This is a genomic window from Stenotrophomonas sp. PFBMAA-4 (genome assembly GCF_030053215.1).
GTDB lineage: Bacteria > Pseudomonadota > Gammaproteobacteria > Xanthomonadales > Xanthomonadaceae > Stenotrophomonas.
Genome location: NZ_JASGBW010000010.1, coordinates 1 through 55,456, shown reverse-complemented (window position 1 = coordinate 55,456; position 55,456 = coordinate 1). Strand labels below are relative to the sequence as shown.

At 67.2% G+C, this 55,456-nt stretch carries 53 protein-coding genes (1 of these 53 cut by a window edge); 31 read left to right on the top strand and 22 right to left on the bottom strand.

Translation table 11 applies throughout. From position 1 onward, the window contains the following. The 3 genes from ileS to murJ all read right to left on the bottom strand — a co-directional run. On the bottom strand, positions 1-1,560 hold the 5' portion of the coding sequence (gene ileS, locus QMZ26_RS08580) for an isoleucine--tRNA ligase (RefSeq protein WP_283221191.1). The gene continues 1,272 nt to the left of window position 1, outside the view; 1,560 of the gene's 2,832 nt are visible here — the first part of the coding sequence; the start codon lies at positions 1,558-1,560; its stop codon lies beyond the left edge, outside the window. Continuing rightward, complete coding sequence (locus tag QMZ26_RS08575; RefSeq protein ID WP_079221073.1) at positions 1,557-2,504, bottom strand: bifunctional riboflavin kinase/FAD synthetase; 948 nt, start codon at positions 2,502-2,504, stop codon at positions 1,557-1,559. Before QMZ26_RS08575 ends, ileS begins: the two co-directional genes overlap by 4 nt. Positions 2,505-2,579: 75 nt before the next feature. Next, positions 2,580-4,184 (bottom strand): murein biosynthesis integral membrane protein MurJ, encoded by a 1,605-nt coding sequence (murJ, locus tag QMZ26_RS08570; protein WP_283221235.1) that lies wholly within the window; start codon positions 4,182-4,184, stop codon positions 2,580-2,582. 117 nt (positions 4,185-4,301) lie between these two features. On the opposite strand from murJ, the gene rpsT reads away from it, so the two are divergent. Beyond that, the gene (gene rpsT, locus QMZ26_RS08565; RefSeq protein ID WP_079221071.1) at positions 4,302-4,571 is read left to right on the top strand and encodes a 30S ribosomal protein S20; all 270 of its coding nucleotides are present in this window, start codon (positions 4,302-4,304) and stop codon (positions 4,569-4,571) included. Positions 4,572-4,766: 195 nt separating this feature from the next. Here rpsT and cgtA read toward each other — a convergent pair whose 3' ends face one another. The 3 genes from cgtA to rplU all read right to left on the bottom strand — a co-directional run bounded on the left by cgtA (position 4,767) and on the right by rplU (position 6,587). Continuing rightward, a complete protein-coding gene (gene cgtA, locus QMZ26_RS08560) occupies positions 4,767-5,819 on the bottom strand; it encodes an Obg family GTPase CgtA (protein ID WP_079221070.1) in 1,053 nt (350 codons plus the stop codon). A 175-nt stretch (positions 5,820-5,994) separates the two neighbouring features. Next, entirely contained in the window at positions 5,995-6,258 is a 264-nt protein-coding gene (gene rpmA / locus QMZ26_RS08555) for a 50S ribosomal protein L27 (RefSeq protein WP_004148333.1), read from the bottom strand. An 11-nt stretch (positions 6,259-6,269) separates the two neighbouring features. After that, positions 6,270-6,587 (bottom strand): 50S ribosomal protein L21, encoded by a 318-nt coding sequence (rplU, locus tag QMZ26_RS08550; RefSeq protein ID WP_004148331.1) that lies wholly within the window; start codon positions 6,585-6,587, stop codon positions 6,270-6,272. Positions 6,588-6,930: 343 nt separating this feature from the next. Between rplU and uvrA the strand changes: the two genes are divergently transcribed. From uvrA to QMZ26_RS08535, 3 genes are all read left to right on the top strand, one after another. Next, positions 6,931-9,924: an excinuclease ABC subunit UvrA gene (uvrA, locus tag QMZ26_RS08545; RefSeq protein ID WP_108760145.1), complete on the top strand. Its 2,994-nt coding sequence runs from the start codon at positions 6,931-6,933 to the stop codon at positions 9,922-9,924. Continuing rightward, on the top strand, positions 9,924-10,331 hold the full coding sequence (locus QMZ26_RS08540; RefSeq protein WP_108746188.1) for a thioesterase family protein: 408 nt from the start codon (positions 9,924-9,926) through the stop codon (positions 10,329-10,331). Before uvrA ends, QMZ26_RS08540 begins: the two co-directional genes overlap by 1 nt. 85 nt (positions 10,332-10,416) lie before the next feature. Then, complete coding sequence (locus QMZ26_RS08535) at positions 10,417-11,166, top strand: enolase (RefSeq protein WP_283221190.1); 750 nt, start codon at positions 10,417-10,419, stop codon at positions 11,164-11,166. 130 nt (positions 11,167-11,296) lie between these two features. Here QMZ26_RS08535 and QMZ26_RS08530 read toward each other — a convergent pair whose 3' ends face one another. After that, positions 11,297-11,743, bottom strand: coding sequence for a copper chaperone PCu(A)C (locus QMZ26_RS08530; RefSeq protein WP_283221189.1), 447 nt, complete (start codon positions 11,741-11,743; stop codon positions 11,297-11,299). 34 nt (positions 11,744-11,777) lie between these two features. On the opposite strand from QMZ26_RS08530, the gene QMZ26_RS08525 reads away from it, so the two are divergent. The 4 genes from QMZ26_RS08525 (at position 11,778) to QMZ26_RS08510 (ending at position 15,479) form a co-directional block, all read left to right on the top strand. Beyond that, the gene (locus tag QMZ26_RS08525) at positions 11,778-12,554 is read left to right on the top strand and encodes an enoyl-CoA hydratase/isomerase family protein (RefSeq protein WP_079221064.1); all 777 of its coding nucleotides are present in this window, start codon (positions 11,778-11,780) and stop codon (positions 12,552-12,554) included. 138 nt (positions 12,555-12,692) lie between these two features. Beyond that, positions 12,693-13,601, top strand: coding sequence for an acyl-CoA thioesterase II (gene tesB / locus QMZ26_RS08520; protein ID WP_079221063.1), 909 nt, complete (start codon positions 12,693-12,695; stop codon positions 13,599-13,601). 3 nt (positions 13,602-13,604) lie between these two features. Beyond that, complete coding sequence (locus QMZ26_RS08515) at positions 13,605-14,114, top strand: pathogenicity-like protein (RefSeq protein ID WP_283221188.1); 510 nt, start codon at positions 13,605-13,607, stop codon at positions 14,112-14,114. A gap of 144 nt (positions 14,115-14,258) precedes the next feature. Beyond that, complete coding sequence (locus QMZ26_RS08510; protein ID WP_283221187.1) at positions 14,259-15,479, top strand: sigma-70 family RNA polymerase sigma factor; 1,221 nt, start codon at positions 14,259-14,261, stop codon at positions 15,477-15,479. A gap of 59 nt (positions 15,480-15,538) precedes the next feature. Here QMZ26_RS08510 and QMZ26_RS08505 read toward each other — a convergent pair whose 3' ends face one another. Next, positions 15,539-16,117, bottom strand: a complete 579-nt coding sequence (locus QMZ26_RS08505) for an EF-hand domain-containing protein (protein ID WP_283221186.1) — start codon at positions 16,115-16,117, stop codon at positions 15,539-15,541. 163 nt (positions 16,118-16,280) lie between these two features. On the opposite strand from QMZ26_RS08505, the gene QMZ26_RS08500 reads away from it, so the two are divergent. The 3 genes from QMZ26_RS08500 to QMZ26_RS08490 all read left to right on the top strand — a co-directional run bounded on the left by QMZ26_RS08500 (position 16,281) and on the right by QMZ26_RS08490 (position 18,697). Beyond that, positions 16,281-17,036 carry an arginyltransferase gene (locus QMZ26_RS08500; RefSeq protein WP_283221185.1) on the top strand — a complete coding sequence of 252 codons (756 nt, stop codon included), beginning with the start codon at positions 16,281-16,283 and terminating at the stop codon, positions 17,034-17,036. 38 nt (positions 17,037-17,074) lie between these two features. Then, positions 17,075-18,289 carry an endonuclease/exonuclease/phosphatase family protein gene (locus QMZ26_RS08495; protein ID WP_283221184.1) on the top strand — a complete coding sequence of 405 codons (1,215 nt, stop codon included), beginning with the start codon at positions 17,075-17,077 and terminating at the stop codon, positions 18,287-18,289. 249 nt (positions 18,290-18,538) lie between these two features. Then, positions 18,539-18,697 (top strand): hypothetical protein, encoded by a 159-nt coding sequence (locus QMZ26_RS08490; RefSeq protein ID WP_200734540.1) that lies wholly within the window; start codon positions 18,539-18,541, stop codon positions 18,695-18,697. 137 nt (positions 18,698-18,834) lie between these two features. On the opposite strand, the gene purT is transcribed toward QMZ26_RS08490, so the two are convergent. Continuing rightward, positions 18,835-20,022, bottom strand: a complete 1,188-nt coding sequence (gene purT / locus QMZ26_RS08485) for a formate-dependent phosphoribosylglycinamide formyltransferase (RefSeq protein WP_283221183.1) — start codon at positions 20,020-20,022, stop codon at positions 18,835-18,837. Between the two features lie 132 nt (positions 20,023-20,154). Here purT and QMZ26_RS08480 point away from each other — a divergent pair, with 132 nt between their 5' ends. The 6 genes from QMZ26_RS08480 to QMZ26_RS08455 are packed head-to-tail and all read left to right on the top strand — an operon-like array spanning position 20,155 to position 24,134. Continuing rightward, positions 20,155-21,036 carry an SPFH domain-containing protein gene (locus QMZ26_RS08480; RefSeq protein ID WP_079221056.1) on the top strand — a complete coding sequence of 294 codons (882 nt, stop codon included), beginning with the start codon at positions 20,155-20,157 and terminating at the stop codon, positions 21,034-21,036. Between the two features lie 41 nt (positions 21,037-21,077). Then, positions 21,078-21,257 (top strand): Arc family DNA binding domain-containing protein, encoded by a 180-nt coding sequence (locus tag QMZ26_RS08475; RefSeq protein WP_079221055.1) that lies wholly within the window; start codon positions 21,078-21,080, stop codon positions 21,255-21,257. After that, entirely contained in the window at positions 21,254-21,433 is a 180-nt protein-coding gene (locus tag QMZ26_RS08470; RefSeq protein ID WP_079221054.1) for a DUF4177 domain-containing protein, read from the top strand. The genes QMZ26_RS08475 and QMZ26_RS08470 overlap by 4 nt, the downstream gene beginning before the upstream one ends. Before the next feature lie 2 nt (positions 21,434-21,435). Beyond that, positions 21,436-22,725 (top strand): alpha/beta fold hydrolase, encoded by a 1,290-nt coding sequence (locus QMZ26_RS08465; RefSeq protein WP_283221182.1) that lies wholly within the window; start codon positions 21,436-21,438, stop codon positions 22,723-22,725. Then, positions 22,722-23,315 (top strand): PH domain-containing protein, encoded by a 594-nt coding sequence (locus QMZ26_RS08460; protein WP_283221181.1) that lies wholly within the window; start codon positions 22,722-22,724, stop codon positions 23,313-23,315. The genes QMZ26_RS08465 and QMZ26_RS08460 overlap by 4 nt, the downstream gene beginning before the upstream one ends. A 9-nt stretch (positions 23,316-23,324) precedes the next feature. Next, a complete protein-coding gene (locus QMZ26_RS08455; RefSeq protein WP_283221180.1) occupies positions 23,325-24,134 on the top strand; it encodes a M15 family metallopeptidase in 810 nt (269 codons plus the stop codon). Between the two features lie 316 nt (positions 24,135-24,450). On the opposite strand, the gene QMZ26_RS08450 is transcribed toward QMZ26_RS08455, so the two are convergent. The 4 genes from QMZ26_RS08450 to QMZ26_RS08435 all read right to left on the bottom strand — a co-directional run bounded on the left by QMZ26_RS08450 (position 24,451) and on the right by QMZ26_RS08435 (position 28,063). Then, on the bottom strand, positions 24,451-24,822 hold the full coding sequence (locus QMZ26_RS08450; protein ID WP_108746176.1) for a DUF423 domain-containing protein: 372 nt from the start codon (positions 24,820-24,822) through the stop codon (positions 24,451-24,453). A gap of 101 nt (positions 24,823-24,923) precedes the next feature. After that, positions 24,924-25,997: an SRPBCC family protein gene (locus tag QMZ26_RS08445; protein ID WP_079221049.1), complete on the bottom strand. Its 1,074-nt coding sequence runs from the start codon at positions 25,995-25,997 to the stop codon at positions 24,924-24,926. Positions 25,998-26,228: 231 nt separating this feature from the next. Further along, on the bottom strand, positions 26,229-26,870 hold the full coding sequence (locus tag QMZ26_RS08440) for a response regulator transcription factor (protein ID WP_108746175.1): 642 nt from the start codon (positions 26,868-26,870) through the stop codon (positions 26,229-26,231). After that, positions 26,870-28,063, bottom strand: coding sequence for a sensor histidine kinase (locus QMZ26_RS08435; protein ID WP_200733373.1), 1,194 nt, complete (start codon positions 28,061-28,063; stop codon positions 26,870-26,872). Before QMZ26_RS08435 ends, QMZ26_RS08440 begins: the two co-directional genes overlap by 1 nt. Positions 28,064-28,214: 151 nt before the next feature. Between QMZ26_RS08435 and QMZ26_RS08430 the strand changes: the two genes are divergently transcribed. The 5 genes from QMZ26_RS08430 to QMZ26_RS08410 are packed head-to-tail and all read left to right on the top strand — an operon-like array spanning position 28,215 to position 31,246. Further along, positions 28,215-28,811, top strand: coding sequence for a GNAT family N-acetyltransferase (locus QMZ26_RS08430; protein WP_079221046.1), 597 nt, complete (start codon positions 28,215-28,217; stop codon positions 28,809-28,811). A gap of 8 nt (positions 28,812-28,819) precedes the next feature. Next, the gene (minC, locus tag QMZ26_RS08425) at positions 28,820-29,611 is read left to right on the top strand and encodes a septum site-determining protein MinC (protein WP_174214104.1); all 792 of its coding nucleotides are present in this window, start codon (positions 28,820-28,822) and stop codon (positions 29,609-29,611) included. A 35-nt stretch (positions 29,612-29,646) separates the two neighbouring features. Further along, the gene (minD, locus tag QMZ26_RS08420) at positions 29,647-30,456 is read left to right on the top strand and encodes a septum site-determining protein MinD (RefSeq protein ID WP_079221045.1); all 810 of its coding nucleotides are present in this window, start codon (positions 29,647-29,649) and stop codon (positions 30,454-30,456) included. A 2-nt stretch (positions 30,457-30,458) separates the two neighbouring features. Next, on the top strand, positions 30,459-30,719 hold the full coding sequence (minE, locus tag QMZ26_RS08415; protein ID WP_079221044.1) for a cell division topological specificity factor MinE: 261 nt from the start codon (positions 30,459-30,461) through the stop codon (positions 30,717-30,719). A 47-nt stretch (positions 30,720-30,766) separates the two neighbouring features. After that, positions 30,767-31,246, top strand: a complete 480-nt coding sequence (locus QMZ26_RS08410; RefSeq protein WP_108746172.1) for a hypothetical protein — start codon at positions 30,767-30,769, stop codon at positions 31,244-31,246. 85 nt (positions 31,247-31,331) lie between these two features. Here the strand turns inward: QMZ26_RS08410 and QMZ26_RS08405 are convergent, their stop codons facing one another. From QMZ26_RS08405 to QMZ26_RS08395, 3 genes are all read right to left on the bottom strand, one after another. Further along, positions 31,332-32,555 (bottom strand): DUF819 family protein, encoded by a 1,224-nt coding sequence (locus tag QMZ26_RS08405; RefSeq protein ID WP_283221179.1) that lies wholly within the window; start codon positions 32,553-32,555, stop codon positions 31,332-31,334. 150 nt (positions 32,556-32,705) lie between these two features. Beyond that, positions 32,706-34,784: a S9 family peptidase gene (locus tag QMZ26_RS08400; protein WP_283221178.1), complete on the bottom strand. Its 2,079-nt coding sequence runs from the start codon at positions 34,782-34,784 to the stop codon at positions 32,706-32,708. Positions 34,785-34,986: 202 nt separating this feature from the next. Then, on the bottom strand, positions 34,987-36,951 hold the full coding sequence (locus tag QMZ26_RS08395; protein WP_283221177.1) for an oligopeptide transporter, OPT family: 1,965 nt from the start codon (positions 36,949-36,951) through the stop codon (positions 34,987-34,989). Positions 36,952-37,150: 199 nt separating this feature from the next. Between QMZ26_RS08395 and QMZ26_RS08390 the strand changes: the two genes are divergently transcribed. Beyond that, complete coding sequence (locus tag QMZ26_RS08390) at positions 37,151-38,299, top strand: heparan-alpha-glucosaminide N-acetyltransferase domain-containing protein (protein WP_283221176.1); 1,149 nt, start codon at positions 37,151-37,153, stop codon at positions 38,297-38,299. 128 nt (positions 38,300-38,427) lie between these two features. Then, positions 38,428-40,182, top strand: coding sequence for an oligopeptide:H+ symporter (locus tag QMZ26_RS08385; RefSeq protein ID WP_283221175.1), 1,755 nt, complete (start codon positions 38,428-38,430; stop codon positions 40,180-40,182). 22 nt (positions 40,183-40,204) lie between these two features. Here the strand turns inward: QMZ26_RS08385 and QMZ26_RS08380 are convergent, their stop codons facing one another. The 3 genes from QMZ26_RS08380 to QMZ26_RS08370 all read right to left on the bottom strand — a co-directional run bounded on the left by QMZ26_RS08380 (position 40,205) and on the right by QMZ26_RS08370 (position 45,069). Further along, positions 40,205-42,193, bottom strand: coding sequence for a prolyl oligopeptidase family serine peptidase (locus tag QMZ26_RS08380; protein ID WP_283221174.1), 1,989 nt, complete (start codon positions 42,191-42,193; stop codon positions 40,205-40,207). Between the two features lie 70 nt (positions 42,194-42,263). After that, positions 42,264-44,252, bottom strand: coding sequence for a S9 family peptidase (locus QMZ26_RS08375; RefSeq protein ID WP_283221173.1), 1,989 nt, complete (start codon positions 44,250-44,252; stop codon positions 42,264-42,266). Positions 44,253-44,433: 181 nt separating this feature from the next. Next, positions 44,434-45,069, bottom strand: a complete 636-nt coding sequence (locus QMZ26_RS08370) for a LysE family transporter (protein WP_079221037.1) — start codon at positions 45,067-45,069, stop codon at positions 44,434-44,436. A gap of 137 nt (positions 45,070-45,206) precedes the next feature. Here QMZ26_RS08370 and QMZ26_RS08365 point away from each other — a divergent pair, with 137 nt between their 5' ends. The 5 genes from QMZ26_RS08365 (at position 45,207) to QMZ26_RS08345 (ending at position 48,734) form a co-directional block, all read left to right on the top strand. Next, positions 45,207-46,112, top strand: a complete 906-nt coding sequence (locus QMZ26_RS08365; RefSeq protein ID WP_283221172.1) for a LysR family transcriptional regulator ArgP — start codon at positions 45,207-45,209, stop codon at positions 46,110-46,112. A gap of 473 nt (positions 46,113-46,585) precedes the next feature. Further along, positions 46,586-47,020, top strand: coding sequence for a hypothetical protein (locus QMZ26_RS08360; RefSeq protein ID WP_283221171.1), 435 nt, complete (start codon positions 46,586-46,588; stop codon positions 47,018-47,020). Positions 47,021-47,103: 83 nt separating this feature from the next. Then, positions 47,104-47,688: a hypothetical protein gene (locus QMZ26_RS08355; protein WP_283221170.1), complete on the top strand. Its 585-nt coding sequence runs from the start codon at positions 47,104-47,106 to the stop codon at positions 47,686-47,688. Positions 47,689-47,731: 43 nt separating this feature from the next. Beyond that, complete coding sequence (locus QMZ26_RS08350) at positions 47,732-48,178, top strand: GNAT family N-acetyltransferase (RefSeq protein ID WP_283221169.1); 447 nt, start codon at positions 47,732-47,734, stop codon at positions 48,176-48,178. Positions 48,179-48,239: 61 nt separating this feature from the next. Further along, positions 48,240-48,734, top strand: coding sequence for a hypothetical protein (locus QMZ26_RS08345; RefSeq protein WP_283221168.1), 495 nt, complete (start codon positions 48,240-48,242; stop codon positions 48,732-48,734). 48 nt (positions 48,735-48,782) lie between these two features. Here the strand turns inward: QMZ26_RS08345 and QMZ26_RS08340 are convergent, their stop codons facing one another. The 3 genes from QMZ26_RS08340 to QMZ26_RS08330 are packed head-to-tail and all read right to left on the bottom strand — an operon-like array spanning position 48,783 to position 50,879. Further along, a complete protein-coding gene (locus QMZ26_RS08340) occupies positions 48,783-49,274 on the bottom strand; it encodes a hypothetical protein (RefSeq protein ID WP_283221167.1) in 492 nt (163 codons plus the stop codon). A 16-nt stretch (positions 49,275-49,290) separates the two neighbouring features. Next, the gene (locus QMZ26_RS08335; protein WP_283221166.1) at positions 49,291-49,803 is read right to left on the bottom strand and encodes a hypothetical protein; all 513 of its coding nucleotides are present in this window, start codon (positions 49,801-49,803) and stop codon (positions 49,291-49,293) included. Beyond that, positions 49,788-50,879: a PAAR domain-containing protein gene (locus QMZ26_RS08330; RefSeq protein WP_283221165.1), complete on the bottom strand. Its 1,092-nt coding sequence runs from the start codon at positions 50,877-50,879 to the stop codon at positions 49,788-49,790. Before QMZ26_RS08330 ends, QMZ26_RS08335 begins: the two co-directional genes overlap by 16 nt. Positions 50,880-51,095: 216 nt before the next feature. Here QMZ26_RS08330 and mqo point away from each other — a divergent pair, with 216 nt between their 5' ends. Then, positions 51,096-52,784 carry a malate dehydrogenase (quinone) gene (mqo, locus tag QMZ26_RS08325; protein WP_283221164.1) on the top strand — a complete coding sequence of 563 codons (1,689 nt, stop codon included), beginning with the start codon at positions 51,096-51,098 and terminating at the stop codon, positions 52,782-52,784. Positions 52,785-53,039: 255 nt separating this feature from the next. Further along, entirely contained in the window at positions 53,040-55,235 is a 2,196-nt protein-coding gene (locus tag QMZ26_RS08320; RefSeq protein ID WP_283221163.1) for a TonB-dependent siderophore receptor, read from the top strand. The last annotated feature ends 221 nt before the right edge of the window (positions 55,236-55,456 follow it).

The window sequence follows — 55,456 nt, the reverse complement described above, 5'->3', positions numbered from 1 at the left end:
GGCTTCGACGCGGTCGGCGACCTGCTGCATCAGCTCCACCGTGCGCGGATGGATCTCGCCGGTCTGGCGGTGGGTGAACAGTGCGATCGGCACGCCCCAGGTGCGCTGGCGCGAGATGGTCCAGTCCGGGCGGCCGTCGACCATGCTCTGGATGCGCGCCTTGCCCCAGCTCGGGAACCAGCCCACGGTATCGATGGCGGCCAGCGCATCGTTGCGCAGGTTGGCCTTGTCCATCGAGATGAACCACTGCGGGGTGGCGCGGAACACCACCGGCGTCTTGTGGCGCCAGCAGTGCGGGTAGCTGTGGCGGATCGGGTGGAAGGCCAGCAGCGAACCGTTCTCGCGCAGCACGCCGACGATGGCGTCCTGCGCCTTCCACAGGTGCTGGCCAGCCAGCACCACGTCACCGGCCGGCGGGGTCGATTCCAGGTACACGCCACGGCCGTCGATCGGGGTCACCTGGCCGGCGTTGTACTTGTCCAGCAGGCCGTACTTCTGGCTGACCACGAAGTCTTCCTGGCCGTGGCCGGGGGCGGTGTGCACCGCACCGGTACCGTCCTCGTCGGAGACGTGGTCACCGTTGAGCACCAGGATTTCGCGCTCCGGGTAGAACGGATGCGCCAGCAGCTGGTTTTCCAGCGCGGAGCCGGTGGTTTCACCGTGCAGCACGACGTCGTTCACGCCGTAGCGCTGTAGTGCGCGCTCGGCCAGCGCGGCGGCCAGCACCAGCCAGCGGCGCTTGCCGTTGTGGGCCGGGCCTTCGGCCAGCACGTAGTTGATCTCCGCACCGAGCGAAACGGCCAGCGAGGCCGGCAGCGTCCACGGCGTGGTGGTCCAGATCGGCACGGCCACTTCAACGTCGGCCGGCACGCTCACGCCGAACGCCTGGCCGATGGCCTGCGCATCACGCGCGGCGTAGGCCACGTCGATCGCCGGCGATTCCTTTTCCTGGTACTCGATCTCGGCTTCGGCCAGCGCCGAACCACAGTCGAAGCACCAGTACACCGGCTTGGCGCCGCGCACCAGGTGGCCATTGGCCACGACCTTGGCCAGCGCGCGGATCTCGTTGGCTTCGAAGTCGAAGCTCAGGGTCTTGTACGGGTTGTCCCAGTCACCGGTCACGCCCAGGCGCTTGAAGTCCACGCGCTGGATGTTGATCTGCTCTTCGGCGAACTCGCGGCACTTCTGCCGGAATTCGACGGCGTCGAGCTTCACCCCGACCTTGCCCCACTTCTTTTCCACCGCGATCTCGATCGGCAGGCCGTGGCAATCCCAGCCCGGCACGTAGGGCGCATCGAAGCCGGCCAGGTAGCGCGACTTGACGATGATGTCCTTGAGGATCTTGTTGACCGCGTGGCCCAGGTGGATGCGGCCGTTGGCGTACGGCGGGCCGTCATGCAGCACGAACAGCGGGCGGCCGGCGGCGTTGTCACGCAGCTGCTGGTAGAGCCCCTGCTCTTCCCACCGCGCCAGAATGCCCGGCTCGCGCTTGGGCAGGTCGCCGCGCATCGGGAATTCGGTGGCTGGCAGGTTCAGGGTGGTCTTGTAGTCCTGGCTCACGCAGTGGCTCGCAATCTATGTTCGGAAAGGATGGTGCGCGCCTGGTCGGCGTCGCGGTGCATCTGGTCGGTCAGTGCCGCCAGATCATTGAATTTTTCTTCGTCGCGCAGCTTGGCGACGAATTCCACGTCGATGTGCCGACCGTACAGGTCGCCCTGGAAATCGAACAGGTGGGCTTCCAGCAGCGGCTCCACGCCGTCCACCGTCGGCCGCGTGCCGAAGCTGGACACCGAGGGCCACGGCTGGTCGAACACCCCGTGCACCCAGGTGGCGTAGATGCCCGACAGCGCCGGCGTCTTCGGGAAACGCAGGTTGGCGGTGGGGAAGCCCAGCGTGCGGCCGAGCTGGCGCCCACGCACCACCCGCCCGCTGATCGCGTAGGGGCGGCCGAGCAGATCGTTGGCATGGGTGAAATCGCCCGCCTGCAGCAGCTGGCGGATGCGGGTGCTGGAGATGCGCTCGCCGTGCAGGTCGACGGCTTCGATCTCGCCGGCGGTGAAGCCGAGCTCGCCGCCCATCGCCTGCAGCAGGGCCAGGTCGCCGCGGCGGCGGTTGCCGAAGCAGAACTCCGGGCCGATCCATACTTCGCGCGCGCCCAGGCGCTGCGCCAGCAGCTTATGAACGAAGTCTTCGGCCGGCATGGCGGCCATCGCCGCGTCGAAACGCAGCAGGCCGATCGCATCCACGCCCAGTTCGCGCAGGATCTCGACCTTGCTGCGGGCCAGGGTCAGCCGCGGCGGCGGCGTGCCCTGGGCAAAGAATTCACGCGGCAGCGGCTCGAACGCCACGGCCACCGCGGCCACGCCCAAGGCGCGCGCGCGGGCGACCGCGTGGCGGACCAGCGCACGATGCCCCAGGTGGAGGCCGTCGAATGCACCGATACAGACCACGCTTCCGTTGGGGAACAGCTCCCCGCCCTCGACGCTTCTGAACAGCCTGCTCATCAACTCTCGTTCCGGCCCACCCGGGGCCGCCGCTTCAATGGTGTAACCCTGAAGTATAGCCGCCGTGGGCCACGATCAATGCCCGCGCAGGTCGCGGGGGCGGAAGCCCATCGCCAGCATGGCCACCCCGTAGGTGGCGCCGCCGCCGCCGACCAGCAGCGCCAGGGCGCCGATCCGCTCCCACACGCCCATGGCCGAGAAGGCCGGCAGCCAGTGCAGCAGGGCCAGCAGCACGCCGGCCATGGCCACGCAGGCCACCAGCAGGCGCACCAGATAGCCACCCCAGCCCGGCCGGCGCTGGTAGACATCGGTCTTGCCCAGCCAGTACCAGAGCAGGCCCAGGTTCAGGTAGCTGGACAGCGCGCTGGCAATGCCCAGCGCCAGATGCAGGCCCGGCTGCTTGCCGATGGCCGCCATCACGCCCTGCGCCTTCAGCTCGTCGGGCACCATCACCTGGTACAGCACGGCCAGCAGGGCGAAGTTGAACACCATGTTGGCCACCAGCGCGGCCACGCCGGCACGCACCGGGGTCCGGGTGTCCTGGCGGGCGTAGAACGCCGGCAGCACCACTTTCAGCAGGGCGAACGCCGGCAGGCCGAAGCTCAGGCCGTACACCGACAGCGCGGTCATGCGGGTATCGAAGGCGCTGAACTGGCCGTGCTGGAAAATGGTGGCGATCAGCGGCTCGGCCAGGAACAGCAGGCCCAGCATGGCTGGCACCGAGATCAGCAGGGTCATCCGCAGGCCCCAGTCCAGCGAGCGCGAGAAGCCCTCACGGTCGGTACTGACGTGGTGGCGGGCCAGCGCCGGCAGGATGACCGTGCCCAGGGCCACGCCGAACACGCCCAGCGGCAGCTCCAGGAAGCGGTCGGCCAGCGACAGCCACGACTGCGAGCCATCGGTCAGCTTGGCGGCGATGACCGTATCCAGCAGCAGGTTGATCTGCGCCACCGACGAGCCGAACAGGGTCGGCACCATCAACGTCATCACCTTGCGCACGCCCGGGTGGTGCCAGCCCCAGCGCGGCAGGGTCAGCAGGTTGATGCCCTTCAGCGACGGCAGCTGGAACAGCAGCTGCAGGATGCCGGCGGCCAGCACCGCCCAGCCCAGCGCCAGGATCTGCTTTTCCGGGGTGCCGCCCAGCCGCGGCGCCAGCCACAGTGCGCCGGCGATCATGCACAGGTTGAGGATGACCGGGGTCAGCGCCGGCATGGCGAAGCGCTGGAAGCTGTTGAGCGCGCCACCGGCCAGGGCGGTGAGCGAGACGAACAGCAGGAACGGGAAGGTCAGGCGGAACAGGTCGACCAGCAGGCCCTGCTTGACCGGGTCGGTATCAACGCCGCTTGAGAAGACCGAGGCCAGCTGCGGCGCGAAGATCAGCGCCACGGCGGTCACCAGCATCAGGATGCCGCCCAGGGTGCCGGCCGTGCGCGCCATCAGTTCGCGCAGTTCGGCGTGGCTGCGGGTCTCTTTCACTTCCGTGAACACCGGCACGAAAGCGGTCGCGAACGAGCCCTCGGCGAACAAACGGCGCAGGAAATTGGGTACCCTGAAGGCGACCCAGAAAGCATCAGTGATGGCGTTGGTGCCGAACGTGGTGGTCACCACGAAGTCCCGGACAAGTCCGAGAACGCGCGAGACCATGGTCATGCTGCTGAACGACAGCAGGCCCCGCAACAACTTGGGTGAACTCACTCAGCGTCCCTCTTGACAATCGACTTGACGTGCATTTCTTACGCCATCATACTAGCTAGCTTGCTGTTCCCATAACACCGATTTTTTCAGGAAACCACCACCGTGGCCAATATCAAGTCCGCCAAGAAGCGCGCCAAGCAGACCGTCGTGCGCAACGCGCGCAACGTGGCTCAGCGCTCGATGCTGCGCACCGCTGTCAAGAAAGTGATCAAGGCGCTGGACGCCAACGATGCCGCCGGCGCCCAAGCCGCCTTCGCCGTTGCCCAGCCGATCCTGGATCGTTTCAGCGCGCGTGGCCTGATCCACAAGAACAAGGCTGCCCGTCACAAGAGCCGCCTGAACGACCGCATCAAGGCCCTCAAGGCCGCCTGATCCGGCGTTGCCGCCCTGCCCTTCGGGGTCGGGCTGCAGACAAAAGCCCGGCCTCGGCCGGGTTTTTTGTTGCCTGCGATTTGGTAGTGCCGGCCGCTGGCCGGCAACCCCGGGGAATGCCGGCCAGCGGCCGGCGCTACCGGAAAATGAAAAACCCGGCCGAAGCCGGGTTTTTCGTGCGGAACCACAACACCATCACAGCGCGTTGCGGGCTTCCAGTTCGTCTTCCTTCTGGCGATCGAAGAACGCCATGACCCGGCTCATGATCGGGAAGGTGCCTTCGCGGCCCAGCGCCGACACCAGGAACCACGGCTCCTTCCAGCCCAGCTCGGCGACGATCTGCTCGGCCGCGGCCTTGGCCTCGTCCTCGAACATCAGGTCGGCCTTGTTCAGCACCAGCCAGCGCGGCTTCTGCAGCAGCTCCGGGTCGTGCTTTTCCAGTTCGCGCTCGATGGCACGCACCTGCTCGACCGGGGAAATGCCTTCCACGCCGCCTTCCATGGGGGAGATATCCACCAGGTGCAGCAGCAGGCGGGTGCGCTGCAGGTGGCGCAGGAACTGCGCGCCCAGGCCGGCACCGTCGGCCGCGCCCTCGATCAGGCCCGGAATATCGGCGATGACGAAGCTGCGGTAGTTCTCGACCTTCACCACACCCAGGTTCGGGTACAGTGTGGTGAACGGGTAATCGGCCACCTTAGGGGTTGCCGCCGAAACGGCACGGATCAGGGTGCTCTTGCCGGCGTTGGGGAAGCCCAGCAGGCCGACGTCGGCCAGCAGCTTCAGCTCCAGCTTCAGCGTGCGCTCTTCGCCCGGCTCGCCCGGCAGCGCCTGGCGCGGCGAGCGGTTGGTCGAGCTCTTGAAGTGCATGTTGCCCAGGCCACCACGGCCGCCCTGCGCCACCAGCAGGCGGTCGCCATGCTGGGTCAGGTCGCCGATGATTTCGTCGGTGGCCACGTTGATGATCACGGTGCCGACCGGCACGGTGATGGTCAGGTCTTCGCCGCCCTTGCCATAGGCCTGGCGGCCCATGCCGTTCTCGCCGCGCTGCGCCTTGAAGATGCGGTCATGGCGGAAGTCGACCAGGGTGTTCAGGTTTTCGTCGGCGCGGATGTACACGCTGCCGCCCGCACCGCCGTCGCCGCCGTCCGGGCCGCCGAGCGGAATGAACTTCTCGCGACGGAAGCCAATGCAGCCGTTGCCGCCGTTGCCGGCGAACACTTCGATTTCTGCTTCGTCTACCAGTTTCATTGTTTCGATGCCTGCGATGGGCGCGGCCTGCGTGCCGCCGCCTTGCTTGAATGTCGGGCCGTGCCCGTTGTACCACTGATTCCAACGAAAAGCCCCGCCGAAGCGGGGCTCTTCATGCAGCGTGCGATTCGACCAGCAGGGCCATGCCGGGGCATGGCCGCCAGTCCAGCCTTTATCAGGCTTCGACCGACACGACGCTGACGGTGCGACGCTTCTTGGCGCCCTTCACCGAGAACTCCACCTTGCCGTCCACGAGGGCGAACAGGGTGTGGTCGCGGCCGAGGCCGACGCCCGAACCCGGGTGGAACTGGGTGCCGCGCTGGCGCACGATGATGTTGCCGGCTTCAATGGCCTGGCCACCGAAGATCTTGACGCCCAGGTACTTCGGGTTGGAGTCGCGACCGTTGCGCGAAGAGCCTACGCCTTTTTTATGTGCCATGACCTATCTCCTTACTTGCTGCCACCGGCAATGCCGGTGATCTCGATTTCGGTGTAGTACTGACGGTGACCCTGACGCTTCATGTGGTGCTTGCGGCGACGGAACTTGATGATCCGGACCTTGTCAGCACGACCCTGGGACAGGACGGTGGCGGTGACCGCTGCGCCGCTCAGGGCGTCGCCGATCTTGATGCCATCGCTGTCGCCGAGCAGCAGGATGTTGTCGAACTTGATCTCGCTGCCGACTTCGACTTCGAGCTTTTCAATGCGGAGCTTTTCGCCCTGCGCCACGCGGTATTGCTTACCGCCGGTGACCAGTACTGCGTACATGACCAGACTTCCTCTGTAGTTATTGTGGTCTATGGACTGTCGCCATCGAGGGCGGACAGGAGCGGGATTGTACGCAGATCAATGCGGCGGGGTCAAGTCAACCCCTGAACGGCCCGGCAGGGAGGCCCAGTAGAGCCGGGCCATGCTCGGCTGAACGGTTCGGGGTGCAGGCAGCCGAGCCTGGCTCGGCTCTACACAAAGCTGTCGGCCTGTCTCACAGGGTGAGACACCGGGCTGGCATTGTCGCCCATTGCCCCCATCTGGTCACCTCGGTAGGCTGACCGATTGCCGTCCCCCTGCTGGCCCGGCACCCAGCCAACGCCCCCCCATAACCGGATCCCCCATGGCGATGGATTTCATCCGCATCCGCGGCGCGCGGACGCACAACCTCAAGAACATCGACCTCGACCTGCCCCGCGACAAGCTGATCGTGATCACCGGACTGTCCGGCTCGGGCAAGTCCTCGCTGGCGTTCGACACCATCTATGCAGAAGGCCAGCGCCGCTACGTCGAGTCGCTGTCGGCCTATGCGCGGCAGTTCCTGAGCGTGATGGAAAAGCCGGACCTGGACCACATCGAGGGCCTGTCCCCGGCCATCTCGATCGAGCAGAAGTCGACCTCGCACAACCCGCGTTCGACCGTCGGCACGATCACCGAGATCTACGACTACCTGCGCCTGCTGTACGCCCGCGTCGGCACCCCGCGCTGCCCGGACCACGGCTACCCGCTGGAAGCACAGACCGTCAGCCAGATGGTCGACCAGGTGCTGACCCTGGACCCGGAACAGCGCTACATGCTGCTGGCCCCGGTCATCCGCGACCGCAAGGGCGAGCATGCGCAGGTCTTCGACCAGCTGCGTGCACAGGGCTTCGTGCGCGTGCGGGTGGACGGCGAGCTGTATGAAATCGACGCGGTGCCGCCGCTGGCGCTGCGCCAGAAGCACACCATCGAAGCGGTGATCGACCGTTTCCGCCCGCGCGAGGACATCAAGCAGCGCCTGGCCGAGAGCTTCGAGACCGCGCTGAAGCTGGGCGACGGCATGGCCTCGGTGCAGAGCCTGGACAATGCCGAAACCGCGCCGACCCTGTTCTCCTCCAAGTATTCCTGCCCGGTCTGCGATTACTCGCTGCCCGAGCTGGAACCACGCCTGTTCTCCTTCAACGCGCCGATGGGCGCCTGCCCCGGCTGCGATGGCCTGGGCATGGCTGAGTTCTTCGACCCGGCGCGCGTGGTGGTGCACCCTGAACTGTCGCTGGCCGCGGGTGCGGTGCGCGGCTGGGACCGCCGCAACGCCTATTACTTCCAGCTGATCGCCTCGCTGGCCAAGCACTACAAGTTCGACGTCGATGCGTCGTGGAACTCGCTGCCGGCCAACGTGCAGCAGGCCGTGCTGTACGGCAGCGGCGATGATGCGATCACCTTCACCTACTTCACCGAGGCCGGTGGCCGCACCCAGCGCAAGCACCGCTTCGAGGGCATCATTCCCAACCTGGAACGCCGCTACAAGGAAACCGAATCGGCGGCGGTGCAGGAAGAACTGGGCAAGTACATCAGCGAACACGCCTGCCCCGAATGCAAGGGTGCGCGCCTGAACAAGGCCGCGCGCAACGTGTTCGTGGCCGACCGCCCGCTGCCGGACCTGGTGGTGCTGCCGATCGACGAAGCACTGAAGTTCTTCAGCGAACTGAGCCTGCCGGGCTGGCGCGGCGAGATCGCCTCGAAGATCGTCAAGGAAATCGGCGAACGCCTGGGCTTCCTGGTCGATGTCGGCCTGGATTACCTGACCCTTGAGCGCAAGGCCGACACGCTGTCTGGTGGCGAAGCGCAGCGCATCCGCCTGGCCAGCCAGATCGGTGCCGGCCTGGTCGGCGTGATGTACGTGCTCGACGAGCCGTCCATCGGCCTGCACCAGCGCGACAACGAACGCCTGCTGGGCACCCTCACCCGCCTGCGCGACCTCGGCAACACGGTCATCGTGGTCGAGCATGACGAGGATGCGATCCGCCTGGCCGACTACGTGCTGGACATCGGCCCGGGCGCGGGCGTGCATGGCGGCGAGATCGTCGGCCAGGGCACCCTGCAGGACATCCTGGATGCACCGCGCTCGCTGACCGGCCAGTACCTGTCGGGCAAGCGCGCGATCGAGATCCCGGCGCGCCGGCACAAGCCGAACCCGAAGATGACCCTGCACCTGCGCGGTGCCAGCGGCAACAACCTGAAGGGCGTGGACCTGGCGATTCCGTCGGGCCTGCTGACCTGCGTGACCGGCGTGTCCGGCTCGGGCAAGTCGACCCTGATCAACGACACCCTGTTCTCGCTGGCCGCCAACGAGATCAACGGTTCCTCGCACCCGATCGCCCCGTACAAGGAGATCGACGGCCTGGACCTGTTCGACAAGGTGGTGGACATCGACCAGTCGCCGATCGGTCGTACGCCGCGCTCGAACCCGGCCACCTACACCGGCCTGTTCACGCCGCTGCGCGAGCTGTTCGCGCAGGTGCCCGAAGCACGTGCGCGCGGCTATTCGCCGGGCCGCTTCAGCTTCAACGTGCGTGGTGGGCGCTGCGAGGCCTGCCAGGGCGATGGCCTGATCAAGGTCGAGATGCACTTCCTGCCGGATGTGTACGTGCCCTGCGACGTCTGCCACGGCAAGCGCTACAACCGCGAGACGCTGGAGATCCTGTACAAGGGCTACAACATCAACGACGTGCTGGAAATGACCGTCGAAGATGCACTGAAGCTGTTCGAGCCGGTGCCGTCCATCGCCCGCAAGCTGGAAACGCTGGTGGACGTGGGCCTGAGCTACATCAAGCTGGGCCAGAGCGCGACCACGCTGTCCGGTGGTGAAGCGCAGCGCGTGAAGCTGTCCAAGGAACTGTCGCGCCGCGATACCGGCCGCACCCTGTACATCCTCGACGAGCCGACCACCGGCCTGCACTTCCACGACATCGAAGCGCTGCTGGGCGTGCTGCACAAGCTGCGCGACGAAGGCAACACGGTGGTGGTGATCGAGCACAACCTGGACGTCATCAAGACCGCCGACTGGATCGTCGACCTCGGCCCGGAAGGCGGCCACCGCGGTGGCACCATCCTGGTGACCGGCACGCCGGAAGACGTGGCGGCCTGCCCGCAGTCGTACACCGGCCAGTTCCTGGCCCGCATGCTGCCCTCCACCAGCGCGCGCCCGGAACGACCGGCCGCCGTGGCCAACAAGCCCGACGCCCGCCCGCCGCGCAAGGTGAAGCCTGAAAAACCCGCCAAGGTGGCGAAGAAGGCCGTGGCCGCCAAGAGCACCGGCAAGGCCAGCAAGAGCACGACGAAGAAGAAGGACGCCTGATGAGCAGCGAACACAAGATCCTGGCCCGCATCCCGATCAGCGTGCGCTGGCGTGACATGGACAGCATGGGCCACGTCAACAACGCCAAGTACATTTCCTACCTGGAAGAAGCGCGGGTGCGCTGGATGCTGGGCGTGGAAGGCGTGTCGATGACCGACCGCATCGCACCGGTGGTGGCCGCGACCAACGTCAACTACCGCCTGCCGATCGTGTGGCCCAACGACATCCTGGTCGAGCTGTTCGTCGAGCGCCTGGGCAACAGCAGCGTGACCATCGGCCACCGCATCGTCGACCAGCAGGATGATGCGAAGCTGTACTCTGATGGCAACGTGGTGGTGGTCTGGATGGACACCCAGACCGGCAAGAGCGCGCCGCTGCCGGAGGCGATCCGCAACGCCTCTACCTGATTCGCCCCTGGTAGATGCCGACCTTGGTCGGCGTTTCGCACGCCGGGCATGGCCCGGCGCTACCGTGGCAATTCAAAGGACTGAGATGATCCACCACACCGATCTGCAGGACCTGCTGCCCGGCATGGTCCCCTTCCCCGCCGACGTCTTCCCCGCCGACCAGGCCTGGCTCGGCCAGCACTTCCTGCCGCTGCTGAAGATCGACCTGGGCGAGCTGCGCCCGGAGCTGGCCGGCCAGATGGCCACCCTGCTGTGCCCGATCGAACCCTATGAAGGCTGTATCGGTGACGACACCACCGCGCACCACAACGCGTTCACCGGCATCAACTGGATCGCCTTCGAGCTGACCGCGGCCAACGAAATGCGCTTCCTGGGCACCCAGGACTATTTCCTGGGCGAGGCGGTGGAGGGAGAAGAGGCCCGCGCCCACATCGTCGAAATGCGCGAGAGCCATGCCAAGGCGCGTGCGCATTTCCTGCAGCATGGGCGCCTGGCCAGCTGCTCGCGCTACGGCGAGGGCGAACTGGACGAACAGGCATGGCTGCAGCAACTGGGCGGTCCGATCTGGTTCGGCAACTGGTCCGACTACGCCCCGCTGCCTGCGGCATTCCAGCTGCAGGATCTGGCCGGCTACCGGCAGCGTGGCAGCCTGCGTTTCCGCAATGACAGCAGCCACCTGCCTGACGATGGCCTGCAGCTGACCCGCGACGGCCATGCGTTCTTCCATGTGGCCAGCGTGCCGGCCAGCCACTGGGTCGCGGCCGGTGCCGATGCGATCGTGATGTTCTACGAACCGCACAGCCGCACGGTCCTGTTTACGTTCGACTGGTCGTAAATCCCCGCCGGGCATGGCCCGGCGCTACCGGGTGTGTCGCCTGCGCTTCGTAGCGTCGAGCTTGCTCGACTGCTGTTGGCCGGAGCAGTCGAGCAAGCTCGACTCTACGGCGGCCGGCACCACCATCCCCTTACGGCTCGGCCGTGCGCACCGCCAACGTCGCGCTGGCCTCGCCACCGCCCTCCAGCTGCAGCTGCAGCGGCACGGCCTCGCCTTCCTTCAACGCGCCCTTGCCCTCCATCAGCATCAGGTGCAGGCCACCGGGCTTGAGCTCGGCGCGGGCGCCCGGCGCCAGCGGCAGGCGCTCGACCGCACGCATGCGGCTGACCCCATCGACGATCGTGGTTTCGTGCAGCGACACGTCAGCGAAGCGGGCACTGCGCGCACCGGTGATGGCCACCGCTTTCGCGCAGCCGTTGTGGATCACGCCGTAGCCGGCGGTCATCGGCATGGCCGGGTTGGGTGGCAGGCGTGCCCAGCCCTGCTGCACGGTGACGCAGGCTGGCACGGCGCTCGCCGCCGATGCTGCGCCCGCACACAGCAGCCACAATACGCCAACGAATGGTTTGGTTATCATCGCCTCAGATTCCTGTCCGCAACGAGACCGCAGCATGACGACGCTCATCGAGGTGATCAACCATGGCCCCATCCGCGAACTGCGCCTGGCGCGGCCACCGGTCAATGCACTGGACACCGAACTGTGCCGCCAGCTGATCCACGCCGTCGAACTGGCCATGGCCGAGGACGTGCACGGCATCGTGCTGTCGGGCAGCGAGCGCATCTTCACCGGCGGCATGGACGTGCCGCACCTGCTCTCCCACGGCGATGACAAGCACAAGCTGCTGGACAGCTGGAACGCCTTCTTCGGCGCGGTGCGTACCGTGGCCGAGAGCCGCATCCCGGTGGTGGCGGCACTCACCGGCCATGCGCCGGCCGGCGGCTGCGTGCTGGCGCTGTGCTGCGATTACCGGGTGATGGCGCGCAGCGCCGACCCGGCCCGCCCGTATGCCATCGGCCTGAACGAGGTGCAGGTGGGCCTGGTGGCGCCGGAAGGCATCCAGCGCCTGCTGCGCCGCGCCGTGGGCGTGCACCGCTCCGGCATCCTGCTCAGCACCGGCGCGCTGGTGCCGGCCGAACAGGCGCTGCAGATCGGCCTGGTGGATGAACTGGCAGAGGGCGACCTGGTGGTGGCACGCGCCATCGCCTGGCTGCAGAACCTGCTCAGGCAGCCGCGCCAGCCGATGCTGCTGACCCGCGCCATCGCCCGTGCCGACCTGCACGAGGCGCTGCACCCGGACCTGATCCAGCTGGACCGCTTCGTCGAAGCCTGGTTCGCGCCGGATGCGCAGAACGCCCTGCAGGCGCTGGTGGCCCGGCTCGGCAAGTAAACGGTAGTGCCGGCCGCTGGCCGGCAGCCGCAGGCACCCCAGAGGATCACGAGGCTGCCGGCCAGCGGCCGGCACTACCGATGATGGGCCACCCCTGACCGGTATAATCGAGCCTTCTTCATTGCTGTGGCCGCCCCCTTGAACGACACGCCCGAACCCGTCGTCTCCGAGCTGATCGACCTGCTCACCCTGGAGCGGCTGGAGGACAACCTGTTCCGCGGGCAGAGCCGCGACATCGGCACCAAGTACGTGTTTGGCGGCCAGGTGCTGGGCCAGGCGCTGGCGGCGGCACAGGCCACGGTCGACAACGGCCGCCACGTGCACTCGCTGCACGCCTATTTCCTGCGTGCCGGCAACATCGACCACCCGATCGTCTATGACGTGGACCGCACCCGTGATGGCGGCAGCTTCTCCGTGCGCCGGGTCACCGCGATCCAGCACGGCAAGGTGATCTTCTTCTGCGCGGCCTCGTTCCAGCAGGCCGAAACCGGTGCCCAGCACCAGCACAAGATGCCCGAGGTGCCGCAGCCGGAGGACATCGAGCCGAACCGCCCGCTGCCGGCCGAGGTGCTGGAGCGGCTGCCGATCAAGGTGCAGCGCTGGCTCTCGCGTGGTGGCCCGTTCGAGTTCCGCCACGTGTACCCGCGCGACGAACTGAACCCGCCCAAGCGCCCGCCTTACCACCAGGTCTGGCTGCGCCTGAGCGAACCGGTGGGCGATGCGCCCGAGCTGCACCAGGCCCTGCTGGCCTATGCCTCGGATTTCCACCTGCTGGGCACGGCCACCTTCCCGCACGGCATCAGCTACTACCACCCGCACGTGCAGATGGCCTCGCTCGACCACGCGATCTGGTTCCACCGCCCGTTCCGCGCCGACGACTGGCTGCTGTACTCGCTGGACAGCCCCAGCGCGCAGGATTCGCGCGGCCTGGCCCGCGGCCAGTTCTTCACCCGTGATGGCGTGCTGGTGGCCAGCACCGCCCAGGAAGGCCTGATCCGCGTGGTGCCGGACCAGGATGCCGCCGCCGCCGTGCCGGCCAAGGAGTAAGCAATGCGCCAGATTTTCAGCAGCCAACGCGTGGAAACCGTCGAGGGCGTGGCCGAGCTGCTGCGCAGCCACGACATCGAAGTGAAGGTCACCAACGGCCGCTCGTACAAGACCCGCCGCCGTGGCCAGTTCAGCTATACCGACCTGGGCAACAGCCAGGGCTATCCGGCGGTCTGGATCGTGCGTGCCGATGACCAGCCGCGTGCGCGCGAGATCCTGCGCGACGCACGCCTGCTCGACACCACCCGCCGCGACCACCCCACGGCCGAGTTCGCCTTCCGCGATACCGCCGAGACCTCGGGCAGTGGCCGCGGCTGGGCCTGGCGCATCCGCATCGCCCTGCTGGTGGTGATCGCCGGCGTGGCGCTGGTGATCGGCCTGCGCCACCGCGGCGCCCCGGCCCCCGCTGCCCCGGCCCCGGCCCCGCAGGTGCAGCCACAGCCGGCACCCACCGCCCCGCAGGCTGAACCGGAAGAAGAAGAAATCCGCATCCGCATCCAGCCGTCAACCTGACGAAGCCGGTAGCGCCGGGCCATGCCCGGCGAGCGCAGCGGACAGACAAGCCGCCGGGCATGGCCCGGCGCTACCGGGAAGCGGACCGGTCACAAACTGCACGCAGCGCCGTCTTGGGACACAATCCCAGCAGGAGCTGCCGCCATGACGACCTTCGCTGCAACGATCGACGAGACGCTGGAACGCGAGCTGCCGGCCGCCAGTGATGGCTGCCAGCAGGCGTATGGGCGCATCGTGCTGGCCTGCCAGAACACGGTGACCGCCATCGCCCTGGCGATCACCCGCGACCGCCACGCCAGCGAGGACATCGCCCAGGAGGCCTTCGTCAAAGGCTGGCAGCAGCTGCACCGGCTGCGCAGTTCCACCAGCTTCCTGCCGTGGCTGCGGCAGATCACCCGCAACCTGGCCCGCGACTGGCTGCGCGCGCAGCGCGGCCGCCCGCTGACCGGCGACGCCGCCGACGTGGCCCTGGGCATGGCCGCCGACCCCGCGCCCTGCGCCGCCGACCGCCTGCAGCGGCTGGAAGAAGAAGTGGCCGCCGAGGACATCATCTCCGCCCTGCCCACCGACAGCCGCGAAGTGCTGCTGCTCTACTACCGTGAGGGCCAGCGCTCGCAGCAGGTGGCCGACCTGCTGGGCCTGAGCGACGCGGCCGTGCGCAAGCGCCTGTCGCGCGCCCGCGCGCAGGTACGCGACGGCCTGCTGCAGCGTTTCGGCGAATTCGCCCGCAGCAGTGCGCCGAGCGCCGCCTTCGCGACGACGGTGGTTTCGATGGTGCTGATCGCCGCGCCCGGTACGGCCAGCGCGGCGATACTGCTGGGTACCGGCGTGGGCGTGGGTGGCAGCAAGCTGGGCCTGGGCGGCGTCAGCGCCGCCGGTGGTACTGCGCTGGGCTCGCTGACGGCAGCCATCGGCGAGAGCCCGCTGGTCGGCAGCGGCTTCAACGCTGGCCTGGTGGTCGGCGGGGTGATCGGCGGCTTCGTCGGCTGCTATCTCGGCGGGCGCTACCTGCTGCGCTTCACCGAAACGGCGATCGAACAGGCGCAGATCATGCGCTTCGTGCGCTACAGCACCTTCACCGCGATGGGCACCTGCCTGGCGGTGCTGATCGGCGAAATGCTGAAGGCGCCGACGTGGGTGATGACCTCGTCGCTGCTGCTGGGCATGGGCGTGGTCAGCTACCAGTGCCTGGGGCCGCTGCAGCGGATCATGGCGCCACTGATCGCCCGCGACAACGCGCGACGCGGACGCACGGGCCGCAACTGGGTGTACGAATCCATGTACGGGCGCTCGGCGATCATCAGTTGCTGCGTGTTGATGCTGCTGGTCGTCGCCGGCGTGCACTGGCTGGAATCGCTGGCCTGACCCGCAAACAAACATCGCCGGCATGATGCCGGCGATGCAGGTTCCTGGGGTGCGTGCGATCAGTTGCGCGGCGGCTTCGGTGCGTTGCCATCACGCGGGCCACCGTGGCGCGGGCCGCCATGCATCGGGCCCTTGGCGGCATCGAACTCGGCCTTGCTCAGCTGGCCATCCTTGTTGGTATCGGCGGCAGCGAACCAGGCATCACGATGCTGCTTCATGCGCAGCTCGCGGTCGGCCTTGTCCAGGTAGCCGTCCTTGTTGACGTCCATCTGGTCGAAACGCGCCGCCAGGCGCGGGTCGGCCTTGGCTTCCTCGCGGCTGATGCGGCCGTCCTTGTTCACGTCCAGCTTGGCCATCCAGGCGCCATGGCCACCGCGACGGCCATGCTTCCAGCGCGGCAGCTCGTCACGCGACAGCTTGCCATCCTTGTTCTTGTCCAGCGCGTCGAACTTCGCGGCCAGGCGCGGGTTGGCGGCGGCTTCGCTGCGGTCGATGACGCCATCGCCATTGGTGTCCAGCGTGGCATGGCGCTGCGCCGGGGCATTGGCCGCGGCCGTGGCCGGGGTATCGGCGGCCAGGGCGATGCCGGTGGCGGAGGTGCCCAGCAGCAGGGCCAGCAGCAGGGGGGTACGGATCATGGAGTCACTCCTGGTAGGGGGATTGCGGTGTTGCGTCGAGGCGATCACTTCACCCTCGGGGGACAACAACGCCTGGCCGCGGCATCGGTTGACGCAGACGCCGGTTCCGTTCATCCGGCGGACAGTCGCGGCCATTGCGACACGCTGGGGCTATGCTGTGCCCATGGCGATCCACGGCGACAGAGACGACGAACTGAGACTGTTCCAGACCGGCGAGCACCCCTGCGGGTACTGGTCGGACCGCGTTGCGCGCGATCTGGTGCTGGATCCGCAGGACCGCCGCCTGGGCGGGCTGTACCCGCTGGCCCTGAGCTGGGGCTTCCGCCGCAGTGGTGACCTGGTCTACCGCCCGCACTGCGCGCAGTGCCATGCCTGCGTGGCCGTGCGCATCCCGGTGGCGCGCTTTGCCGCCGACCGCAGCCAGCGCCGCTGCGCCGCGCGCAATGCCGACCTGGAGGTGCGCATCACCGCCGCCATGCCGCGCCAGGACCTGTTCGACCTCTACCACCGCTACCTCACCCACCGCCATGCCAAGGGCGGCATGGATGACCACGGTCCGCACGAGTTCGAGCAGTTCCTGATCGGCAGCTGGTCGCATACCCGCTTCCTGGAAATGCGCCTGCCCGGCCACGACGGCCAGCCCAGCCAGCTGCTGGGGGTGGCGGTGACCGACGTGACCGAGCACGGCCTGTCGGCGGTCTACACCTTCTTCGACCCGGACCATGCCGCCCGCGGCCTGGGCACCTTCGCCATCCTGCAGCAGATCGAGTGGGCCCGGCGCGAGGGCCTGCCGCACCTCTACCTCGGCTACTGGATCCGCGACCACCAGAAGATGGACTACAAGCGCCGCTACCGCCCGCTGGAGGCCTACGACGGCCGCCGCTGGCATGATTTCGACAGCGAACTGGACGGACGCTGACAAACCGCTGACACCGGGCCGGGTGCACAATACGGCCCATGAACATCACCCGCCGCCATCCCCTGATCCTCGCCCTGGCCCTGCTCTGCGGCGCCAGCGCCCCCGCCTACGCCAAGTCCCCTGCGATGACCGAAAAGCCGCCCTCGACGCTGCGCCTGGCCACCTACAACACCTCGCTGTATTCGGATGATGCCGGCGGCCTGATCAAGGAACTGGAAGGCGACAGCGAGCACGCGCGCAAGATCGCTGCGGTGCTGCAGCAGGTGCGCCCGGACCTGGTGCTGCTGAACGAGTTCGACTTCGACGACGCGCACCGCGCCGCCGACCTGTTCCAGAAGCGCTACCTGGAAGCGGCCCAGCCCGGTGGCGGCAAGCCGCTGCACTTCGCCTACCGCTACCTGGCGCCGGTCAACACCGGCGTGCCCAGCGGCCTGGACCTGGACGGCAACGGCGTGGTGGGCGGCGAAGGCCGCAGCCGTGGCAACGATGCCTGGGGTTACGGCCTGCACCCGGGCCAGTACGGCATGCTGGTGCTGTCGCGCTACCCGATCGACGAAGCCAAGGTGCGCAGCTTCCAGCTGCTGAAGTGGAGCACGATGCCCGGCGCGATCCGTCCGGTCGACCCGCGCACCGGCAAGAGCTTCTACAACGACCAGGTGTGGTCGCAGCTGCGCCTGTCCTCGAAGTCGCATTGGGACGTGCCGGTGAAGACCCCCACCGGCGTGGTCCACGCCCTGGTCTCGCACCCGACCCCGCCGGTGTTCGATGGCCCGGAAAAGCGCAATGCCGCGCGCAACCACGACGAACTGCGCCTGTGGCAGGAATACCTGTCGGCCGGCGACAAGCCCTGGCTGTGCGATGACAAGGGCCACTGCGGCGGCCTGGCCCAGGATGCGCGCTTTGTGATCTTCGGCGATCTGAACAACGATCCGGTGGACGGTGATGGCCGCCACGACGCCATCGTCAACCTGATCGAGAATGCGCGCGTGCTGCGCTACCCCACCCCGCGCAGCATCGGTGGCGAGCAGACCAGCCTGGCCTATGCGGCCAAGGGCATCGTGCGCAAGGGTGCGCCGTTCCATGCCACCGGCGATTTCGGCCCGAAGTCCGGCACGATGCGCCTGGACTACGTACTGCCCTCGACCGGCTTCGAGTACGTCGGCAGCGGCGTGTTCTGGCCGGCCAATGAAAGCCCGGAAGCGAAGATCGCCGACGGCAGCGACCACCACCTGGTGTGGGTGGACGTGCGGTAACGGAGAACGTACCGACCAACGGTCGGTACCCACCGGGATGCGGCCGCCGGGCATGGCCCGGCGCTACCGCCTGCCTGGGATGGTGTAGAGCCGAGCCCATGCTCGGCTGCTCCCCCGCCCCTTTTTCCGTTCTGCTAGATTGCTGGCAGAAGGACACGATGCCGGGGGTGGGCAGTGCACAGGAACGTGGTACTCATTCTTGCGGTTTTCAGTACCGTCGCCGTGGCGTGCTGCGTGGAGCCGCGGTTGATGCAACTGGCAGCCCTGGTCCTGATCGGATTGATACCGGCGGGTGTCGCCTGCTGGAAGGGCTACGCCGACCGCTTCGGCACCTGGTGGATGTATGGCTCGGTGCTGTGGGCGGTGGCCATGATCCACGTGACCGTGCTGCCCTGGCGCCATCGCTGAGCGCTACCGTCTGCTGAGGATGTTGTAGAGCCGAGCCCATGCTCGGCTGCGCAGGTGTGCAGCGCCCTGGAAAAGCAGCCGAGCGTGGGCTCGGCTCTACAGACGGTCCGCGCCGGACATGGCCCGGCGCTACCGTTTTACGGGCGCAGCTCGACGCCGATGGCGTCGGCGGCATCACGCGCGATCGAACGCGCTTGGTCGATGGTTTCCGCGCGCGCCAGGGTCACGCCCACGCGGCGGTGGCCATGCACGCTCGGCTTGCCGAACAGGCGCACGGCGGTATCCGGCACCTGCAGCGCGGCGGCCACGTTGTTGAAGTACGGCACGCCCTCGCCATGCGCCAGCAGCGCGCACGAGGCCGACGGGCCGCTCTGGCGGATCACCGGAATCGGCAGGCCAAGGATGGCGCGTGCATGCAGGGCGAATTCGCTCAGTTCCTGCGAGACCAGGGTGACCAGGCCGGTGTCGTGCGGGCGCGGCGACACTTCGCTGAACCACACCTCGTCGCCCTTCACGAACAGCTCAACGCCGAACAGGCCCCAACCACCGAGGTCGTCGGTGATCGCGCGCGAAATCTCTTCGGCACGCGCCAGCGCGGCGCTGGACATCGGCTGCGGCTGCCAGCTTTCGCGGTAGTCGCCGTCCTTCTGCAGATGGCCGATCGGCGCGCAGAACGAGGTGCCGCCGGCGTGGCGCACGGTCAGCAGGGTGATCTCGTAATCGAAGTCGATGAATCCTTCGACGATGCAGCGGCCGGCACCGGCGCGGCCACCGGTCTGCGCGTAGTCCCACGCCGGGGCGATGTCCGCCTCGCTGCGCAGGGTGCTCTGGCCCTTGCCCGAGGAGGACATCACCGGCTTGACCACGCACGGCAGGCCGATGGCGGCCACGGCGGCGCGGTACTCGGCTTCGGTATCGACGAAGCGGTACGGCGAGGTCGGCAGGCCCAGGGTTTCGGCAGCCAGGCGGCGGATGCCTTCACGGTCCATGGTCAGGCGTGCAGCGCGCGCGGTCGGGATCACCCGCAGGCCCTGCTCCTGTTCCAGCTGGACCAGGGTCTCGGTGTGGATGGCTTCGATTTCCGGCACCACCAGGTGCGGCTGCTCCTGGGCGATCAGCGCACGCAGCGCCATCGCATCGAGCATGTCGATCACGTGCGAGCGGTGCGCGACCTGCATCGCCGGCGCATCGGCATAGCGGTCGGCGGCAATCACTTCCACGCCCAGGCGCTGCAGTTCGATGGCCACTTCCTTGCCAAGTTCGCCCGAACCCAGCAGCAGTACGCGGGTAGCGGAGGGGGACAACGGGGTTCCAAGCTTGGCCATGGCGGGGGTCCGGCAGCGATGTGAAGGCGGGTGGGCATTCTAGCCGGTCTACCCCCGGCCAGCCGACGAACGGCACTTGCGGACTGATATCAATTTGATATCTTTTCATCGAACCCTCAAGGACGTACCGCCATGAAAGAGAAGTCGCTCTCCTCCCCCAACGGCCTGGGCATGCTGGCCCTCGCCCTGCTGGTCGTACTGGCAGGCGGCGCGCTGTTCGTGCTCGGCATCGCGGCCAAGGCCAGCACCGGCTCGCCCAACCTGGTGATGCTGTTCGGCGGGCTGCTGATCGGCGCGCTGGCGCTGTTCGCCATGGCCGGCCTGTACACCGTGCAGCCCAACCAGGCCGCCGTGCTGAGCCTGTTCGGCAAGTACGTGGGGACCGTCAAGGACAACGGCCTGCGCTGGAACAACCCCTTCTACAGCAAGCGCCGGGTCAGCCAGCGCGTGCGCAACTTCGAAAGCGGCAAGCTGAAGGTCAACGAGCTGGACGGCAGCCCGATCGAGATCGCTGCGGTGATCGTCTGGCAGGTGATCGATGCCTCCGAGGCGGTCTACAACGTGGACGACTACGAAAGCTTCGTGCACATCCAGTCCGAATCGGCGCTGCGCGCGATGGCCACCAGCTACCCCTACGACCAGCATGAAGAAGGACAGCTGGCCCTGCGCAGCCACGCCAGCGAGATTTCCCTGCACCTGAAGAACGAGCTGGCCGAGCGCCTGGCCGATGCCGGCGTGCAGGTGATCGACGCGCGCATCAGCCACCTCGCCTATGCCGCCGAAATCGCCCAGGCGATGCTGCAGCGCCAGCAGGCCAACGCGGTCATCGCCGCCCGTACCCGCATCGTCGCCGGCGCGGTGGGCATGGTCGAAATGGCCCTGGCCGAACTGCAGAAGAACGGCGTGGTGCAGCTGGATGAGGAGCGCAAGGCACACATGGTCAGCAACCTGTTGACCGTGCTGTGCTCGGACCGTGGCACCCAGCCGATCGTCAACGCTGGTTCGCTGTACTGAACCTCGCAACGGGGCGCCCCACCGCCCCGCCAGGAGCTTGCATGAGTGAGAAGAAAGCCTATCCGCTGCGTATCAACGCCGATGTCCTGGCCGCCGCGCAGCGCTGGGCTGACGACGAGTTGCGCAGCCTCAACGCGCAGATCGAATACGTGCTGCGCGACGCCCTGCGCAAGGCAGGACGCCTGCCGAAACCCAAGCCATCGTCGGAGGACAAGGAATGAGCAAGCGTTGGAGCTACCTGACTGTCGAAGTCAAAACGTCGCTGATGGGCCTGCAGAAGCCGGAGGACATCCAGGCTGAGCTGAACCGCCAGGGCCAGCTCGGCTGGGAACTGGTCAACATCATCATCCCGGCGCCGATGCGCCCGGCCATGCTGGTCTTCAAGAAGGAGCAGTGACCATGCGCCTGCGCCCCACCCTGTTCGCCGTCGCACTGGCCGCCTTCAGCGGCGGCGCCCTGGCCGCCGAGCCGCAGCAGGTCGCCACGCAGCTGCTGGACCACCTGCAGGCCGGGCGCATCGCCGAGGCCGAAGCGATGTTCACCGAGAAGATGGCCAGCGCCGTGCCGGCCGAAAAGCTGCAGGGGCTGTGGCAGTCGCTGGGTGAACTGAAGCAGCGTGGCACCGCCCACAGCAGCGAGCAGCAGGGCATGCACCTGGTGGAAGTGCCGCTGCAATTCGCCAGCGGCGCAGTGATCGCGCAGGTGGCGGTGGACGCGCAGGACAAGGTGGCCGGCCTGCTGCTGCGCCCTGCCCCGGCAGCCAAGGCAGCGCCGCCGCCGGCCGACGCGAACTACAGCGAGGCGGATTTCAGCGTGCCGCAGGCGCGCGGCGCATTGCCGGGTACGCTGGCCCTGCCCAAAGGCAAGGGCCCCTTCCCGGCCGTGGTACTGGTGCATGGCTCGGGCCCGCAGGACCGTGACGAAACCATCGGTGCCAGCCGCCCGTTCCTGGACATCGCACGCGGCCTGGCCGCACAGGGCATCGCCGTGCTGCGCTACGACAAGCGCACCTTTGCCCACCCGCAGGATTTCCGCGGCGGCAGCTTCACCGTCGATGATGAAACCACCGACGACGCCGTTGCGGCCCTTGCCGCGCTCGCCGCCGATCCGCGCATCGATGCCCGCCGCGTCTTCGTGCTCGGCCACAGCCAAGGCGGCATGCTCGCCCCGCGCATCGCCAGCCGCTGGCCGCAGGCGCGTGGCGCGATCCTGTGGGCGGCACCGGCACGCACCCTGCTGGACCTGCTGCCCGAGCAGAACCGCTACCTGCTCGGCCTGGACGGTGACATCAGCGCGCCGGAACAGGCATTCCTGGACAAACTGGACGCACAGATCGCCGCTGCCCGTGGCAGCGCCCCGGTCGCCGCCAGCGAACTGCCGCTGGGCGTGCCGCAGACGTTCTGGAAGAGCATCGAAGCGGTCAACGCACGTGGCGATGCCAAGGCGCTGCACAAGCCCCTGCTGATGCTGCACGGCGGTCGCGATTTCCAGGTGCCCGACGCCGATTGGCAGCTGTGGAAGCAGGCGCTGCAGGGCCGCAGGGATGTGCAGTGGCAGGCCTACCCGGCCCTGAACCATATCGGCGTGGCCGGCAGCGGCCCCAGCTCGCTGAAGGAGTACGCGCAGCCGGGGCACGTCGACACGACCCTGATTGCCGACGTGGCGCGCTGGGTGGAGGCGCAGCGATGAGCGGTAGCGACCCACGCACGTTCGACGTTGCCGAAAGTTCGCCGCTGCGCGTGCTGTGGATCCTCGGTCCGGTGCTGGTGGTCTTCGCCCTCTGTGTCTGGGCCGAACTGAAGGACGCACCCGCCGATGCGCCGTGGATGGAGATCACCCTGTCGCCGCCGTTCTTCCGGATGTGGGGCAGCGCCGCCTGGAGCCTGGCGACGCTGGTGCTGATCGGCGCCGGCCTGGGCGCTACGTTCTTCCGCCGCCGGGTCAGCCTGGACGGTGATGTGCTGGACGTGCGCTCGACGCTGTACCGGCGTCGCACGCCGGTCGCGCAGATGCAGCTGGACCAGGCCGAAGTGGTCGACCTCAGCCGTGACCGCCGCTATGGCCTGCGCCTTAAGACCAACGGCTACTCGATGCCAGGCTTCTATTCCGGGCACTTCCGCCTGCAGGGTGGCAGCAAGGGCTTTGCCCTGGTCACCGACCGCAAGCACACGCTGGTGATTCCGGTGCGCGGCGGCAGCACGCTGCTGCTCAGCCTGGACCGGCCGCAGGCCCTGCTGGACGCACTGCGCAAGGTGGCTGCGACCGCGCCACCGCAGTAAGCTGCGGGCATGCACCGTCGCGCCCCCCTGCTGATCAACACCGAGGCCGTGGAACTGTGGCCGGCCGCCCTGCTGCGCGCGCGCAGCAACCTGGATGCGCGCCTGCTGGCACGTGCGCGCTGGGTGCTGCGGCGCAAGCTTGATGGCCGTTACCTGGCCGCGGTACTGCCACAGGGCGTGCACTCACTGGTGCCGCACCTGCCGCGCGAACCCGGCGTGGACGAAGCGCTGGCGCTGCTGGAGGGCGGCGCCGGGGCGCGCCCATTTGCGGCGCACCTGGAGGCGCAGTGGCTGCCGCTGGCCGGCCTGCAGCAGCGCCTGCAGCAGCTGGGGCTGGATGCGCAGGAATACGCGCAGGACAGCGGCCTGGCCCTGGAGGCCGAACCCTGTGTGCTGCATTTCGCCGGTCGTGACCGCTTCGGCCGCCCGCTGTGGCTGCGCCGTGGCGCCGCGCAGGGCTGGCGGCGCATGCGCCTGCACGCCGCGCGCGACGGCGTGGCACTGGATGCGATCTCCGGCTTCCGCAGCCACGCCTACCAGCTGGGCATCTTCGAACGGAAGCTGGCCCGTGGCCTGGGCGTGGCGGACATCCTCAAGGTCAACGCGGCACCGGGTTTCAGCGAACACCACAGCGGCCATGCGCTGGACATCGGCACGCCGGGCGACGCGCCGGCCGAGGAAACCTTCGAGGCGACGGACGCGTTTGCCTGGCTGCAGGCGCACGCCGGCACCCATGGCTTCAGCCTGAGCTACCCGCGCGACAACCCGCACGGCATCGTCTACGAGCCGTGGCACTGGTGCTGGAACGGATCACTGTAGAGCCGAGCCCATGCTCGGCTGCTGCGCCGGCCCGATCAAAGGCAGCCGAGCGTGGGCTCGGCTCTACAACGCGGCCGTAGCGCCGGCCCGATCAAACGCAGCCGAGCGTGGGCTCGGCTCTACAAGGCGGATCACTGTAGAGCCGAGCCCATGCTCGGCTGCTGCGCCGGCCCGATCAAACGCAGCCGAGCGTGGGCTCGGCTCTACAAGGCGGATCACTGTAGAGCCGAGCCCATGCTCGGCTGCTGCGCCGGCCCGATCAAACGCAGCCGAGCGTGGGCTCGGCTCTACAACGCGGCCGTAGTCGCAACGGCCGTCAGCGCCTCAGCGCATTGAACGCCAGCAGCACCCAGCCCGCCATCAACGTGGTGCCACCCACCGGTGCCAGCCGCGTCGGCCACTGCCACAGCGCCGCGCCGGCCAGGCTGCCGGAGAACAGCAGCACGCCCAGCAGCAGCGCATACAGCCCCAGGTGGGCGATTGCCCCCTGTGCGCGCGGCCCCAGCGCCAGCAGCACCGCACCGTGGGCGAAGGCATACAGCGCGGCCATGTTCAGATGCTGCTGGGCCAGCGGCTCGGCCACGCCGTGCGAGGCGTAGGCGGACAGGCCGATCGAGGCCGCCGCCAGCAGCGCGCCCAGGCAGGCCAGCAAGGAAGGCTTACGCGCGCGTCGTTCCGGATTGAACATCACTGCTCCTTGCGCAGCGCCCCACCGGGCGCAGATGAAAAAAAACGCGCCGCAGGAAGCGGCGCGTTTTCGTATCCAACATTACATGGGTCAGCCGAAGCTTACTTGACGGCCCAGTAGATGTCGTAGGTGCCTTCCGGGGTGAACGACTTGTCCAGACCGTCCTTCCAGGTTTCGTACGGGCGATCGATCACTTCCGAACCGTTGGTCACAGCCCAGGCACGCAGGGCATTGCGGGCAACGTCCAGGCCAGCCATGTGGCCGGTGTAGGCCGCGTGGGCCGAACGGTGCGCAGCAACGCGCTGGTACTTGACCGGTGCGCCACCGTCGATCTTGACGCTCAGTTCTTCAGCGCCGGTGCCTTCGGTACCCTTCTTCTTCACCGGCTGGGCGATGTCGAAGGCGTACTTCTCAGCACCGAAATCGGTGGTGATGATGCGGAACGGGCCAGCGGCTTCGAGGCCATTGGCATCCATCACGCGCTTGATCCACTCTTCGTTGTCCTTGATGGACTTGGTGATCGTCTCCTGGCCGCGATCGACGTTACCGGCGTTGACGACCAGCAGGTCCTCGGCCGGCACTTCCACGATGGCCAGATCGGTCAGCGGGGCTTCGGCAGTGCGGTAGTCGACGTTCGGCACGGTGGCCAGCATGTTCGCCATGCGCGACAGACCCATCTTGATGTCGTCGCCGATCTGGCGGCTGACATACAGGCCTGCGTAGCGGCCGAACAGGTCGAAGCCGTACTTCACCGAGTAATCCTGGGTGATCTTGACGTTACGGCCACCCTTGCCGGTCGGCTCCAGGGTGAAGGTGGTGACCTTGTCGTGGCCCTTGGTCGGGTCTTCGATGGCGATCACAACGCGCTTGTTTTCTTCCGACTCGGTGATCTTCCAGGAACCGTTGCCCAGGTCCTTGGAGGAGAAGTCGAGCGTGGCACCCTTGCCGGAGGCCGGGCCGGACAGCTTCAGATCAACGGCGGGATCGCGCAGAACCAGCGGGTTCCAGTCCTTGAAGCGGCGCAGGCTGTTGACCGTGTCGTACACGATCGTCATCTTGCGGTTGGTCTCGATGCTTTCGGTGATGTGACGCTCGCCCGGCAGACAGACGCCAATAATGACGAACAGGCCAGCCACGATCCCCAAGGCGATCAGGAACTCGATAATACGGGTCATTCAGAGAGTCTCCGGGGCCGATCCCACGGCCGGGTTGATTGAAGCGAAGCGCCAATCCTAGCAGGCTTCGCAGGCATTGTTATCGGATTGGCGCACCGGTTTCCGTGCCGGCTGCGTATTTGTATGGACAAAGATTTTGAAGAGTAACGCATCCGGCCCCCCTGGATGTAGGGGGGCATTCTGGCCCGGCACCCGGGTTTCTTCCCAAGCCTTTGTCGTAAAAGGCTTTTTTCAGACCAGCTGGAGTTCGAACGCCTTCAGCACGGCGCGGGTGCGGTCGCGCACCCCCAGCTTGGACAGGATGTTGGACACGTGGTTCTTGATGGTCCCTTCGGCGACCCCCAGCGAATTGGCGATCTCCTTGTTGGAGAAACCGCTGGCCATCAGCCGCAGGATCTCCGTTTCGCGGTCGGTCAGCGGGTCCGGGCGGTCCAGGCTGACGAAATCGTTGCGCATGTGCTCCAGGCCCGACAGCAGGCGCTGGGTCACCGCCGGCTGCACCAGCGAGCCGCCGTCGGCCACGGTGCGGATGGCACCGACCAGCTGCGCCAGGGTGACGTCCTTGAGCAGGTAGCCCTTGGCACCGGCCTTCAGCCCGGCCAGCACCAGCTGGTCGTCGTCGAAGGTGGTGAGGATGATGGTCGGCGGCAGCTGCTCCTGGCGCGACAGCACCTGCAGCGCCTCCAGCCCGGACATCACCGGCATGCGCATGTCCATCAGGACCACGTCCGGACGCACCTGCGGGACCAGCTCGACGGCCTGGCGGCCATCGGCGGCCTCGGCCACCACCTCGATGCCGTCGTCGAGCGCCAGCAGGGAGCGGATTCCCTGCCGCACCAGGGTTTGGTCATCGACCAGGCAGACGCGAATCATCAACGCACTCCTTCAGGAACCTCGGTGAGGGCCGCCAGCACCGTTGCCGGTACCGTGGCCCGCAGGCGGAAGCCTTCGCCGGGGTGGGTATCCACCTGCAGCTGGCCGCCACATTGTTGCAGGCGTTCGCGCATGCCGCGCAAGCCATTGCCCGCATTGACCATCGCCGCGCCGACGCCGTCGTCGCTGGCCTCCACCACCACCCGACCCGGCGCCTCACGGTACACCCGGATCCACAGGTGGCGGGCCTGGGCGTGGCGCACCGCGTTGGTGATGATCTCCTGGGTGCAGCGCAGCAGCACGTGGGCGCGCTGCGGGTCTTCCACGTTCAGCGGCTCCTCCACGTCCAGCACGATGTCCAGCGAGGGCACGTTCTCGGTGAGCGGGCGCAGCGCGGCGGCCAGGTCGATGGCACCGGTCTCGCGCAGCTGGCTGACCACCTCGCGCACGTTGCCCAGCAGCAGCTTGGCCAGGGTATGCGAGCGCTTGACGTGTTCCAGTGCCTGGCCCTCGGCCAGATGCCCGGCCACTTCCAGGTTCAGGGTCAGCGCGGTCAACTGGTGGCCCAGCACGTCGTGCAGCTCGCGCGAGATGCGGGTGCGCTCGTTGACCCGCGCGCTCTCGGCCAGCAGGGCCCGGGTCGCGCGCAGTTCGGCGTTCAGCCGGCGCTGCTCGTCGCGGGCCTCGGTCTGCTGCCGCGCTACCAGGCTGGTCACGAAGATGAACATGGAGAAGCCGCCGTACAGCAGCGACTGCATCACCGCCTCGAACAGCGGGAAGCGCAGCAGCATGTAGTAGACCGGCGCCACTGCCAGCTGGCTGACCAGCAGCCACAGCACGCCCAGCCGCACCGAGAGCATCCACGGGATGACCCCGGCGGCCACCATCATCAGGATGCTGCCCAGGCCCGAGCCGCTGAGGAAGCTGACGCCAAGCGCCGAGACGGTGAGCAGCAGCAGCAGGCCACGGTCCAGCCAGGTGGTGTGGCTGTCGCTGCGCAGCGAGCGGGTCAGCCGGAAGTAGGCCGCGCCGAAGGACAGGTAGGCCAGGAACAGCAGCACCGCCCAGCCTCCCATGTCGGCACGGGCATGCAGGTTCTCGAACTGCGAGTAGGCCAGGGGCAGGCCGACCATGACCCAGGTAAACAGGCCGGCCAGTCGCAGGACACGTGTATGGCTGAGGACTCCCAACATGCCAGCACTCTACGGTTGAACCCCGCCCGCTGCACTCTGGCGGAAGTCATGCCTGCCCTTCCCCCTGTTCATGCCGCAGCCCGCCCCGGGCATGCAATAATCGTGCGCAGGGTCCGTTGATGGACCAACCGCGTTACCCCACGGAGTCACAATGTCGATTGTCATCCGCGACGTGCGCGAGCACGAGCTCGATTCCGTCCTGGCTTTGAACAACAATGCTGGCCTGGCCATCCTTCCTCTGGATGCCGCACGCCTGCACCTGTTCTACGATACCGCTGAGTATTTCCGCGTCGCCGAGCGCGACGGCAACCTGGCCGGCTTCCTGATCGGCTTCGGCAGCGACAGCCAGCACGACAGCAGCAACTTCGCCTGGTTCAAGCAGCAGCTGGCCACCCCCTTCTTCTATATCGACCGCATCGTGGTCGCCAGCCGCCGTCGCGGTGGTGGCGTCGGCCGTGCGTTCTATGCCGATGCGCAGAGCTTTGCCGAGCTGCGCTACCCGCAGATGACCTGCGAGGTGTTCCTGGACCACGGCGCCGATGCCGCCCTGCTCTTCCACGGCAGCTTCGGCTTCCGCGAGCTTGGCCAGAACACCATGCCGCATGTCGACGTGCGCGCCAGCATGCTGGCCAAGGAACTGTGCAGCTACCCGTGGGTCCAGGAGACCTACGGCGGCAAGCTGCCGGATGTGGCATGGGCGCGTGACCGGCAGCTGCCGGTGCAGGCACAGCGGCCGACGGGGACCTGAGCGTGGCGGTGAATTTCGATTACGAACAGGCCGGTGAACTGAAGATCGGCCAGGTGGGCATTGCCAACCTGCGCATCCGTACCCTTGATGTCGAACGCCTCGTGCAGGAAATGCAGGAACGCGTGAACCGTGCGCCGAAGCTGTTCGGCCGCGCGGCGGTCATCCTCGATTTCGGGGGACTGAGCCAGGTGCCCGACGCGGCCACCGCGCAGGCGCTGGTGGATGGGCTGCGCAGCGCCGGCGTGCTGCCGGTGGCACTGGCCTATGGCACCACGGCGGTCGACCTGCTCTCGCAGCAGCTTGGCCTGCCCCTGCTGGCCAAGTTCCGCGCCCAGTACGAGCGCGCCGAGGCCGAACCGGCCCCGCCGCCGCCCGCGCCGCCCGCCGCCGAACCGCGTCGTGCCGCCAAGGCCGAACCGGCACCGGCTCCGGTCGCCCCGGTAGGCAACGCCGCCGATGCGGCCGCGCCGCAGCCGGGCCGCATGCAGCTGGGCAACGTGCGCTCGGGCCAGCAGCTGTACGCGGAAAACTGCGACCTGACCGTGATGGCCACCGTCGGCGCAGGCGCCGAGGTCATCGCCGACGGCAGCATCCATATCTACGGGACCCTGCGCGGCCGCGCGCTGGCAGGGGCCCAGGGCAACACCGCGGCGCGTATTTTCTGCCGCGATTTCCATGCGGAACTGGTCGCCATTGCAGGCCATTACAAGGTACTGGACGATGTGCCGGACAACCTGCGCGGCAAGGCCGTGCAGGTGTGGCTGGAACAGGACCAGATCAAGATCGCTGCGCTGGACTGACGCAGCCCCCAAACAGAATCATCAGGAGAAGTCCTTTGGCTGAAATCATCGTAGTCACCTCCGGCAAGGGCGGCGTCGGCAAGACCACTTCCAGCGCGAGCCTGGCCTGCGGCCTCGCACGGCGCGGCAAGAAGGTGGCCGTGATCGACTTCGACGTCGGCCTGCGCAACCTCGACCTGATCATGGGTTGCGAGCGCCGCGTGGTGTACGACTTCGTCAACGTCGTGCACGGCGAAGCGACCCTCAAGCAGGCCCTCATCAAGGACAAGCGCTTCGACAACCTGTACGTGCTGGCTGCCTCGCAGACCCGCGACAAGGATGCGCTGACCCAGGAAGGCGTGGGCAAGGTCCTGAAGGACCTGGCCGCCGACGGCTTCGAGTACATCATCTGCGACTCCCCGGCCGGCATCGAGAAGGGCGCCTTCCTGGCGATGTACTTCGCCGACCGCGCCGTGGTGGTGGTGAACCCGGAAGTGTCCTCGGTGCGCGACTCGGACCGCATCATCGGCCTGCTGGATTCGAAGACCCACAAGGCCGAATCGGGCCAGAACGTGCCGGCCTTCCTGCTGCTGACCCGCTACACCCCGGTGCGCGTGGAAAGCGGCGAGATGCTGAGCATCGCCGACGTCGAGGAAGTGCTGGGCCTGAAGGCCATCGGCGTGATCCCCGAATCGGGCGACGTGCTCAATGCCTCCAACAAGGGCGAGCCGGTCATCCTGGACGGTGAATCGGCGGCCGGCCAGGCCTACGACGATGCCGTTGCACGCATCCTCGGCGAAGAGCGCCCGATGCGCTTCACCAACGTCGAGAAGAAGGGCTTCTTCAGCAAGCTGTTCGGAGGGTAAGCATGGGCCTGTTCGATTTCCTCAAAGCGAAGAAGACCACCGCCGAAACCGCGAAGAACCGCCTGCAGATCATCATCGCGCAGGAACGCAGCAACCGCGGTGGCCCCGATTACCTGCCGCTGCTGCAGCGCGAGCTGCTGGAAGTGATCAAGAAGTACGTCAACATCGACGTCGACGCGGTAAAGGTCGACCTGGTGAAGGATGGCCAGCACGACGTGCTGGACATCTCCGTGGCGCTGCCTGAAGGCCCGGAAAAACCCTGACCCCCTGCCCCGCCCGTGCCTGCATGGGCGGGGCCGCGTGACCCCGCATGACCGACACCGCACCCGAACCGAACGTGACCCGCGTCGGCGATATCGCCTTCGCCGATGCGCAGCGCCTGCTGGCCGCGCATGACCTGCGCCTGCACCACGTCGCGGCCGGCGAGCCCATTCCCGGCAGCTACTGGGGCGAACCCGAAGCCGGCATCATCGCCAGCGACGTCTACGTGCGCGACGACACGCCGGTGCATTCGATGCTGCATGAGGCCTGCCACCTGATCGTGCTGCCCCCGGAGCGGCGCGCGCAGGTGCATACCGACGCCACCGATTCGGTGCCGGAGGAAGACGCCACCTGCTACCTGCAGATCGTGCTGGCCGGGCAGCTGCCCGGCGTGGGCAGCGAGCGGCTGATGGCCGACATGGATGCGTGGGGATATACGTACCGGCTGGGATCGACGAAGGCGTGGTTCGAGCAGGATGCCGAAGACGCGCGTGCGTGGTTGATCGAACGCGGGTTGCCGGTGGCGTGATGCATCGGTAGTGCCGGCCGCAGGCCGGCAACCTCATGAACCCGTGAAGCATTACCTGGTTGCCGGCCAGCGGCCGGCACTACCTCTACGCGGCCAGCGCGCGCAGGGTGATGCCGACGATGTAGGCCAGGTACGTGCCGGTGGCATAGCCCATCGTGCCCAGCAGCACGCCCACCGGCGCCAGCGCCGGGTGGAACGCCGCAGCCACCACCGGCGCCGAAGCCGGGCCGCCGATGTTCGACTGCGAACCGATGGCGAAATAGAAGAACGGCACCTTCAGCAGCTTGCCCAGGCACCAGAGCAGGGCGATGTGCACGGCGATCCAGATGATGCCCAGCAGGAACAGCCACGGGCGATCCAGCAGCGCCAGCAGGTCCATCTGCATGCCGATGCAGGCAATCAGGAAGTACAGCAGCAGCGAGCCCAGGCGCGAGGCGCCCGCCCCTTCCAGGGTGCGCGCACTGGTGAAGCTCAGGCTCAGGCCCAGCGTGGTGGACAGCACCACCACCCAGACGAACGGCGCATCCAGGCTGAACTGCGATGCCCAGCTGACATGCACCTTGAACCATGCCGCCAGCGGCGCGCCGATGGCGTGCGACAGACCGACGCCGCCGAAGGCCACCGCCACGATCAGCATCAGGTCGGTGAGGCTGGGAATGCGCTCGTGCTCGGCCTGGAAGCGCGCGATGCGTTCTTTCAGTTCATCGATGGCCGAGGTATCGGCGCCACTGCGCGCATCGATCTTCGCTGCACGCCCGGCCAGGAAGATCAGCGCGGCCATCCACACATAGCCCACGCCGACATCGACCACCGCGAACTGGCCGAACGTGGTGGCGTTGACGTCGAAGACTTCGCGCATCGCCAGCATGTTCGCGCCGCCACCGATCCAGCTGCCGGCCAGCGCGGCCATGCCGGCCCAGGTGTCGCCGGCCACGGTATCGGGATGGATCGCGCGCATCACCAGGAAGGCCACCACCGCGCCGAGCATGATGCTGGCCGAGGCGCCCAGGTACATCAGCACCAGCTTCGGTCCCAGCCGCAGGATGCCCTTGATGTCCACCGCCAGGGTGAGCAGGATCAGCGCTGCCGGCAGCAGGATGTCGCGCGCGATCGGGTTGTAGAGCTTGGTGTTCTGCCCGTCGATGAGGCCGACGGTGTTGTAGATGCCGGGAATGAGGTAGCACAGCAGCAGCGCTGGCACGAAGGTGTAGAAGCGCTTCCACGCACCCTGTTCGCGCGAGGCGGTCCAGAACACGGCGCCGAGGGTGGCGGCGATCAAACCGAAGACGACGATGTCGTTCTGGATCATGCAGGCGCTCTTGTAGAGCCGAGCCATGCTCGGCTGCTGTTGGCAAAAGGCGTGCCGACCAACGGTCGGCACCCACCAGTAAAGCGGATGGCGGCCACCACCCACCGGCGAAAACGAAAGCGCCGCCCCGAAGGGCGGCGCCGGTAACGCTTATTCGCCGATGTGCTGCTTCAGCCAGGCGTTGACGGTGTCATGCCACAGGATGCTGTTGTTCGGCTTCAGCACCCAGTGGTTCTCGTCCGGGAAGTACAGGAACTTCGATTCGATGCCCTGGCGCTGGGCGGCGGTGAACGCGGCCAGGCCCTGCTCGACCGGAATGCGGAAGTCCTGCTGGCCGTGGATGACCAGGATCGGCTTCTTCCAGTCGGCCACGTGATTGACCGGGTTGAACTTCTCGAAGTTGGCTGCCTTCTCGTACGGCGTGCCGCCCTGCTCCCACTCGGTGAACCACAGTTCTTCGGTGGCGTAGCCCATCATGCGCTGGTCGAACACGCCGTCGTGGTTGACCAGGCACTTGAACGGGCTGTTCCAGTTGCCGGCGATCCAGTTGACCATGAAGCCGCCGTAGCTGGCGCCCAGTGCGCAGGCCTTGTCACCGTTGAGGAAGGAATACTTCTTCAGCGCCGCGCTCCAGCCCTTCTGCAGGTCTTCCAGCGGGCGGTCGCCCCAGTGCTGGCTGATCGCATCGGTGAAGGCCTGGCCGTAGCCGGTGGAACCGTGGAAATCGATCATGACCACGGCGTAGCCCTGGCCGGTGTAGGTCTGCGGGTTCCAGCGGTAGCTCCAGCCGTTGCCGAAGCTACCCTGCGGGCCGCCGTGGATGAGGAACGCGACCGGGTAGGACTTGCCTTCCTGGTAGTTGTGCGGCTTGACCACGTAGCCGTGCACGGTGTCGTTGTTCCAGCCCTTGAACTCGAACTGTTCGAAGTCGCCGAAGTTGACGTCCTTCAGCACGTCGCCGGCGGCCGGAGTCAGCGCGCGCAGTTCGCCGATCGGCTGGCCGGCAGCCGGCAGCATGCCAACCAGCACCTGGTCATTGCTCTTCAGGCTGTTGCGGGTGATGGCCACACTGTTGCCGGCCACGCTGACCGCAGACACGGTGCCATCGCCGATGACCTTGGTGGCCTTGCCGCTGGCCACGTCGATCTGGAACAGCGGGTGCTCGCCCAGGTCATCGGTGGTGGTGTAGATGCTGGTGCCATCGGCGGAGAGGTTGATCTCACCGGCCGAACGATCCCACTGCGGGGCGATCTCGCGGGTCTTGCCGGTGGCCACGTCCATCGCCATCAGGCCGAAGCGGTCCGCTTCGAAGCCCGGGCGCTTCATGGCGCGGTAGAACAGGGTCTTGCCATCGGCGCTGAACACCGGGCCGGCATCCCACGCGGGGTTGGCGGCGGTCAGGTTGACCGGCGCCTGCTTGCCGGCGGCATCGAAGCGGTACAGGTCGAAGTTGGTCGACCACGGTTCCTGCTTGCCGGCCACGCGGATGCTGGCGACCACGCTGGCGCCGTCCGGCGACCAGGTGAAATCGTCATTGCCGCCGAACGGCTTGGACGGTGCGTCGCCGTCGATGGTCGCGCTCAGCGCCGAGGCGCCCTTCACCGGGCCGGCCTTGGCCGCCGGCAGCGGGGCCACGAACAGGGTGTTGCGGCGGCCATCGTTCCAGGTGTCCCAATGGCGCACGAACAGCGAATCGAAGACCTTGCCGCTGGCCTTGGCATCGGCCACGTCCTTGAGCTTCTTCTCGGTGCAGGCCAGGTCCGAGGCACAGGCTTGGAACACGCCGGCGCTGAACAGCACGCGGTCGTCCTGCGGCGAGACGTGGTAGCTGTCCACGTCCACCGCGAAATCGGTCAGCTGGCGCGGGGTGCCGCCGCTGAGGGCCTGTGCGTACAGCTGCTGGCTGCCGTTCCTGGCGCTGAGGAAGTACACGGTCTGGCCGTCGGCCGAGAGCGAAGCCGAGTTGACGTTCCAGCCGGCCGGGGTGATCTGCTTCGGCGGTGCCGCATCGCGGGTGCGCAGGTTGCGCGCGAACAGCGCGGTGCTGGACTTGAGGTTGGCATCGGTGCTGCGCTTGGCAAACACCACGGTGCCGCCGTCGGCGGTCAGGACCGGGGCGGAGACGCGATCCATGGCCACCATGTCGCGGACTTCCAGGCCACGGGCAGCGGCGACGCTGGGCAGGGCGGCCAGCAGGCTCAGTGGCAGCAGGGCATGACGCAGTTTCATCGAGGTCTCCGCAGGACGGCAAAAAACCGATGGTAGGCCCGTGCGGGCGGGGCTGCCAAGGCCATCGGTCATGGCCGCCCGGCCGGGGTTGCCGCGCCGCCAGAAAAAGCAAACCGCGCCGTAGCGCGGTCTGCGGTAGTGCCGGCCGCTGGCCGGCAATCTGCCTGGGTTGCCGGCCAGCGGCCGGCACTACCCCATTCCCTTACGCCATGGCGCGCTTGCCGGTGCGGTAGATCAGCAGGCCCACCAGGAACAGCACGGCCAGGCCGAACCACTGCGCGGCCGGCAGGTGGAACGGCAGGGCCAGCACGTCGGCGCGGCTGCTGACCACGATCGGCACGGCAATGGCGATACCCATCAGGGCCTCGCCGGTGATCAGGCCGGCGGCGAACAGCACGCCCGGCTTGTGCACGCGGTCGCGGCCTTCTTCGTCATCGCCACGCACCTTGTGGAAGCGCTCGACCAGGTAGGCGATCAGGCCACCCAGGAAGATCGGCACCATCAGTTCCAGCGGCAGGTAGATACCGATGGCGGCGGCCAGCACCGGCACGCGGAAGCGCGAATTGCGCGACTTCAGCCAGCTGTCGAAGGCGATGATGACCGCACCGACCACGGCACCGATGCCGATGAAGGTCCACGGCAGTTCGCCACCGAACAGGCCCTTGGCCACCGACGCCATCAGGTTCGCCTGCGGGGCGGCCAGCGCGTTCGGGTGCAGCTCGGACTTCACGCCGATGCCGTAGGCGGTCGCCAGCAGGTTCAGCACCGGGGCCATGATCAGCGCGCACGAGAACGCGCCGATGCCCAGCATCAGCTGCTGCTTCCACGGGGTGGCACCGATGATGTAGCCGGCCTTGAGGTCCTGCAGGTTGTCACCGCCCACCGCGGCGGCGCAGCAGACCACCGCGCCGATCATGATGGCGGCCACCGCACCCAGCGGCGCACCACCGGCACCGACCGGCTTGAGGCCGTCGGCGCCCAGCAGCACCACCAGCACGGCCGAAGCGAACAGGATGGTGGAGATGGTGATGCCCGAGACCGGGTTGTTGGACGAACCGATCAGGCCGGCCAGGTAAGCCGAGACCGATACGAACAGGAAGCCGGCGACGATCATGATGATGGTCATCGGGATCGACACGTGCCACTGGCCGACGATGGCCTGGTACAGGGCCAGCAGCGGCAGCACGAAGACCACCAGGGCCACCAGCATCCACTTCATCGGCAGGTCGCGTTCGGTATGGGCCAGCACCGGGCCGCCACTCTTGCGCGCGGCGGCAAAGCCGCTCTTGACGCCGTTCAGCAGCGACTTGCGCAGCGAGATCAGGGTCCAGATGCCGCCGATCAGCATCGCGCCGACGCCGAGGTAGCGCATCTTCGCGCCCCAGATGGCGAACGCGGCCTCGGTGGACGAGGCGGCGGCGACCGACGCGGCCAGGGCCGGATCGGTGTTCATGAAGAACGCCTGGTAGATCGGGATGGCGATGTGCCAGGTCAGGATCGAACCGGACACGACCACGATGCCGACGTTCAGGCCAACGATGTAGCCCACGCCCAGCAGGGCCGGCGACAGGTTGGTGCCGATGAAGGCGGTGATCTTGGAGCTGCCGACGTAGGCCGAGGTCGACCAGGCATCGGGGATCAGGCGCAGGCCGCTTTCGGCGGCCAGCTTGACGAAGGCGCCGATGACAGCCGACAGGCCGAGGATCTTCAGGCCCGGGCCGGGGTTCTCACCGGCCTTGAGCACTTCGGCCGCGGCCTTGCCTTCCGGGAACGGCAGCGGGTCTTCGACGATCATCGAACGGCGCAGCGGCACCGAGAACAGCACGCCCAGCAGGCCGCCCAGGCCGGCGATGCCCAGCACCCACCAGTACTTGAAGTCCGGCCAGTAGCCCATGATGACCAGCGCCGGGATGGTGAAGATGACACCGGCGGCGATGGACGAACCGGCCGAGGCGCCGGTCTGGACGATGTTGTTTTCGAGGATGGAACCACCGCCCAGCAGGCGCAGCACGCCCATGGAAATGACCGCCGCGGGAATGGCGGTGGCGATGGTCAGGCCTGCGAACAGACCGAGGTAGGCGTTGGCCGCCGACAGCACCACCGCCAGCACGATGGCCAGGGCCACTGCGCGGAAGGTGAGCTGCTTGGGCGCAGCGTCATGGTTCATGGAAGCCCCTGCTGGCAAAAAATCCCTGCCACGCTAGCGTTCAGGGCAGAGCAAGTCCAGCGTGCCAAAGGATGGGGCCGGGTGCTGCAGTGCAACGGCCGCGGACGTGCACAGGCAACCGGCCGATGCAGCAAAGCCGGACTGGCCGCCCTGCAAATGATATGTTATATCTTTATGTTGTAGCCAGCCGTTGCTCCACATGCCCCCTTCCCCCTCCCCACGGCTGGCCTCCATCGACCAGCTGCGCGGCACCGTCATGCTGCTGATGCTGCTTGACCACGTGCGCGAGACCTTCTTCCTGCAGCACCAGGTCGGCGATCCGATGGATGCGGCCAACGTGTCCCCTGCCCTGTTTGCCTGCCGCCTGCTGGCGCACCTGTGCGCCCCGGTGTTCGTGCTGCTTACCGGCCTGTCGGCGTGGCTGTACGGCCAGCGCCAGGCCGACCCGCGCCGCGCCATCGCCGCCTTCCTGCTCAAGCGCGGCCTGTTCCTGGTCGTGCTGGAACTGACCCTGGTCAACTTCGCTTGGACCTTCCAGTTCCCGCCGGACACGCTGTACCTGCAGGTGATCTGGGCCATCGGCCTGAGCATGATCGCGCTGGCCGGCCTGCTGTGGCTGCCGCGCCCGGCGCTGCTGGTGCTGGGCGTGCTGCTGGTGGCCGGCCACAACCTGTTCGATGGCGTGCGCGTGGACGGCAACGGCGTGCTGGCCGTGCTGTGGAAAGTGCTGCACCAGCGCGACTGGATCGAGACCGGCGTGCTGCGCCTGCGTACGTCCTACCCGGTACTGCCGTGGATTGGCGTGATCGTGCTGGGCTACCTGCTGGGGCCGTGGTTCGCCCGCGACCGCGACCCGGTGCAGCGCCAGCGCTGGCTGCTGTGGGCCGGGCTGGGTGCACTGGCGGCCTTCGCCCTGCTGCGTCTGGCCAACGGTTACGGCGAGGCGCCGTGGCAGCACCAGGACAGCGTCCTGCGCACCTGGATGAGCGTGTTCAACGTGACCAAGTACCCGCCGTCGCTGCAGTTCCTGCTGCTGACCCTGGGCGTGGGCCTGCTGCTGCTGCGCCTGTACGAATGGCCGCCGGTGGCCCGCGCCCTGCGCCCGCTGGCCGACATCGGTGCGGCGCCGATGTTCTTCTACCTGCTGCACCTGTACGTGCTGAAGCTGCTGTACGTGGCCGCGCTGGCCATCTGGGGGCCCACCCACGGCAGCCTGTACGCGCTGGATTCGGTGGCCGGCCTGCTGCTGGTGGCCTGCGCGCTGGCGGTGGCGATGTACCCGCCGACGCTGCTGTTCGGCCGGTTCAAGGCGCGCCGCCGCGACCTGGCCTGGCTGCGCTACCTGTAATCGACCGCGCGGGATGAGCGCCATCCACGCATGGCGTGGATCTAGTGGGGTCGTCAGGCCATGCCCGGCGTTGCGTAGGGTCGCCGGGCATGGCCCGGCGCTACCCGGCACGCGCCTATAATCCGCCGATGAATTCTGCCGCTATCGCTTCCGACGACTTCCTCGGCCACCCGAAAGGCGTCTACGTCTGCTTCTTCACCGAAATGTGGGAGCGCTTCTCCTTCTACGGGATGAAGGCGCTGCTGCTGCTCTACCTCACCAAGTACCACCTGTTCGGCGACAAGGCCGGCCTGGACCTGCTCGGTGCCTATGGCGGCCTGGTGTACTGCATCCCCGTGTTCGGCGGCATGCTCGCCGACCGCTGGCTGGGCATGCGCCGGGCCGTGCTGTTCGGCGGCATCCTGCTGGTGCTGGGCCACCTGGGCATGGCCTTTGAGGGCCATGCCGCGTACCGGGTCAATGGTGAGGTGGTGCGCGATACCTCGGCGCTGGCCGTGACCTACCTGTCGCTGGCGCTGATCATCATGGGCGTCGGCTTCCTCAAGCCGAACATCTCCACCATCGTCGGCAAGCTCTACCCGCAGGACGACCCGCGCCGCGATTCGGGCTTCTCGCTGTTCTATGCCGGCATCAACCTCGGCGCGCTGTTCTCCTCGCTGGTCTGCGGCTTCCTCGGCGAGGCCTATGGCTGGAAGTACGGCTTCGGCGCGGCCGGCATCGGCATGCTGGCCGGCCTGGCCATGTTCCTGTGGGGCCAGAAGTACCTGCAGGGCCACGCCGAACCGCCGCAGCCGGCCGCACTGAAGCAGAAGGTGCTGGGCCTGCCGCGCGAATGGCTGATCTATCTGTGCGCCGTGATCGGCGTGCTGCCGGTGGCGTGGCTGATGTGGGCGGCCGGCAATGGCGCCTTCGCCTTGGGCGGCGAAATCAGCCTGGCACTGATGCTGATGCTGGTGGTGCTGGGCGGCGTGCTGGTCTGGTTTGCGTGGTTCACCGGCAGCAAGTGCACGCCGGTGCAGCGCCAGCAGATGATCGCGCTGATGGTGCTGATCTTCATGGCGCTGGTGTTCTTCACGATGTACGAGCAGTCCTACGGCTCGTGGGTCACCTTCACCGACCGCCTACTGACCAAGGACATCGTGCCGGCCCTGGTCATCACCGGTGGCACCCCGCTGCCGTGGTCGATCGTCTCACTGCTGCTGGCCCCGCTGGGCTTCGTGGTCAGCGCGCGCCTGTCCGAGCGCCGTCCGGGCTCGAACGCACCGCGCGCGTTCTTCATCGCCATCGTGGCGCTGATGCTGGTGCTGCTGGTGCGCGACTGCCTGGTGATTCCGCAGACCGCCGGCTCGCTGACCTACCTCGGCGGCCTGTTCCTGGTGCTGCTGGCGCCGGCCTTCGCTGCGCTGTGGACCTGGATGGATCGCCGCGGCTGGGAGCCGGGCAAGCCGGTGAAGTCGGCCTGGGGCCTGGTGATCGGCGCGCTTTCGTTCGTGCCGCTGGCGGTGGCTGCGCAGCAGGTGGGCGCCACCGGTGAAATGGCCAGCGTGTGGTGGCTGGTGCTGGCCTACTTCCTGCTGGCCAGTGGCGAAATGTGCCTGTCGCCGGTCGGCCTGTCGGCGGTGACCCAGCTGGCCGTGCCGCGGGTGATGAGCCTGATGATGGGCACCTGGTTCCTGGCGACCGCGTTCTCCGAAACGCTGGCCGCACTGTTCGGCAAGCTGGCAGCGATCGAGGTGCCCGAAGGCGAGACGCTGGACAGGGTGGCTGCCGCCGGGGCGTACGCGCACCTGTTCTGGCTGCTGATGTGGATCGGCCTGGGTTGTGCGGTGCTGGCCTTCATCGCCGCGCCACTGCTGAAGCGGATGATGCACGGGGTCAAGTAGACCCCGTTGCACCGGCGCCCGCTCAGGGCGCCTTGGCCTTGCCCGCCGCTGCAGGTGCAGTTGCGGCGGTGGCGCCCCCCAGGCTGCGTGCGAGGAACGCCAGCAGCCGGGTGTAGTAGTCGCGCCGGTTCGCCTCGCCATACAGGCCGTGCCCTTCGCGCGCGTAGTAGGCCGCTTCCACCGGCACCCCGGCCTGCTTCAACGCCGCTTCCATGCGCTCGGTGTGCTGCACCGGCGCACGCTGGTCTTCGCGCCCCGCCGCCAGCAGCACCGGCACCTTGATCCGGGCGGCCAGGTTCACCGGCGAAACCTCCGCCAGCGTTGCCGGCTCGCCCAGCCAGTCGCGCAGGTAGTTCACGCCCGAGGTGCGGTCCTGCACATCGCCGCGCTTGAACATCAGCGGCAGGTCGTACACGCCCACATAGCCGGCCGCGCAGCGGTACAGCGCCGGCTCGCGGGCGACCCCCATCAGCGCGGAGTACGCGCCGTAGCTGGCGCCGTAGATGCAGATGCGCCGTGCATCGGCGATGCCTTCGGCGATGGCCCAGCGCGTGGCATCGGTGACATCGTCCTGCATGGCGCGGCCCCATTGTTTCGCGGCGGCCTGGGTGTGCGCGCGGCCATGATTGCCCGAGCCCCGGAAGTTGACCTGCAGCACCGCATAGCCGGCCGCCGCCAGCAACTGGTTGTCGCGCTCGAAGCTGCCGTCGTCGAACTCGCCGATGGGGCCTCCATGCGGCTTCACCACCATCGGCAGCCCGCGGCCATCGCTGCCGTGGGGCACGGTAAGGAAGCCGTGCAACGGCATGCCATCGCGTGCGGCCAGGGTGACAGGACGCACGCTGGCACCGCCGTCGCGGTCGAACCAGCGGTTGCGCGCGGTCAGGAACGCCGCTTCGCGGGTGACCGTATTGAACAGGAACCAGTCACCGGGATTGTGTCCCGAGTCGACCTTGACCAGGATGCGCGCATTGTCACGGGTGGCCGACAACAGGCTGACCACGTGGCCAGGGAAGGCTTTTTCCAGCATGCGCTGGATGCGCGCGGTGGGCGACTGCTCATCGAAGAACGCGCTGCGCGGCGCCGCACCCACGAACTGCACACCGACCGGCACCCGCGTGCCCGGCTGGTGGATGATGTAGGTCGGATCGACCTCTGCATCCTGCAGCAGGGTGCGGCGTTCGTTGGTCTGCGGATTCCAGCTGACCACCACATCGGGCCCGCTGGCCTGCTGCACCACCAGGTAGGCCAGCTGGTTGTCGGCGGAAAAACCGATCGGACGTTCGATGCGGTAGCTGCTGTCTTCATCGTTGAGCAGCGTCCAGCGGCCGTCATCTTGGCGGTAATAGAGCTTGTTGACGTTGTCTTCGCCAGCGCCACGGGCGAAGCGCAGCACGCCCGCGTTGTCGGTGGTGAACGTGGCCCGCTGCACCGGCGAGCGCGAGACCAGCACGCGGCGGCCGGTGACCACATCCAACCGTTCCAGCCGTGCACTGGTGTCATTGGCAAACGGCCACAGCGAGATCAGCACGTTGCGGTCATCGCCCTGCAGCGGGTCGGCGAGGAAGGCCGCCACCGGCTCCACCCTGCGGCCGCTGACCAGGCCCGGCTCGTCCGGGCGTGCGCGATAGCCGACCAGCAGGTCACCGCGCTTGCCGTTGGCGTCCATGGCATACAGCTCGCCGGTGGGCCTCGGCGCGTCCAGCGCGCCCCACTTCTCGGCCAGGCCGATCAGCAGGCGGTTGTCACTGACCCAGTCGACGCTGTCGGCGTGGTTGTTGCGCGGCGGCCGGAAGTTGCCGACCAGTTCCATGGTGCTGGTGCGCAGGATGGCGACGGCGGTCGCATCTTCCAGCGGCAGGGTCATCGCCAGGTACTCGCCGCTGGGCGAGAGCTGGATGTCATTGAACTCGGCGCGGCGCAGGTAGTCGTCCAGCGCGAGCTCGGCCGAACGGGCCTGGCCGGCGCCACACAGCGCCAGCATCCCGGCCAGCAGGAAAGAAGATTTCATGGTGTCCCCTGGCCGGGCAGCCGTGGCTGCCCGGCATGCTGAAGCGCACGCGCGGCGTGCGCGGTTGGACTTACGGAGCCTTGCCGCTGCCCGTCGGCGCGGCCGCACTGGCAGTGGCCCCACCCAGGCTGTTGGACAGGAATGCCAGCAGGCGGGTGTAGTACTCGCGGCGGTGCTCGGGGCGGTAGAAGCCATGCCCCTCGGTGCTGTAGTACAGCGCCTCGACCGGCGAACCGACCTTCTTCAGTGCCGCCTCCATGCGCTTGGTGTGCTCGATGGGGGCGTTCTGGTCTTCACCACCGGCGGCCAGGAACACCGGCACCTTCACCTGCGCGGCCAGCGTCGTTGGCGAATAGGCGCCAAGGGTCTTGGGATCACCCATCCAGTCGCGCAACCAGGTCATAACCCAGTCGGCCGACTGCGCCGCGCCCTTGGTGAAGCGTAACGGCAGGTCGTAGATGCCGACGTAGCCCGCCGCACACTGGTACAGCCCCGGCTCGCGGATGGTGCCCATCAGCGCCGCATAGCCACCGTAGCTGGCACCGTAGATGCAGATGCGGTCCTTGTTGGCGATGCCTTCGGCGATGGCCCAGCGGGTCGCGTCGGTCACATCGTCCTGCATGGTCCTGCCCCACTGCTCGGCCGCCAATTGCTTGAACGCGCGCCCCTGGTTGCCCGAGCCGCGGAAGTTGACCTGCAGCACGGCGTAGCCGGCATCCGCCAGCAGCTGCGTTTCCGGATCGTAGCTGCCGTCGTCGAAGACGTTGATCGGCCCGCCGTGTGGCACCACCACCATCGGCAGGTTGCGGCCGTCACTGCCGTGCGGCAGGGTCAGGAAGCCATGCAGGGTGAGCCCGTCGCGCGACTTCAGCGAGAACGGACGCACGCTGGCGGCAGCCTTGGGGTCGATCCACTCACTGCGGCTGATGAGGAACTCGGCGTTCTTCGCCTTGGTGTCGTACAGATAGAACTCGCCCGGAATGCTGCCCGACCACGTCTGGACCACCACCTTGCTGCCATCGCGGGTGCTGGACGTGATGAACACCGGACCACCGAAGGCGGCTTCCAGGCTGCGGTACTGCCGCGCGTCCGGGCCCTGCTCGTCAAAGAAACGGGTGCGCGGGGTGTCGCCCAGGATCAGGGCACCGACCGGGACACGGGTGCCGGGCTGGTAGATCACCCGGGAAGGATCGAACTGCTCGTCGCGCAGCACCTGCACGCGCTCTCGGGTCTGCGGGTTCCAGCTGACGATCGCATCGGGGCCCTGCGGCTGCTGCACCTGCAGGTAGGCCAGCGTGCCATCGGCGGAAAAACCGATCGGGGTATCGACCCGGTGGGTCAGGCCTTCATCGTTGATCAGCTCCCACTGCGCGCCATTGCTGGCGCGGTAATAGAGCTTGCTGATGTTGTCCGATGCGGCACCGTGGGCGAAGCGTACGTTGCCCTGCGCATCGGTGCTGAAGTCGGCACGCTTCACGGGCGAGCCGGAGACGCGCACGCGCTGCCCGGTCTGTACGTCCAGCCGCTCGACACGGGTATAGGGCTCATCGGAAAACGGCCACACGGCGATGAGGACGTTGCGGTCGTCACCGGGCAGGTCGTCGGTGAGGAAGGCCGCGACATCCTCGACCTTCTTCGGCTGGATGCGCGTACCGAGGCCGCGGCCCTGCACGCGGTAGCCGACCAGCAGCTCGCCGCGGTTGCCATCGGCGTTGACCGCATACAGTTCGCCGGTGGGCCGCGGCTGGTCCAGCGCGCCCCATTTTTCGGCCAGGCCGACCAGCACGCGGTCGTTGCTCACCCAGTCGAAGCTGTTGGCATGATTCTTCGCCTGGGGCCGGAAGACGCCTGCCGGCTTGCGGTCGGAGGTACGCAGGATCACCAGCGCAGTCGCATCCTCCAGCGGCACCGTCGCGGCCAGATAGTCACCCCCGGGTGACAGCTTTACATCGGTGAACGATTCCTGCTTCAGGTACCGGTCCAGGTCCACCCCGCCGCTACCGGCCGATACCCCACCGGCCACCGCGCACAACAGCGCGGCACTCATCATCCTGCGCATCCTTCCCCCTGTTGCTGCCGGACACCCTGTCCAGCCTCCGCGATTCTAGGCAGGCGGCGGCCATCGCCGCCAGTGGCGGTGCAGCAACGGCAGAAAAAACGACGGCACCGTTGCCGGTGCCGTCGCTGCCACTACCTTGGAGAGAGTAAGGACGTGGGGTTCGGGATGGCCTGCGCCGGGCTCAGTGGACCCCGCGCACCGCCAGGGTGAGGGCCAGGATGCTGAGGATGACGGCGATGGTGCCGTCGAGCACGCGCCAGGTGCTGGGCTTGGTGAACAGCGGTGCCAGCAGGCGGGCACCCAGGCCCTGTGCGGTCAGCCACAGGCAGCTGGCGGTGACCACGCCGGCGGCGAACGCCATGCGCGCATTGCCGAAGTTCTCGGCAATCGAGCCGATCACCATCATGTCCAGCCAGAAATGCGGGTTGATGAGCGAGAAGCCGACCGCGGCCAGCAGCACCGCGCGGCGGCTGCCGTCGTCACTGTCAGCCTCGCCCATGCCACCACCACCGGCGAAGGCACGGCGCGCGGACTTGACCGCATACCAGGCCAGGAAGGCCACACCGGTCCACAGCACGGCACTGGTCAGCCACGGCAGCGCCGAGGTGAGCGTGCGCAGGCCGGCTACGCTGGCGAAGATGAAGATCGCATCGATGGCCGCACAGGTGGCGACCACCGGCACGATGTGCTTGCGCAGGATGCCCTGGCGCAGGATGAAGGCGCTCTGGGCACCGACCACGGCGAACAGGCCGACGCCGGTAGCTGCACCAGAGAACCAGGCACCGAGGCCGGTGCTGGCGGAGATGACCGAGAACATGGGATTCACTGCCTTGTCTTGCTGGGGGGACGGTGCCTCGCGGAGGCGGACAGCACCGGTACGGGCGCCATTGTCGCGCCGCAACATTTAAAAGACGAGCTAAACTCACTAAACCAACATTAGCGGAGCTTAATTCGATGCGCATCGACCATGCCCAGCTGCGGGCCCTGGCCGCGGTCATCCGCGAAGGCAGCTTCGACCGCGCCGCGCAGTCGCTCAATGTCACCCCCTCGGCCATCTCGCAGCGGGTGAAAGCGCTGGAGGACCGGATCGGCCGCCTGCTGGTGAAGCGTGGCACGCCGGCCACCGCCACCGCCGAGGGCCAGCTGCTGGTGCAGCTGGCTGAACAGACCGCGCTGCTGGAGCACGACGCCCTGCACCGCATGGGCCTGGCCGACGAGGACCTGCCACAGGCCAGCATCCCGGTGGCGGTGAACCACGACAGCCTGGAAACCTGGTTTCCGCAGGCCGCGCAGCAGTTCGCGCAGCGCACCGGCACCACCCTCGACCTGCGCGTGGAGGACCAGGACCACACGGTGGAGCTGCTGCGCCAGGGCACGGTGCTGGGCGCGGTGACCACGCTGGACGAGCCGGTGCAGGGCTGCCAGATCCATGCGCTGGGCAGCATCCGCTATGCGGCCACCTGCACCCCGGAGTTCCGCGAGCGCCATTTCGCCAAGGGAGTGACCGCGCAGGCGCTGGCGCAGGCCCCGGTGCTGGTGTTCAACCGCAAGGACGACATGCAGTCACGCTTCGCCCGGCGGATGGCTGGCGATGAGCTGCCCAGCACGGCGCCGACGTGGTGGATTCCGTCCACCCGGGCCTTCGTACAGGCCAACCTGGGCGGGCTGGGCTGGACGATGAACCCGCTGCCGCTGGTCAAGCGCCACCTGGATGCCGGGCGCCTGGTCTATGTGCGGCAGCGCGCGTGGGAGGACGTGCCGCTGTACTGGCAGCACTGGAAGGGCGATGTGCAGACGATGGCCCTGCTGACCCAGGCGGTGCTGGAGGCATCGAGCACGCTGGTCCGGCGCAGGCGGTGAGGCGGGGGGGGGCTGCCGCCCTGGGTGCCTGCTGTTGGTGGGTGCCTGCTGCTGGTGGGTACCTGCTGCTGGTGGGTACCTGCTGCTGGTGGGTACCTGCTGCTGGTGGGTGCCTGCTGCTGGTGGGTGCCTGCTGCTGGTGGGTGCCTGCTGCTGGTGGGTACCTGCTGTTGGTGGGTACCTGCTGTTGGTGGGGCCTGCTGTTGGTGGGTGCCGACCGTTGGTCGGCACGGGGCCGGATCCTGTTGCTGCGCAGCGGGCTCTGACCCCATCCGCTTGATTGTCGAATGCACAGCGACGACCGGATCAGGTCTACTTGCCACAGATGCAGGCTGAATGGCTGACCTTTCCCACTCTGCTACGGGCTGAGGGAAAGTTGAGCCGATAACGTCACCAACTATCGGAATCGCCACGCGACTTCAGCCAAGGGACACCCTAGGCTGGACGGCTTGATTCCGGAAACGAAGTGATACATGGAACTTCCAGACGAACTGTACGAACGAATCACCGAGTTGTCCGAACAGGGAAACGACCTGATGGACAATGAAGATCCGGCTGGTGCGATCGTTTCCTGGAGCAGCGCGTTGTCCCTTCTCCCATCGCCCAAAGAGCAATGGGAGGCCTATACCTGGCTCTGTGCATCACTGGGAGACGCGTTCTTTTCACTTGGCAAGGTCGCCCAATCGTTCGATTGCTTCATGGATGCCATGAACGGGCCTGACGGACAGGTAAACCCGTTCATACTCTATCGCGCAGGGCAATGCTGCGAAGCACTTGGTAGCCGAAAGCAAGCGTTGGATCTCCTCATCCGGGCATACGCGCTGGACGGCGAGGACATTTTTGACGCAGATGAAGAAGGCGAAACCCTTCTAGGCCTTCTCCGCAAGAATGGGCTGATTCCCGCCTGACCGGTTGCAGGTCGGCACGGGGCCGGATCCCGCAAGACCCGTTTCTGTGCCAGCATCACCGTAACCGACGAGGGAGCTGGGTGATGCAGACCGAACCGGTATTCCTGCATATCCGCGTGGTGATGGGCATCATCCTGGGCCTGTCGATCACCACGCTGCTGAAGGGCCTTGCGCAGATCATCGAGCACCCGCAGCGGCGTGGCTGCTCTGCCCTGCACCTGTGCTGGGTCACGTGGACGCTGGTTTCGCTGGTCACCTTCTGGTGGTGGGAATTCCGCCTGATCGAGGTGCACCGCTGGACGTTCGAGACCTACCTGTTCGTGATCGGCTACGGCGCCACCTGGTTCCTGCTGTGCGCCCTGCTGTTTCCCGATGACCTGCGCGAATACGGCAGCTACGGCACGTACCTCATGCACCGCCGGCGCTGGATCTTCAGCGTGATCGCCACGCTGACCCTGCTGGACCTGGTGGATACCGCGATCAAGGGGCAGAGTCGCTGGCGGCTGCTGGGCGAGGCCTATCCGTTGCACACGGCGCTGATGCTGGTGGTATGTGTGCTGGGCTGGAACCTGCGCACGGCGCGCGCACAGATGGTGCTGGCCGGGGTGGCACTGGCCTACCAGATTGGCTATTTCGCCGCGGAATACTTCACCATTGGCAGTGATTGAACACCCGCGCCCGGCATCGCCCGGCGCCACCGAAGGAGCACGGATGCCGATCCACTACCGCCCTGCACGACCCCATGATGCGGCCGCCTGCATCGACCTGCGCGGGCGCACCCGCGAGAACGCCTTCAGCGCCGCACAGCTGGCCGAACTGGGCATCACCGTGGACAGCTGGGCCGCCGGCATCGCCGAGGGTGACTTCATCGGCCGCATCGCCGAAGACAACGGTACCGTGGTCGGCTACGGCTTCGCCGACCGCGACAGTGGCGAAGTGCTGGTACTGGCCCTGCTGCCGGACTACGAAGGCCGGGGCATCGGCAAGCGACTGTTGCAGGAGGTGGTCGAGCTTGCCCATGCGGCCGGGCATTCGCGCCTGTTCCTGGCCTGCTCGGCCGATCCGCAGTCCCGCTCGCACGGGTTCTATCGCTTTCTGGGCTGGCGACCGACCGGTGAGGTGGACGAGGCCGGTGACGAGATTCTTGCACTGGGCTGACGCCTGGCCAGCTGACGCTATCGCTGGGGCTGCTAGGCCTCAAGATCGCCAAGGAGACAAAATGGACCGCCGCGTGATCTCGCTGATCGCCATCATTACTGCCACTACGCCGCCTGCTTACAGCAAAGAAGCTCTTTCCGGGATCGAACTTCATGCGCGCTGCGTCGACGATGCGCGGTGCCGTTTCCGTGGCGACACGCTCAATGTGGAACTGGAACTGCGCAATGCAGGCAGCGAGTCCGTGACGCTGCCCTTGGAATACATTCGCAGCCGCGGCCCCTCGGTCAAGGTGAAAGACAATGCTTCCGGGAAGTCGGCATCCCTGCACAGCGGCATGGCCGCCGCTGCGTTGCGGGACCAGATGCAGGAGCTGCGTGCGGGCCAGTCCCTGCGCATCGGCTTCCCGATCAAGCCGCAGGAGCTGACACGATTTGCCCTGCGCCCGATGGACGTGACGCTGCAGTTCTCGGTCAACCTGACGCCCGGCGCACACGGCGCCGATGCGCAACGGATCCAGGCGCAGTTGAAAGTGGTCGACGCTGAACCGGCGGAATGATGTCCGCGCGGCCCCAACCTGCGCGCGCTGCCGGGTAAGCAGTCCGGCTCAGCGCGACGCGCTGCCAGCCGGGTCGGTGATGCGCAGCTCGCTGCTGACGATGCGGGCCTGCCCACCGCGTACACCCGGCGTCAGGTTGACGCTGAACACCGCCGACACGTCGATCGGGCGCAGGGCGAAATGGCTGATTTCCGTTGGCAGGATGCGCCAGGGGAACCGGAAGGACTGCCCCGGCCGCAGCGTCTGCGGTGACTTGAGCAGGCGCGCGTCGGGCGGATTGATGGCCAGCGACGTTTCCTTGCCCGAGTGGCGGTCCACCAGCTTCACGCTGGGCCCGCGACGGCGGTAGAACTCGGCCGGCACCTGCACGTCCTCGCTGCCGGTATTGCGCAGTTCCAGTTCCACGCGGATGTCCTCACCGAGGAAGTGGCAGGGGGCATTGTCGATGCAGCGCGCTCGAAGTTCGAGTCCGTGGAACGTTTCCTGGCCGGATACGGCGAGAGGGGCGGCGAGGGCAAGGGTGATCATGAGACGGGGCATGTGATCTCCCGAACGCTTACTTACCGGATTGGCGATCCTCCGGCTGCTGCGCGATACGAACCCGGCTCTTTACCAGTTCCATTTCTTCGCGCGGCTTCTGCGGCACCAGGTTGAGGGAGAACTCGACGCTCACATCGATCGGGTGAAGAGCGAACGACTGCAGCAGCTCCGGCATGACTGATCGTGTCATCCGGATGGACTGACCCGGCGCGAGCGCTTCGAGTTCGTTGACCAGAGATCGATCCGGATGAGGCGTGCGCAGCCAGGTCGATTTGCCGGAGTGGTTGTCCATCACCTGGACGCGGGGCCCCATGCGATGCAGGTATCGGATGGGCAGCTGCACGCTCTCCCGTCCATCATTGCGCAGTTCGAGTTCGACCACGATCTCCTCGCCAGTGAAACGGCAGGTGGGGTTGTCGATGCAGCGGGCATTGAGAACGATCATCGCAGGCGGCTCACTGTCAGTTGCGGTAGCTTGGGGTACGGCGAAGAAAACAAGGAGTGGAGCAAGAGTCAGATAATGTCGCATGTGATCTCCCGGCCGATTTCGCGGGTCAACAGCTCCCGTACCTCCAGCGCCACGGACCAGGCATGGAAGGGCCTGATCACTTCGCTGGACGACATGATGGTCTCATCCTCGCCCGGATCGTCTTCAGCCGGCAAGGCGACGATCTTGTTGGCATCCAAGCTGCCATCGGGGCGAACGTACTGCACATTCCACGTCTCTGGCGCATAGGAATACTCGTCAGGCAGGCCAACGCAATGGCCGAACTCATGGGCGAACGTGAGCAGGTCCGTCGCGATGGATACATCCACTACGGGATAGTCGAGCTGCTCCCGATCAAAGCGGGTATGCACACGCACCGTATAGTCGTGCGAAGGCGCATCCCATTCCACTGCATAGCGGATGGGGAAGGTACGGATTCCGCACAAGGGATCATTCACCGACAGCCGCAGCTTGCCGTTCCAGTGCCTGTCGATACCTTCCTGCATCTGCCGCTTGGCGGTTTCCAACTGCGCGCTGCTGACACCCGGCTGCGCAACTGCTCGGGCCCGGATGAACACGAGGGCATCCCCTTCCGACTTGAGGGGCACCCGAATCCGGAAGGTTACCCTCGAGATCAGCGGGACGCGTGTGCCGTCCAGCTCGGTGGTCTGGTAATAGCGTCCGTCGATATCGCGGTCGACCAGAACCTCATGATCACGCACCCAGCACTGCGGTGCCTCGGTGCCTGGCGGCGCAAAACCCGGCGTCCTCAGCTCCGGCTTCTTCATTAACACCTTTGCGACCGAAGCAACTGCACCAAGAGCGGCCATCGACTTTCCACCCGCACTGCCACCACCACCGCCGGCAACGACATGCGCACGCTGCTGCTGGCCCGCCACCAGGGCGCAGCCACAACTGGCCTTGTCGCCATCGCGCGCCACCGGCTGGCCGTCGATCACCAAGCTCGCATCGCCACTGACGATGGAACCCGGCCCGTGGCGGGCACAGATCACCCGGTCCCCGACGCGGGCAACCGCGCGGCCTTCGATATCGGTATGGGGCGACCCTGAAAGGACCGAGCCGCCCGTCTGCAGGGCGTCGCCAACTACGATCAGCATCCGTGACATCGGTGCGCGGCCCCTCCGTGGCCGGTCGTTGCGGGGTATCAGCCGCCTAGTGTAACGCGGTGGCCCGATGAGCGGGATGCTGCATCGCACCAAAACAAGACCAGAAAGGGTTAAAATCCCGACAGGGTGCTGCAAGGCATTGTTTCTTCACGCCATTTGCCGTCACCGCGCGCATCCTGCTCCCTTCCCCACGCCCAAGTCATTCCCATGAAGAAATTTGGCAAGGCTCTTATCGCCCTGCTCGTGCTGCTGTTGCTGGCCGCCGCGCTGTTCCTGTACTGGCCGCTGACCCAGCGCTCGGTGCCCGCCGCCAGCAACGACAAGCCGGTCGACGTCGTCCTGGTCGGCGCCGGCATCATGAGCGTCACCCTGGCCACCTACCTGCAGGAACTGCAGCCGGACTGGAACATCCAGGTCTACGAGCGGCTGGACACGGTCGCCGGCGAAAGCTCGGACGGCTGGAACAACGCCGGCACCGGCCACTCGGCATTCGCCGAACTGAACTACACCCCGGAACTGCCCGACGGCAGCATCGAGACCAAGCGCGCGGTCGGCATCGCCGAATCGTTCGAGGTCTCGCGCCAGTTCTGGTCGCACCAGGTGAAGGAAGGCCGGCTGAGCCAGCCCAGCGACTTCATCAACCCGACCCCGCACATGAGCTTCGTCTGGGGCGATGACAACATCGCCTACCTGCACAAGCGCCAGCAGGCGCTGGTGAAGAACCCGCTGTTCCACGGCATGCAGTACTCGGAGGACCCGGCACAGATCAAGCAGTGGGCACCGCTGCTGATGGAAGGCCGCGACCCGAAGCAGAAGGTCGCTGCGACCTGGATGCCGCTGGGTACCGACGTCAACTTCGGCGTGATCACCCGCCAGCTGACCGCCGGCCTGCAGCGCAGCCCGAACTTCGGCCTGCACCTCAACCATGAAGTGCGCGCCCTGCGGCAGAACGCCGACAAGAGCTGGAACGTGACGGTGAAGGACCTCAAGGCCGGCACCGAGACCACTATCCATGCGCGCTTCGTGTTCATCGGTGCCGGTGGCGCCGCGCTGAAGCTGCTGCAGATGTCCGGCATTCCCGAATCGAAGGATTACGCCGGCTTCCCGGTGGGCGGCCAGTTCCTGGCGTTCCAGGGCGCGGACGTGACCTCGCGCCACCACGTGAAGGCTTACGGCATGGCCGAAACCGGCTCGCCGCCGATGTCGGTGCCGCACCTTGATGCGCGCAAGCTGGACGGCAAGCCGGTGATCCTGTTCGGGCCGTTCGCCCTGTACAGCACCAAGTTCCTCAAGCACGGCTCGTGGTGGGACCTGTATTCGTCGGTCAACCACAACAACGTCGGCCCGATGCTGTCGGTGGGCAAGGACAACCTGGACCTGGTGCAGTACCTGATGGGCCAGGCACGCCTGGACGATGCCGACCGCCAGGCCGAACTGGTGAAGTACTTCCCCAACGCCAAGCCCACTGACTGGAAGCTGGTGACCGCCGGCCAGCGCGTGCAGATCATCAAGCGCGACCCGCTGAAGGGCCCGGTGCTGCAGTTCGGCACCGAGATCGTGACCGACAAGGACCACACCCTGGCCGCCCTGCTGGGTGCTTCGCCGGGTGCCTCGACCTCGCCGCCGATCATGCTGGACCTGATGGCCAAGGCCTTCCCGGAGCAGATGAAGGCCGGCTGGGAGACCCGCCTGCGCGAGATCGTGCCGTCGTACGGCCGCAAGCTCAACGACAGCGCAGCGCTGACCAACGAGATCCGCACGCTGACCAGCCAGAGCCTGCACCTGCCCTACCTGGAGGTGCCGCTGGAGAACGCCGCGACGCCGGCGCTGGCCCCGGCCACTGCCCCGGCCGCGCCGGAAAAGCGCAACGCCAACGAGGAACTGCAGGCGCTGTAAGCCCGCACGTTCAACGCAGGACACGGACGGCCACCTTCGGGTGGCCGTTCGCGTTTGTGGGCCCAGGGCGCTGCCCCCTTCTGGATGCGCAAAGACCAATTCGCCGTGTCACGAATTGTAATGTTGTTAAGAACGATTTACATTTGCGTCCCGCACGACGCCCGCATGCCCCCAGATGGATCTGAGCCCACCCGATGCCGCCGCCCGGGTGCTGGTTGACGGCTGCCTCCCCCCGCCCACGTCCTCGAGCTTTCCATGACCCTGCCTGCCCGTTCTTCCCTGCCCCGCCGTGCGCTGCTGCCGGCCGCCCTGCTGTCCTGCCTTGCCGTGGCCGCGCCCGCCGCTTCGGCTGCCGACGCAGGTGCCGATGCCTCCGACGCCAAGACCCTGGACCGGGTGAGCGTGCGCGCCGAGCAGTCGGCGCCGCCGTCGAGCACTACCCGCCTGCCGATCACGCTGCAGGAAACCCCGCAGTCGTCCACGGTGATCGGCCTGGAGCGCCTGCAGAACGAATCGCTGTTCAGCATCAACGACGTGATGCGCAACGTCACCGGCGTCAGCGTGTCCTTCTATGACACCCAGCGCCCGCTGTACTACGCGCGTGGTTTTGCCATCACCGATTTCCAGGTCGACGGCATCCCGACCTACAGCGGTTCGACCAACCAGGAATACGACACCGCCTTCTACGACCGCGTGGAAGTGATCCGCGGTGCCAATGGCCTGCTCAGCGGCGCCGGCGTGCCGTCGGCCACGGTGAACCTGCTGCGCAAGCGCCCGGGCAAGGAGTTCGATGCCTCGTTCTCGGTCAGCGCCGGCAGCTGGGATTACCGCCGCATGGAGGCCGACGTGACCGCGCCGCTGACCGCCGACGGCCGCTTCCGCAGCCGCGTGGTCGCCGCCTATACCGATCGTGATTTCTATTACGACCGCTACAAGGAAGACAAGATGGCGGGCATGGCCGTGCTGGAAGGCGACCTGACCGACAGCACCACCGTCACCGTCGGCTACCAGACCCAGGACAACAACCCGGTGGGTTCGACCTGGGGCACCGTGCCGTTCTTCGACAGCCAGGGCAATTTCGCCCACCTGCCGCGCTCGACCAACCTGTCGCCGAAGTGGAGCTACTGGCAGCGCGAAACCAGCACCGTGTTCGCCAACCTGGAGCAGCGCTTCGGTGACGACTGGCTGCTGAAGATCAACACCTCCTACACCCGCGGCAACGTTCAGAACGTGCGCCTGTACGGCACCGGCAACCCGAACCCGGTGGACGGCTCGGGCATCTTCCTGCGCGCCGCCGCCGGCGATGCCGAAGACACCCGCCGCAACGTCGATGCCTACCTGACCGGCACCTTCAACCTGTTCGGCCGCGAGCACGACGTGACCCTGGGCACCCAGTGGTCGGACCTGGAAGCCACCACCCACACCACCACGCTCAACTTCCCCACCGACTGGGCACGCTGCGGCGGCGATCGCTGCTACTACATCCCCAACGTGTACGACTGGAATGGCGACATTTCCGAGGTGACCTACACCCGTACCGGTGGGCGCCGCGTGGCCAAGACCACCCAGAGCGGCATCTACCTGGCCACCCGCCTGCGCCTGGCCGATCCGCTGTCGCTGATTGCCGGCGCGCGCCTGAGCCGCTGGCAGACCCTCAGCCGTTCGTACAGCACCACCGGCGCCTACACCGGCACCAGCGGCGCCTACAAAGTCAGCGATGAAGTGACCCCGTACGTGGGCCTGGTGTACGACATCACCCCGAACGTATCGGCGTATGCCAGCTACACCGAGATCTTCAACCCGCAGAATTTCAAGGACAAGAACGAGAACCTGCTGGCCCCGGTGCAGGGTTCGAACGTCGAAGCGGGCATCAAGACGCAGTGGCTGGATGGCCGCCTGACCGCCAACGCCGCGGTGTTCGAAGCCAAGCAGGACAACTACGCGGTGCGTGACATGAGCGTGCCGGACAATTCGCTCAGCGATGGCACCTCGGCCTACATCGGCGTGAACGGCACCAAGGCGCGTGGCTGGGAAGTGGACGTCAACGGCGAGATCCTGCCGGGCTGGACGGTCAACGCCGGCTACACCCACGTCAAGGTGACCCGCGCCACCACCGACCTGCTGTATGCCAACCCGGCCGAAGACCTGCTGCAGCTGAACACCCAGGTGCGCCTGCCCGGCGCGCTGGACCGCCTGAGCGTGGGTGCCGGCGTGCAGTGGCAGAGCAAGGTGCAGGGCTACAACATCCCGTATCCGCTGGGCGGCACGGTGACGGTGAACCAGCCGGCGTACGCGCTGGTGCAGTTCAACGCCAACTACCGCATCAGCGACAACTGGACGGCGACGCTGAGCGTGCGCAACGCGCTGGACAAGACCTACTGGGCCAACCTGGACTACAACAACTACGGCGAACCGCGCTTCGTGGCGGCCAGCCTGCGCTGGAAGTTCTAAAGCGCCTGCAGAACGGTGGGTGCCGACCGTTGGTCGGCACTGTCATGCCCGGGGTCGGATCCCTTTCCACAGGAAAGGGCTCTGACCCCACACCGGGCCCCCATCCACGCATGGCGTGGATCTACTGCGCAATCCCGGTGGGTGCCGACCGTTGGTCGGCACTGTCATGCCCGGGGTCGGATCCCTTTCCACAGGAAAGGGCTCTGACCCCACACCGGGCC

Bases quoted from the DNA above. Each gene is read 5' to 3' on its own strand.
- QMZ26_RS08575 (WP_079221073.1), bottom strand. From the start codon at position 2,504: ATGAGCAGGCTGTTCAGAAGCGTCGAGGGCGGGGAGCTGTTCCCCAAC.
- cgtA (WP_079221070.1), bottom strand. From the start codon at position 5,819: ATGAAACTGGTAGACGAAGCAGAAATCGAAGTGTTCGCCGGCAACGGC.
- rpmA (WP_004148333.1), bottom strand. From the start codon at position 6,258: ATGGCACATAAAAAAGGCGTAGGCTCTTCGCGCAACGGTCGCGACTCC.
- rplU (WP_004148331.1), bottom strand. From the start codon at position 6,587: ATGTACGCAGTACTGGTCACCGGCGGTAAGCAATACCGCGTGGCGCAG.
- uvrA (WP_108760145.1), top strand. From the start codon at position 6,931: ATGGCGATGGATTTCATCCGCATCCGCGGCGCGCGGACGCACAACCTC.
- QMZ26_RS08540 (WP_108746188.1), top strand. From the start codon at position 9,924: ATGAGCAGCGAACACAAGATCCTGGCCCGCATCCCGATCAGCGTGCGC.
- QMZ26_RS08535 (WP_283221190.1), top strand. From the start codon at position 10,417: ATGATCCACCACACCGATCTGCAGGACCTGCTGCCCGGCATGGTCCCC.
- QMZ26_RS08530 (WP_283221189.1), bottom strand. From the start codon at position 11,743: ATGATAACCAAACCATTCGTTGGCGTATTGTGGCTGCTGTGTGCGGGC.
- QMZ26_RS08525 (WP_079221064.1), top strand. From the start codon at position 11,778: ATGACGACGCTCATCGAGGTGATCAACCATGGCCCCATCCGCGAACTG.
- QMZ26_RS08515 (WP_283221188.1), top strand. From the start codon at position 13,605: ATGCGCCAGATTTTCAGCAGCCAACGCGTGGAAACCGTCGAGGGCGTG.
- QMZ26_RS08510 (WP_283221187.1), top strand. From the start codon at position 14,259: ATGACGACCTTCGCTGCAACGATCGACGAGACGCTGGAACGCGAGCTG.
- QMZ26_RS08505 (WP_283221186.1), bottom strand. From the start codon at position 16,117: ATGATCCGTACCCCCCTGCTGCTGGCCCTGCTGCTGGGCACCTCCGCC.
- QMZ26_RS08500 (WP_283221185.1), top strand. From the start codon at position 16,281: ATGGCGATCCACGGCGACAGAGACGACGAACTGAGACTGTTCCAGACC.
- QMZ26_RS08495 (WP_283221184.1), top strand. From the start codon at position 17,075: ATGAACATCACCCGCCGCCATCCCCTGATCCTCGCCCTGGCCCTGCTC.
- QMZ26_RS08490 (WP_200734540.1), top strand. From the start codon at position 18,539: ATGCAACTGGCAGCCCTGGTCCTGATCGGATTGATACCGGCGGGTGTC.
- purT (WP_283221183.1), bottom strand. From the start codon at position 20,022: ATGGCCAAGCTTGGAACCCCGTTGTCCCCCTCCGCTACCCGCGTACTG.
- QMZ26_RS08480 (WP_079221056.1), top strand. From the start codon at position 20,155: ATGAAAGAGAAGTCGCTCTCCTCCCCCAACGGCCTGGGCATGCTGGCC.
- QMZ26_RS08475 (WP_079221055.1), top strand. From the start codon at position 21,078: ATGAGTGAGAAGAAAGCCTATCCGCTGCGTATCAACGCCGATGTCCTG.
- QMZ26_RS08470 (WP_079221054.1), top strand. From the start codon at position 21,254: ATGAGCAAGCGTTGGAGCTACCTGACTGTCGAAGTCAAAACGTCGCTG.
- QMZ26_RS08465 (WP_283221182.1), top strand. From the start codon at position 21,436: ATGCGCCTGCGCCCCACCCTGTTCGCCGTCGCACTGGCCGCCTTCAGC.
- QMZ26_RS08460 (WP_283221181.1), top strand. From the start codon at position 22,722: ATGAGCGGTAGCGACCCACGCACGTTCGACGTTGCCGAAAGTTCGCCG.
- QMZ26_RS08455 (WP_283221180.1), top strand. From the start codon at position 23,325: ATGCACCGTCGCGCCCCCCTGCTGATCAACACCGAGGCCGTGGAACTG.
- QMZ26_RS08450 (WP_108746176.1), bottom strand. From the start codon at position 24,822: ATGTTCAATCCGGAACGACGCGCGCGTAAGCCTTCCTTGCTGGCCTGC.
- QMZ26_RS08445 (WP_079221049.1), bottom strand. From the start codon at position 25,997: ATGACCCGTATTATCGAGTTCCTGATCGCCTTGGGGATCGTGGCTGGC.
- QMZ26_RS08440 (WP_108746175.1), bottom strand. From the start codon at position 26,870: ATGATTCGCGTCTGCCTGGTCGATGACCAAACCCTGGTGCGGCAGGGA.
- QMZ26_RS08435 (WP_200733373.1), bottom strand. From the start codon at position 28,063: ATGTTGGGAGTCCTCAGCCATACACGTGTCCTGCGACTGGCCGGCCTG.
- QMZ26_RS08430 (WP_079221046.1), top strand. From the start codon at position 28,215: ATGTCGATTGTCATCCGCGACGTGCGCGAGCACGAGCTCGATTCCGTC.
- minE (WP_079221044.1), top strand. From the start codon at position 30,459: ATGGGCCTGTTCGATTTCCTCAAAGCGAAGAAGACCACCGCCGAAACC.
- QMZ26_RS08410 (WP_108746172.1), top strand. From the start codon at position 30,767: ATGACCGACACCGCACCCGAACCGAACGTGACCCGCGTCGGCGATATC.
- QMZ26_RS08405 (WP_283221179.1), bottom strand. From the start codon at position 32,555: ATGATCCAGAACGACATCGTCGTCTTCGGTTTGATCGCCGCCACCCTC.
- QMZ26_RS08400 (WP_283221178.1), bottom strand. From the start codon at position 34,784: ATGAAACTGCGTCATGCCCTGCTGCCACTGAGCCTGCTGGCCGCCCTG.
- QMZ26_RS08395 (WP_283221177.1), bottom strand. From the start codon at position 36,951: ATGAACCATGACGCTGCGCCCAAGCAGCTCACCTTCCGCGCAGTGGCC.
- QMZ26_RS08390 (WP_283221176.1), top strand. From the start codon at position 37,151: ATGCCCCCTTCCCCCTCCCCACGGCTGGCCTCCATCGACCAGCTGCGC.
- QMZ26_RS08385 (WP_283221175.1), top strand. From the start codon at position 38,428: ATGAATTCTGCCGCTATCGCTTCCGACGACTTCCTCGGCCACCCGAAA.
- QMZ26_RS08380 (WP_283221174.1), bottom strand. From the start codon at position 42,193: ATGAAATCTTCTTTCCTGCTGGCCGGGATGCTGGCGCTGTGTGGCGCC.
- QMZ26_RS08375 (WP_283221173.1), bottom strand. From the start codon at position 44,252: ATGCGCAGGATGATGAGTGCCGCGCTGTTGTGCGCGGTGGCCGGTGGG.
- QMZ26_RS08370 (WP_079221037.1), bottom strand. From the start codon at position 45,069: ATGTTCTCGGTCATCTCCGCCAGCACCGGCCTCGGTGCCTGGTTCTCT.
- QMZ26_RS08365 (WP_283221172.1), top strand. From the start codon at position 45,207: ATGCGCATCGACCATGCCCAGCTGCGGGCCCTGGCCGCGGTCATCCGC.
- QMZ26_RS08360 (WP_283221171.1), top strand. From the start codon at position 46,586: ATGGAACTTCCAGACGAACTGTACGAACGAATCACCGAGTTGTCCGAA.
- QMZ26_RS08355 (WP_283221170.1), top strand. From the start codon at position 47,104: ATGCAGACCGAACCGGTATTCCTGCATATCCGCGTGGTGATGGGCATC.
- QMZ26_RS08350 (WP_283221169.1), top strand. From the start codon at position 47,732: ATGCCGATCCACTACCGCCCTGCACGACCCCATGATGCGGCCGCCTGC.
- QMZ26_RS08345 (WP_283221168.1), top strand. From the start codon at position 48,240: ATGGACCGCCGCGTGATCTCGCTGATCGCCATCATTACTGCCACTACG.
- QMZ26_RS08340 (WP_283221167.1), bottom strand. From the start codon at position 49,274: ATGCCCCGTCTCATGATCACCCTTGCCCTCGCCGCCCCTCTCGCCGTA.
- QMZ26_RS08335 (WP_283221166.1), bottom strand. From the start codon at position 49,803: ATGCGACATTATCTGACTCTTGCTCCACTCCTTGTTTTCTTCGCCGTA.
- QMZ26_RS08330 (WP_283221165.1), bottom strand. From the start codon at position 50,879: ATGCTGATCGTAGTTGGCGACGCCCTGCAGACGGGCGGCTCGGTCCTT.
- mqo (WP_283221164.1), top strand. From the start codon at position 51,096: ATGAAGAAATTTGGCAAGGCTCTTATCGCCCTGCTCGTGCTGCTGTTG.
- QMZ26_RS08320 (WP_283221163.1), top strand. From the start codon at position 53,040: ATGACCCTGCCTGCCCGTTCTTCCCTGCCCCGCCGTGCGCTGCTGCCG.